The organism is Streptomyces sp. NPDC002680, assembly GCF_042889145.1.
Taxonomy (GTDB): domain Bacteria; phylum Actinomycetota; class Actinomycetes; order Streptomycetales; family Streptomycetaceae; genus Streptomyces; species Streptomyces adonidis.
The window spans coordinates 275287-331674 of the sequence record NZ_JBIAQP010000010.1 but is presented as its reverse complement, the minus strand read 5'-3'; the positions used below and the strand labels follow the sequence as shown (position 1 = coordinate 331674).

Sequence of the window (56388 nt, the reverse complement as noted above, 5' to 3'; positions counted from 1 at the left end):
GCCTCCGACGGCGCCCACCTCGTCGGTCGGACCCGGGGTCAGGCTGCTGCTGGAGAGCCTGCGGCCCCACCCCGCGGTCGTGGTCAGCCGCACGATGGACCTGCTCGCCTGGAACCCGGGCGGGCTGCGCCTGTTCGTGGGTATGGAGCAGTGGCCGGCCGAGAAGCGCAACGTCGCACGCTGGGTGTTCCTCAACCCCGGCGCCCGTACGGTGTTCGACCACTGGGACGAGCAGATCCGCGCGTGCGTGGGGCGCCTGCGCGCCCTGGCCGGCACCGAGCCGGACGCCCCCGACCTCGTCGGGCTCGTCGACGAACTCCTCGCCGAGAGCCCGGAGTTCGTACAGCTCTGGGACCGCTACGACGTACGGGCGCACACCCACGGCAGCAAGACCTTCCACCTCCCGGACGTCGGCACCCTCACCCTCGACTACCAGTCCATGCAGCTGGAGGGCTTCCCCGGCCACCGGCTGGTCGCCCACTACGCCGAACCCGGCACCCCGGACCACGACAAGATGGTCCTGCTGGACATGGTCGCCACCGGGTCGGACACGAAGCCCGCCGAGAAGTAGACGTACGAGAAGTAGACGGACGAGAAGTAGGCGTACGAGAAGCAGAAGCCGCGGAACCGGCGCGACCCTAGGGCCGGATCAGGACCTTCAGCGCGGTCCGGTCAGCCATCGCCCGGTAGCCGTCCGGTACGCCGTCGATGTCGACGGTGTGGTCGAAGACCCGGCCGGGATCGACCGTGCCGTCGAGGATGTCGGGCAGCAGCTCCTCGATGTAGGCACGGGCGGGGGCCGCGCCACCGGTGACGGTGATGTTGCCCATCATCGACTCGAACCCGAGCGGGATCCCGGTGTACTGCGCGACTCCGAGCCGGCTGATCACCCCGCCGTGACGGACGATGCTCAGCGCCGTGTCCATCGCCTGTGTGGCGCCGACGGCCTCGATCACCGCGTGCGTACCGTCGCCCCCGGTCAGCTCCCGGACGCGCTCGACGCCTTCCTCGCCGCGCTCGGACACGACGTCGGTGGCGCCGAAGTCCCGTCCCAGGTCGGTACGGTCCGTGTGCCGCCCCATGAGGATGATCCGCTCGGCGCCGAGCCGCCTGGCGGCCAGCACCGCGCACAGCCCGACCGCGCCGTCGCCGATCACCGTCACGGACTTGCCGGGCGCGACCCTGGACGTCACCACGCCGTGATGGCCGGTGCAGTACACGTCGGACAGGGTCAGCAGGGACGGCAGCAGGGCCGAGTCCTCGGCCACCGGCAGCTTCACCAGCGTGCCCTGTGCCTGCGGGACCCGTACGGCCTCGCCCTGGCCGCCGTCGACACCGTTCGGTCCCCACTGGCCGCCGTGACGGCAGGACGTGTGCAGTCCCTCCGTACAGAAGTCGCAGGTGTTGTCCGACCAGACGAAGGGCGCGACCACCAGGTCTCCCGACTTCAGCCCGGCCACCTCCGAGCCGACCTCCTCGACCACGCCGAGGAACTCGTGGCCCATGCGCCGGCCCTCCTCGGAGACGGGCATCGACCCGTACGGCCAGAGGTCGCTGCCGCACACGCAGGAACGCACGACGCGTACGACGGCGTCGGTGGGGTTCTGGATCTTCGGGTCGGGGACGTTCTCCACGCGTACGTCTCCGGCGCCGTACATCACTGTTGCTCGCACGAGATCTCTCCCAGCTCTGTTGCTCGAAAAGGGGGCGCTGTATCGATGCTGCCGTCGCCGGTGCCCCCGATGGACATCTTCGATGTCATCGACTCTTCCCGCATCGCGGGCCGCGTGGCAGGCCGGGCCGTGCCGGGGAGCGGTGTTCCGGGGTGTGACAGGGCCTCCCACCCGCCGAACAGGTGGGTTGCCACCGACGGCACGGGACGCCAACGTTCCTGTCATGAAGAACGAGCGGGAATTCTTTTCCCCGGACGCCATGCCCTGGCGCACCGGACCCCAGCCCGGGACCGCCGAGCGGATTCTGAGCAGGGACGAGGCCGACCCGGAGGTGCTGACCCGGCTGGTGCGCTGGGAGCCAGGACTCGACACCTCGCCCTCCGGGGTGATCCGGCACGAGTGGGTCGAGGAGGTCTATCTGCTCGAAGGCGACCTGCACGACCTGACCCTGAACCGGACCTTCCAGGCCGGAGACTTCGCCTCCCGTCCCCCGGGCATGGAACACGGCCCGTACCGGACGACCGACGGCTGCGTGATGCTGGAGATCCGCTACCGGCCGTAGAGCGCCCTCCTCACGAGTGAGTGATCGCCTTGTGGGTGAACGTCGGCGACGTCCCCGGATTGGCCCACGAGGCCGTCAGCTCGCTGGAGGGAAAGAACTGCAGGAAACGCGGGTCCGACTGGGACCGGTCGACCAGGGTCTTCTCGACGATCAGGGAGTTGTACTGGTCGGCCGTCGTCTCGATGGTGTTGGCGTTCAGGACCACCTCCTGGCCCCACGCGCGGGCCCAGCGGGCGATGCCCGGCATCCGGGAGTGCTCCGGGGTCAGGCACTCGGCCGCGATCACGTTCTCGCTGCTCGCCCAGATGCCGGTGGAGGTGTTGAGGACGATGGTCTGGTTGCCGAGGACGTGTCCCGGGGTCTCGACCACGGCCACGCCCGGCCCGAGCAACAGGGAGCCGTCGACGGGGAGGAACGCGTCCGGGCGTACGTCCCGGTAGGTCTCCGGCTGGTACCAGGGCTGCTGCAACGGGTGCAGCTGGGACATGGCCAGCAGCTCGTGGCGCTGGACTATCACCTTGGCGTTGGGGAAGGCGGGCTCGACGACCGCGCCGCCCAGGTCCCGCTGCGGGCCCGTCGTGCCCACCCAGCGGCGCAGGTCCTGGGTGTGGAGGTGGTCGAAGAGGAGGTAGTCCACGTCCTCCGGTCTGATGCCCAGGCGGGCCAAGTGGCCCAGTACCGTGCCGTGTTCGGTGGTCAGCAGTGACTGCAACGGCTTGGGCGTACGGCGGATCAGCGTCGCGAAGTACGGCGTGTTCTGGCCCAGTTCGTGGTCGCTCGGCTCGAACAGCAGGACCCTGCCCCGGCCGTCGCTCTCCGTCCACCGCACCACCAGCATGCGGTTGGTGATCGACAGGAACGGCGCGATCGCCCGACTGGCCCTGAACAGACCGAACTTGGTCGGGTACGGGAGTGTGATCAGGTCGCAGGTCGTGACGCTGTCCGGGGTGCCTGTCGCGGCGAACTCGGTGCGGAAGACCTTGGCCTGTTCGCGGGCCCAGGCGAGCTTGGCGCCGTAGCCGCCGGGCACCTCGGTCAGGCCGTCGAAGGCGGTGACACGGGTGCCCAGGGTGGGCATGTCGAGGACATCGGAGTCCTGCCAGGCGAGCTTCATCGGTCCTCCTGGACGATGTGCGGGTTCAGTACGGGGCCTTCTCGCCCTCGGTCGTCACACCGAAGGTGTTCAGGAAGTTGCAGACCAACTGGTAGAAACCGACCGTCAGGACCAGGTCGGAGAGCTGCCCGGCGGTGAGGAACGCGAGCGCCTCGGCGCGCTCGGCCTCGGTCAGCGTGTGCTGCTCCAGCAACCGGTCCGTCAGGGAGAGGACAGCCGCCTGCTCCGCCGTCAGGTTCTCGGGCGAGCCACTACCCGCGGCGGCGATGCCCGTCTCGTCGAGTCCGAGGAGGCGGCCGATGTTCTCGTGGTGGTGGATCTCGTACGGCGCCCGGTAGGTGTGTCCGACCCGGAGGATGGCCAGTTCGCGCAAGGGGTGCGGGAGCGCGCCCTGGAAGATCGCGTCGGCCATCTGGAGGAAGGCGGGCGCCAGGGCGGGGGAGTGGAACACCATGCGGTAGACGTTCACCGCGGACCGCTCGGCGGCCAACTTCTGCAGATCGGCGGGGAGTTCGGTCAGGTCGGGAAAGTCCACAGTCGTCTCCTTCGTTTGTACGGCGGTGTCAGCCGACCTTGTTGACGGGGTTGCTGCCGTCCCACGCGGCGGCCATCTCCCGCAGCGCCGCGAAGAGTTCGCCCTTCGCGCCGCCGATGTCGGAGATCTCGATGACCGTGCCGGGGTGCGTCTCGGTGTCGAGGTAGGCGAAGCGGCCGCCCTGGATCGCGCCCTCCTGTGCGACGGTGTAACCGAGGGACAGGGCGCGGTCGTACAGCTCCTGGTAGTCCTTCGTCCAGTACGCGACGTGCTGCGCGCCCTCGTGACCGGCGTCGAGGAAGTCCTTGTAGAGGGACGGCTCGTCGTCGAGCGGCTGGATCAACTCGATCTGTACGTCACCGGAGTTGGCGATCGCAGCGGCCATCCGCATGCCGGAGGAGACGCCCCGGTAGGTGAACCAGTCAGTCTGTACCGGGTCCTGGTAGAACCAGGGGCCGACGCCCTGGGCGACCCAGAAGTCCATGGCGGCGCGCAGGTCGCGGACGACGTATCCGATCTGGGCGATCTGCCCGAAGACACGGCTCATGAGGTGACCTCCAGAACGATCTTTCCTACGGCGGTGTTGGAACGCATGTGGTCCGCCGCCGACTTGGCGTCGTCGAAGGCGAACACCCGGTCCACGACGGCCCGGACCAGGCCCTCCTCCACGGCGGGTACGACATCGGACGCCAACGCGGCGCAGGCGTCGGCGAGTTCGTCGGGTGTGCGCACGCTGAACGTCGTACCGAGAACGCGGAGACGGCGGAACGAGAGCTGGTTGAGGTCGATCGTGGACTCGGGCCCGGCCAGCCGGCCGACGTTGACGACCGTGCCGCCGACGCGGGTGGCCAGGAAGGTGTCGGCGAAGAGCCGGCCGCCCACGTGGTCGAGGGTGAGATCCGCGCCCGCGCCACCGGTGACGGCGGCCACGGCCTCGGCGAGGTTCTCGGACGCCGTGTTCACGACGAGGTCCGCGCCGAGGGACTTCAGGGCGTCGGCCTTGCCCGCGGAGGTGGTGGTCGCGACGACCTGGGACGCGCCGAGCGCCTTGGCCAACTGGACGCCGATCAGGCCCACGGACGACGTGGCGCCGACGACGAGGACGCTCTGCCGCAGGCCGAATCCGCCCTGGGCCAGTGCGTCGTGCTCGGTCGCCAGCGCCACGGGGAGGGCAGCCGCGTCGGTCCAGGACAGGGACTCCGGGACCGTGATGACGTGGCGGTGGTCGACGAAGGCGTAGGGGGCGAAGGCGCCGAGGGTCACGCCCATGACGCGGTCGCCCACCGCCCGGTGCGGTACGTCGGCGCCGATCTCGTCGACCTCGCCGGCGAATTCGAGGCCCGCGGTGAACAGGTCGCTCGTCCTCGCCCGGGGGTTGTAGGTGCCCTGGAGCATGTACAGGTCGGCCCGGTTGACGGCGGCGGCCCGCACACGGACGCGGATCTGCCCCGGCCCGGGTGTCGGTACAGGGACGTCCCGGACGTCCCATTCTGGTCCGGCGCCGCCCATGAGCGCCCGCATGGTGCTGGTCATCAGTGGTTCTCCGTAACGACATGGAAAGAGCCGTGAAAAACTTACGGTGTATGTACGGCGTTTCCTCAAGCTAGACTTATGGAATAAGTTGTGTCAAGGGAGTCGTGTCGGGGGGGTCGGGTGCTCGTGGGGCTTGAAACTTATGAGATAAGTTGATAGGTGGGCGCAGGGATGCGCCACTGATCGGAGGGATGGGTGATGGCGCAGAGAATGACCCGCCGTGGGCCGCTGACCAGGGCGGAGATCGTGCGTCAGGCGCTGGTCGTCGCCGAGACGGAGGGCATGGAGAAGCTGTCGCTGCACAAGATCGCGGCGGCGGTCGGGGTGCGGACCATGTCGCTGTACAACCACGTCGACGACAAGACCGACGTGCTCGACGCCATGGCGGACGTGATCCTCCAGGGGATCAGGATCCCCGAGGCCGACGACGAACTGTCGTGGGAGGACGGCATGCGCAGCCTCGCCAGGGCGTTCCGCTCCGCCGCCCTGGAATACCCCCGCTCCGCGCCCCTCGTGCTGACCCGGCGGCTGAACGCGCCCGCCGCGATGCCGGTGGTGGAGGCCGCGCTGCGCCTCCTGAACCGAGCCGGTCTGGAGGGCGCCGCCGCCGTGCACGTACTGCGGGCCTTCATCGCCTTCCTGATCGGGACGCTCTCGCGGGAGGTGGGCTTCGCGCCGACGTACGCCGGTGCCATCCCGGGCGTGATCACCATGCGCGAGCAGGAACTCGTCGACAGCGGGCTACCCGCCGTGGCCGCCGCGGCGACCGAGCTGGCCGTCATCGATCACGAGGCGGAGATGGAGTACGGCCTGGAGCTTCTCCTGGACGCGGTCCGCCGCCGGGTCGAGGCACCCTCGTAATACCTGCCCGGTGCCTCACCCCACCGGCACCTCGCTCCGCTCGGCGTCCTTGTCCTCGTCCTCGTTCTTCGGCGTGGTGCGGTCGGGGAGGTTGGCGCCCTCGATGTCCGCGTCGGGCAGGGCGCGGTCGAGCCATCGCGGCAGGCTCCAGGCGCGGCGGCCGAGGAGGGCCATGGCGGCCGGTACGAGGGTCATCCGGACGACGAACGCGTCGATGAGGACCCCGACGGCGAGTGCGAAGCCGATGGACTTGATGACGGGGTCCTCGTTGAAGATGAACCCGGCGAAGACCGCGGCCATGATGAGGGCGGCGGCGCTGACGACGCGACCGCTGCGGGCGACGCCGTGGACGACGGCCTGCTGTGGGTCACGCGTGTTCTCGTGGTGCTCGCGCATCCGGCTGACGAGGAAGACCTCGTAGTCCATGGCGAGTCCGAACAGGACGCCGATCAGCAGGACGGGCAGGAAGCTGGTGACCGGCGCGGCCGAGGGGATGGCCAGCGGTCCGTTGAGATGGCCGTACTGGAAGACCCAGACCGTGGTGCCCAGGGCCGCCGCGACGGAGAGCAGGAAGCCGACGGCCGCCTTGAGCGGGACCAGCAGTGAGCGGAACGCCAGGGTGAGCAGGATCAGGGCCAGGATCACGATGATCGCGACGAAGCCGGGCAGGGCGCCGGAGAGCTTGTCGGCGACGTCGATGGCCGCCGCGGTCTGGCCGGCGATGTAGAGGGTGCCGCCCGCCCTGGCGACGGCCGGGGCGTTGTCGCGCAGCCGGCCGACCATGTCGGTGGTGGCCCGGTCGTCGGGGCCCGTCTTCGGTACGACGGCCATGACGAAGAGGCTCTTGTCGGCGTTGGGGACCGGCTGGGAGACGGCCGCCACGTCGGAGTCCTCGGCCAGTGCGGTGCGCAGGTCCGTGACGGTGGCCGTGACGTCCCCGGCGGGTATGTCCTTCGTCTCGACGACGGCGACGAGGGTGGCGTTGAAGCCCGGGCCGAATCCCGTCGTCAGCAGGTCGTAGCTCCTGTGCTGGGTGCTGGTGGTGGGGTCCGAGGCGTAACTGGGCAGTCCCAGGCGGAGGTTGCGGGCCGGCAGGGCGAGGGCGAGCAGGGCGATCACCCCGACCAGCAGGACGATCAGGGGCCTACGGGTGACCGTACGGGCCCAGGCCAGGCCCCAGGTGCCGGGGGTGCGCTCGCGGCGACCGGCTCGCGGACGACGGGGTTTGGGCCGCAGCCGTTCGCCGAACGCGCCGAGCACGGCCGGTACCAGGCTGACGGCGATCAGTACGGCGATCAGCACCGTGGCGGCGGCCGACAGGCCCATCACCGCGAGGAAGGGAATGCCGGTGGCGCACAGGGCGGCCAGGGCGATGATGACGGTCGCGCCCGCGAAGACGACCGCGCTGCCCGCCGTCGCCACGGCCCGCGCGATCGACTCCTCGACGTCCATGCCGGGATCGTCGGCGAGCTGTTCTCGGTGGCGGGAGATGATGAACAGGGCGTAGTCGATGCCCACCGCGAGGCCGATCATCAGGGCCAGCACGGTCGACGTACCGGTGATCTCCACCCATGTCGAGACGAACTTCACGCCCAGCACACCGATGGCCACGCCCACCACGGCGGTCAGCAGGGGGAGCCCGGCCGCCACCAGCGAGCCGAGCGTCAGGGCCAGGATGACCAGGGCGATCACGACACCGACGAGTTCGGCGGGCCCGCCGACCTTGGTCTGGGGCTTCATGGCCGTGCCGCCGTACTCGACCTCCACCCCTCCCTTCCGCACCTGGGCCATGGCGCTGCTCAGGGCGTCCTTGGCCGTCTGCGGGACATCGGCGGCGGCCTGCCGGAAGCGGATGTCGGCGTAGCCGATGCGTTTGTCCGAGGACATCGTCCCGGCCTTGAACGGATCGGTGACCTGGACGACCCCGGAGATCCCGGTGGCCTTCGCCAGCCCAGCCTCGATGGCCGCCTCGGTCTTCGCCTCGGTCAGGGTGGCGCCCTTCGGAGCGGCGTACACCACGCGGATCACACCGCCCGCCGCGTCCGGGAACTTCTCCTCCAGCAGGTCCTGGGCCTGCTGGGACTCGATGCCCGGGACGGTGAAGTCCGAGGCCACCTTGCCGTGGACGGTGATGCCGAGGCCGCCGACCACGGCGAGCAGCAGCAGCCAGACGCCGATGACCCGACGGCGACGGGTCACCGCCAGCCGGGCCCATGCATAGAGGCGAGACGCCATGTCCGCCTTCCCTTCGTCTTTCGATGTCCGGTGGATCTCCAGTCGTCTGCACTGTAAGGCATAATTACAGTCGGATGTAAATTAACCTTGCATGGTAAAGTCTGGGCATGGTGACTGAAGGTGCGACTGACGGTCCACGGGACGGACTTCGGGAGCGGAGCAAGGCGCGGCGGCGGGAGGCGATCCTGCGGTCGGCGTACGTGCTCTTCGCCGAGCGCGGATTCGAGGCGACGACGATCGCCGACATCGCCGAGGCGGCGGAGGTCTCGCCGCGCACGGTCACGCTCTACTTCCCGTCCAAGCTGGACCTGGCGCTGGCCCGTTCCGACGCCCTCGCGGAACGCCTGGGGACGGCTCTGCGCGAGCGGCGGGAGGGCTGGCTGACGCTCGACGCGCTGGAGCACTGGCTGCGCGAGGAGATCGCCCACCGGAGCGACCTCGACGATCTGTCGGAGCGGATGTTCGAGCTGAATCCGCAGATCAAGGCTGTCAGCAACGGACGCCTGGCGGAAGTCGTACAGGAAGGCGCCCGGCTGTTCGCCGCGGAGAGCGGCAACGCACCGGACGCCTTCGGGCCGCGCATGGTGGCCACCACGGCGGCGGCCATCGTCGCCGAGCTGTGCCACGACCCCGAGCACGCCGACGTCGACGCGGCCATGGCGTTTCTGCGGGCCGGGGTCGCCGCGCTGCTCCCCGACGCGCCTGCCGACAGCGCGGGCGGCTGACCGTCACGAGGCGACTCCCGCCCGCCCCGCGTCGACGGCCGGGCTTCGGCGGGGCGGGTGTTCGGCGCGGACCGCGCCCCCCCCCGGCGCTGACCTCGCGCACTTCCCGTCGCCGGCGGTACGCCGTTACGCGCCGGCGCGTGCCCTCTCGTACAGGGACGGGTCGTGGGCGTTGACGATCATCAGGTCGGCCTCGGCGGCTCGGTGGAGTTCGGCGAGGCGGGCGTGGTTGTCGCGGACCTGCTTCCCGACGTACGCGATGACCGCCTCCATGCCGCGGAGGGAAGCCGGGACGGGGGAGCGGCCGTCGAGGGTGCCGTGGTGGTAGAAGGCGTCACCGGCGTGCAGGATCCAGCGCGTACCGGTGTCGACCGCCACGGCGGCGTGGCCGCGGGTGTGGCCGGGGAGTGCGATCAGGACGATGCCGGGCGCGATCGTGTCCAGCTCCTTGGCCGCGGCGAACCCGCGCCACTTCTCCCCGTCGGGGCGGTGCTCGACGAGCTTCGGGCCGTGCGCCCACTGGGCGGAGCTGTAGCGGACGCGTTCCCGCCGGGAGGGGGAGTGGACGGCCCCGCGCGCCTCGTCCGCGGTGAGGTGGACCTCGGCGTGGGGGAAGTCGGAGAGGCCGCCGATGTGGTCGGCGTCGAAGTGGGTCAGCACGATGTGGCGTACGTCGTCCCGGCGGAAGCCGAGCTTCTCGACCTGCCTGGCGGCCGTCTCCTCGGCGTCGAACACCGGCCGGATGAAGTGCCGCGCCGGTCCCACGCGCCGCCTGGGATCGGCGATGTCGTCGAGGCCGTACCCGGAGTCGACGAGGACCAGGCCGTTCGCGGTCTCGATCAGCAGGACGTGGCAGACGAGACGGGCGCCGGGCGGACGCATGGAACCGCAGTTGAGGTGGTGGACCTTCATGACGGGTGTCCTCGCAGATCACAAAACTTATGGTGTATATCGATTTCGATTCAAGTTAGACTTATGATGTAAGTGCTGTCAATGTGCCCCCGGAGGGCGAGAGGGAGAAGAACCATGAAGATCGCCGTACTGGGCGCCACCGGCAACATCGGCTCGCATGTGACGAAGGAGGCGCTGTCCCAGGGGTACGAGGTCGTGGCCTATGTCCGCAACCCCGACGCGATACGGCCGCAGGCCGGGCTGACCGTCGTCCAGGGTTCCCTCGACGACCGGGCCGCGATGGCGAAGGCCTTCGTCGGCAGTGACGCCGTGATCTCGGCCGTCGGGGTCGCGCTGCGCGCGAAGAAGCCCGTCGACCTGATGCGGCGCACCCTGCCGGTCGTCACCGACGCGGTACGGGACGCCGGGGTCGAGCGGTTCGTGCTGGTCTCCGCGTTCGGGGTCGGGGAGACGGCGGCGAAGGCTTCGCTCCTGGGGCGGCTGGTCTACCGGACGGTCGTCGCCGCGATCTTCAAGGACAAGGAGCTCTCGGAGGAGACCCTGCCCGCGAGCGGCCTGAACTGGACGATCGTCCACCCGGTCAACCTCAAGGAGGCCCCCGCCGTCCCCACCGCCACGGTCAAGCGCCTCGACCAGGTCGCCAAGGTCCCGGGCCTGCCCACCCTCCCGTTCGTGAACGCCGCACGCGCCCTGATCGAGATCGCCGGTGACCGTGAACTCGCGGGGCAGCGGGTGCTGGTGACCACCGAGAAGGGGTGGAAGCCGCAGGGGCACGCGGCCTGAGGGGGCGTCATGTGCGGCCGTCGCATCCGCGGACGTGCGCTGTGACCGCCCCGTGTCGGTGATGCCTTCCGTTCATGGCCAGTGGCGGGCGAATCGCAGGCGCCGCTCGCGTGCGGTCGCGATGAGTCGGGCGGCGGCACAGAGCGGCCGCAGCCTTCCACGGCAGTAGCGACCGGCAGGCCGAGGTCCGTGGCTTCCGGGGCGGGGCAGTGTGACGGCGGTGGTGCCGGCCGGGCCGGCACCGGTCGCGGTCACCTCGTCAACCCGTCGCTCGCTCCCGGCTGTTGGATCCAGGACCGGCCTTCATAGACGGGCCGTGGTCTCGGACGTAGACGGTGACTCGCGCCCCGTTGACATGGGTTGTTCCGTACTCGCGGAAGTGGCGTCGCAGGGTGCTTGTCTTCGCTTCCTCCTGCGGGTTGGTCGGCGAGTGCACACCCACCGCGCGGACCACGACGATCCGGTCGAATTCCAGCATGCGTGCCGCGATCTCCCGGGCGGGAAGCTCGACACCCGCAAGCGTGTTCGACGAGACGGGGTCCTGTGCCAGGGCGAGATCTGTCAGGAGACGGGTGTCCTCGGGGTTGGCCGCAGTCAGGATCCGGTGCTGGCCGGCGAGATAGAGCAGCCCGTCGCCGGGACGGCCTTCCTCGCGTACGGCGGCGCCGATGGCGGTGACGTCATTGCTCCGGCTCTGGGGTGTCCTCAGCGAAAGGCTCGGCTGGACGAGCGCGGCCAGTACGGCGACCGCCGCGATCCACACGTAGCGGGAGAACCGCTGCCGCCGGAGGAAGTAATCCATCAAGGCGCCCAGCAGCAAGGCGATTCCGATATTGCTGTAGAGCACATACCGGTCGACGAAAAGGGGTTTGACCGGTGAGGCGATCAGCAGCAGAAGGCCCGGAAGCACAAGGATCGGCACAGCCAGCACGGAAAGCCGCACGGGCCCCCGCACCCCCAGGGGCGCCAGGGCACACACCACGCCGACGACCGCGACCACCAGGAAATAACCGGGCCGCACCGGTCCGCCGATCCAGGACACCTGCGCCGACTGCCCCGCACTGCGGATCGCCAGCGGCAACAGCCCGGCCACGACGCCCGCGGCAGCCGCACTCCACGCCCTCAGCACCGGTCGTGGAGCACGGGAGACGACCAGTGTGACGCCGTGTGCGACCAGGACGAGGACCGCGAACTCATGGAGCAGACAGGCCAGCAGCATGGTGGAGCCGTAGACCGCCCACCGCCACCGGGCGCGCTGCGGGACGCTGACCACGAGCGCGTAGGTGGCCCAGGTGACCAGGGCACAGACCATGGCGTACGAGCGGCCCTCCTGCGCGAACTTCTGCACCTGGGGAAGGAGCGGAAACACCAGCCCGGCCAGCAGCCCGGCACGGGGTCCCGCCAGGCGTAGCCCCAGCAGCCCGACTCCGCTCGCCGCCACGGACATCGCCAGCACGGACGGCAGCCGCAGCGTCAGCAGCCCTCCGCCGAAGAGACCGAAGAGCTCGTGCATCATGAAGTAGTAGAGGGCATGGACCAGATCGATGTGCTGGGCGGTGAGCCATATCTGCGAAAGATCGCGGTGCGCGAGCTGATCGGTGACGGACTCGTCCCCCCACAGGGTGTTCTGCCTGCGGATACCCCAGAGCCCCAGAGCGATGGTCAGCGCCAAGGGCACGATGACGACAACGGCCTTGGCCGGGCCCGGTGTTCGTCGACGGGCGGGTACGGGAGGGGAGACCGTTCTGGCCATGGCGGGGGCACGTTCATCAACGGACATCGGCGACAGGGCCTTTCAGCGGCGGCGAAGAAACTCCGCCACCGTGCCCGGACCCCGTTGACCGGACGCTGACCCAACCTGACCGGCCGATCAGGAAGGCGGGCGGGCGCTGTGCGAGGCTGCACCGCATGCGCATCCTGGTGGTCGAAGACGAGGTGGACCTCGCCCACACCCTGCACACCGGTCTGACCGCCGAGGGCTACAGCGTCGACCTCGCCCATGACGGCCGGCAGGGACTGTGGATGGCCCGGACCGGCGAATACGCCCTTGTCGTACTGGACTTGATGCTGCCCGGGCTCAACGGCTACAAGGTCTGCGCCCAGTTGCGCCGGGAGGGCAACGCGACCCCCATCCTGGTACTCACCGCCAAGGACGGGGAGTGGGATCAGGCGGAGGCCCTGGACACGGGGGCCGACGACTACCTGGCCAAACCCTTCTCCTACGTGGTGCTCGTCGCACGGCTGCGGGCCCTGGTCAGACGAGCGGCCACGGTTGCCCCGCCCGTCCTCGCCGTGGGCGACCTCTCGTTGGACGTCGCCGGCCGGGTCTGCCGCCGGGCCGGGACCCGGGTGGAACTCACACCCCGGGAGTTCGCCGTGCTGGAGCTGCTGGCCCGCCGGGCGGGCCAGGCGGTCTCCAAAGCGGATCTGCTCTATCACGCGTGGCCCGACGAAGCCCTGGATCCCAACCTGGTGGAGGCACGGGTCAGCGCACTGCGCAAGAAGGTGGACTCCGCGTTCGGCCGACGGTCCCTGGAGACCGTACGGGGTACCGGCTACCGGCTGGTGGACGACCGTGAACGCGACTGAGCCGCGACGCCGCTGGTGGCCGCGTTCGGTACGAGCCCGCACGGCCCTGGCCGCCGCCTCGGCCGCCGCCGTCATCCTGGTCGGCATCGGCTGGTGGCTGCACCACGACGTCTACCGCCAGGGCACCCGGATCGCCGAAGGACAGGCCGAGCAACAGGTCTGGGCTCTCGTCGATCAGCTGAACGGGGGTGTGCTTCCCGCTCAGAAAAGCATCGTGCTGCCGTACGAGGTCGTCGCGTCCGGCCGGCGCACCGCTGTCGCCTACGGCGGAGGCATGGACGCCCTCGATCCCGGCACCCGCCATGTGCTGCCCACACCGACGGAGGCCAGGCAGCCCGGAGTCCTGACGATCCTTCCCCTCCGCATACCGGAGCGCGGCTCCCACTCCAGGGACAGACTCGGCCTGGCCGGCGGGACCTTCACGGTCATGTTCGCCGATGTCGGCGTCGATCGACTCAGCAAGGACAAAGTCGCCGCTCTGGGCGTCGCCTCGGACGCCTACCTGCGGATCTATGTGGTGGTGCTCCCGAAGACGGCCGAGGAGATCGCCGGCACCACCGACCTTCTGCTGCTGCGGGCCGGGCTCGTCGGCCTCGTACTGATCGGCGCCGCCGTCTACTTCACCGTCCGCAGGTCGCTGCGGCCGGTCGAGGCCATCCGCGTCCTCACCGCCTCGGTCACCGCGAACGACCCCCGCGAACGCGTCACGGTCCCCGCCACGGGACACGAGATCGCCGCCCTGGCCACCACCATCAACAGCACCCTCCAGCGCCTCGACGACGCCGCCGCCCAGCAACGCCGCTTCGTCGCGGACGCCGCCCACGAACTGCGCAGCCCCCTCACCACCCTGCTGGCCAGCCTGGAAGTCGCGCTCGCCTACCCGGAACGCACCGACTGGCCCGCCGCGGCCACCACCGCCGCACGACAGACCCGCCGCCTCCAGGCCCTCGCCGAAGACCTGCTGCTCCTCGCCCGCCTCGACACCCGCACCCCCACAGCCGACCCCGACACCGTCGACCTGACAGCCCTCGTCTCCCGGCTGACCGAGCAATATCCCCTCGCCGAACGGCCGTTGACCCTCACCTGCGACAGCACCGCCCCCGCACACGCACACGGGAACGCCGACGAATACGAACGGCTGCTGCGCAACCTCGTCGACAACGCCGCCCGCCACGCCGCGCACCGCATCCAGATCACCGTCCGGAACCAGGACGCCTGGGTCGTCCTCACGGTGCACGACGACGGACCGGGCGTGCCCACCGAGGACGCCGAGCGCATCTTCGAACGCTTCGTCCGGCTCGACGACGCCCGCTCCCGCGACCACGGCGGCACCGGCCTGGGCCTCGCCATCGCCCGCGACCTGGCCCACCGCCACCGAGGCACCCTCACCCTCACCCCCCGGACCCTCGGAGCGTGCTTCCAGCTACGCCTTCCCCGAGCCCCCACCCCGGCCGAGAAATGACGCGCTTCACCGCGGCCGGTCCCGCCGCGATCACCGGCCCCGGCTTCGTCGGCCCCGACCGTGGTGGCGACGACAGCAGCGGCCCGGCGGTCGCGGCGAGACCTTGGCGCGGGCGAGCCGCTTAACGGCAGGGAAACGAGCGAAGGTCGCGGGTGAAATACACCCCGGGCATCTTTCCTCTACGAACGTAGAGAAAAACGGCCGCCGCCCTCCGCAGGAGTCGGTGCTCGCCGCAAGACGCTCGGCACGCCCCGGAGGGGAACCCACCCATGGACGTCCTGCCCCTGTCCTCGCACATCCCGACAGAGCCCCATCCGCTCGACCCCCTCACCCCCGTCGAGATCGACACCGCCCGCCGGACACTCACCGACGCCGGTCTCCTCACGGCGTCGACCCGCTTCGCCTACCTCGGTCTGGAGGAACCGGCCAAGGGCGAACTGCTCGCCCACGTGCCCGGTGTCCCGGTCGACCGCCGAGTACGGGTGCTGCTGCTCGACACGGACCCGGCGGGCGGCCCGGCCCGGGACGTGATCGTGTCCGTCACCCACGGCCGGGTCGATTCCCAGCGTGCCCTCGATGTCGCCGTCGACGGGCAACTCCCCGTACTCGACGAGGAGTTCGGGCTCGTCGAGGAGATCCTGGCCGGCGACGAGCGATGGCTGGCCGCGCTCAGGAGCCGGGACCTGGACGTCTCACGCGTACGGGTCGCGCCCCTGTCGGCCGGTGTCTACGCCGACGAGTACCCCGAGGAGCGCGGGCGCCGCGTCCTGCGCGGCCTCGCCTTCGTCCAGGAGCACGACACCGACCACGCCTGGGCCCACCCGGTCGACGGGCTGGTCGCCTACGTAGACGTCCTCAACCGAACCGTCGACCGTGTCCTCGACTTCGGCCCCGTCCCCATCCCCACCGAGTCGGGCAACTTCGACGACCCCGCCGTCACCGGCCCCCCGCGCACCACCCAAAAACCCATCGAGATCACCCAGCCCGAGGGCCCCAGCTTCACCCTCGAAGGCAACCTCCTCACCTGGGAGAAGTGGACCCTGCGCGTAGGCTTCGACGCCCGCGAGGGCCTGATCCTCCACCAACTGGCCTTCGCCGACCGGTCGGTGATCCACCGAGCATCGATCGCGGAGATGGTCGTCCCGTACGCCGACCCCTCCCCGGTCCGCTCCTGGCAGAACTACTTCGACACCGGCGAATACCTCATCGGCCGCTACGCCAACGCCCTCCAGCTCGGCTGCGACTGCCTCGGCGACATCACGTACCTGGACGCGGTCATCGCCGACGAGACCGGCGCCCCCAAGACCCTCCCCAACGCCGTCTGCCTGCACGAGGAGGACTACGGCATCCTCTGGAAGCACACCGACCTCTGGGCCGGCTCCGCCGAGACCCGGCGCCAACGCCGCATGGTGATCTCCTTCTTCACCACCGTCGGCAACTACGACTACGGCTTCTACTGGTACCTCTACCTCGACGGCACCATCGAGTTCGAGGCCAAGGCCACCGGCGTCGTCTTCACCTCCGCCCACCCAGGCGGCGACTACCCCTACGCGACCGAGATCGCCCCCGGCCTAGGCGCGCCGTACCACCAACACCTGTTCAGCGCCCGCCTGGACATGGCCGTCGACGGCACGGCCAACCGCGTCGAGGAGATCGAGACGGCCCGCGTGCCGATCGGCCCCGACAACCCGCGCGGCAACGCCTTCGCCCTGCGCCGCACCCCCCTCACCCGGGAGAGCGAGGCCCAGCGCATGGCCGACGCGGGCACCGACCGGGTCTGGCACATCTCCAACCCCGGCTCCCTCAACCGCCTCGGCCACCCGGTGGCGTACGCCCTCTGCCCCGAGGGCAAGCCCGCGCTGCTCGCCGACCCGGCCTCGTCGGTCGCCGCCCGCGCCGCCTTCGCGACGAAGCACCTGTGGGTGACCCGCTACGACCCGGCCGAGCGCTATCCCGCCGGCGACTTCGTCAACCAGCACCCCGGCGGGGCGGGTCTGCCCGCGTACACGGCCGCCGACCGTGACATCGACGGCCAGGACATCGTCGTATGGCACACCTTCGGCCTCACCCACGCCCCCCGGCCGGAGGACTGGCCGATCATGCCGGTCGACTACACCGGCTTCAAGCTCCGACCGGTCGGCTTCTTCGACCGCAACCCCACGCTCGACGTTCCCCCCACTCCGACCGCCCACGCCTGCTGCGCACCGGAGGACCACCATGGCTGACCTGACCACACAATCATCCGGTACGACCACTCCCGCGCCGGGTCTGCGCGGCTCGATAGGCGTCACCGGAATCGTCTTCCTGGTCGTCGCGGCAGCGGCACCGCTCACCGCGATCGGCGGCGCCCTGCCGGTCATGTTCGCCATCGGCAACGGCCCGGGCGTCCCCGCGGCATACCTGCTGGTAGCCGCGGTCCTACTCCTCTTCAGCGTCGGCTACGCGGCGATGAGTCGCCACGTGGTGGACGCAGGCGCCTTCTACTCGTACGTCACGGCAGGTCTGGGCAGAGTCACCGGCACGGGCGCCGCAGGCCTCGCCCTCCTGACGTACAGCGCGATCCAGGCGGGCGTCTACGGCCTGGCCGGGGTCACCACGGGCGGCCTCGTCACGAAGTACGGCGGCCCGGACCTCCCGTGGTGGACCTGGAGCGGCATCCTCCTTCTACTCGTCGCGATCCTCGGCTACCGCAACATCGAGGTAGGTACGAAGGTCCTGTCGCTGCTGATCGTGCTGGAGGTGGGCATAGTCGCCGTGGTGTCGGTCGCGGTCCTGGTCCAGGGAGGCGCCGACGGCATCAACTTGACCTCCTTCACCCCGGACGCCTTCTCGACCGGCTCACCAGGCATAGGCGTGATGTTCGCGGTCGCGTCGTTCGTAGGCTTCGAGGCGACGGCGATCTACGGCGAGGAGGCCCGCGACCCCAAGCGCAGCGTCGCGAAGGCGACCTACCTGGCCGTGATCCTGATCGGTGTCTTCTACGCCCTGGCGAGCTGGGCCATGGTCCTGGCCGTCGGCACCGACAAGGTGCAGGGCGCCGCCGCCGAGAACACGGCGGGACTGGTCTTCGCGGTCGCGGGCGAGTACGTAGGCGGCGCGGCCTCGGATCTGATGGAGATCCTGCTGCTCACGAGCCTGTTCGCCGCGCTGCTCGCCTTCCACAGTGCGATCGCCCGCTACCTGTTCTCCCTCGGCCGCCAGGGCAGCGCCCCTTCGGCACTGGCCCGCAGCCACGCCCGACACGGCTCCCCACACATCGGTTCACTGGTCCAGACGGCCTCGGCCGCAGTGGTCGTCGCCGCGTTCGCCCTGGCGGGCGCCGATCCGGTACTGCAACTCTTCACCTGGATGAGCGGCCTGGCCACGCTAGGGGTACTGGTCCTGATGATCCTGGTGAGCGTCGCGGTCCTGGTCTTCTTCGCCCGGGGCGACACCGACTCCCGCCTCTGGCACACCCGAATCGCCCCGGTACTGGGCGGACTCGGCCTGTGCGCGGTGGCATGGCTGGTCCTGACCAACTTCACGACCCTGATCGGCGGCTCCACCAACCTGGCCCTCCTCTTCGAGGGAGTCGTGATCCTGTTCTTCGCAGCGGGCACACTGATCGCCGCACGACGACATTCCAGCCCGCCCGGCGTTTGAGGCCGGGGGGCCACCCTCCAGCCCGTCCAGCGCTTGAGGACGAGGGGCCACCCCCCAGCCCGTCCAGCGCTTGAGGACGGAGGGCCACCCCCCAGCCCGTCCGGCGTTTGAGGACGGAGGGCCACCCCCCAGCCCGTCCGGCGTTTGAGGACGAGCGCGTTCAGCGCGAAGGGGGGTCTGGGGGCGCAGCCCCCAGAAGGATGGGACGGGTAGGGGCGGCGGGGGCGAGGAAAACCACCCCCACTGCCGACCCCGACCACCGACAAGGAGGCGCACATGCACGACGCGTCGGCCCTCGCCGCCACGGCAGGGGCGGTGCTCTGTCTCGTCGGACACGTGCCCGGACCCGCCCGCCACTGGGCACCCCACGCGATCACCCTCGCCGTGATGACGCTGATGCTGCCCCCACACACCGCCCCCGGCATACTGCTCGCCGGAGCCGGCGCACTCGCGGCGGCCTGTCTCTGGGCCGCGACCAAGGGCTGCCCCGCCCGGCGCCCCGCCGACGCCGTGGACCTCGCGACCATGGCCACCCTCACCGCGGTCACCGCCCGGGTCGGCCACCTGGACGGGACACACATGCCCCACCACGGAACCTGGGAGCCAACCCCTTTCCTCTTCCTCACCGGCTGCTGGGCCATCGCCCGGGCCGCCGCCCACCTCCACACCCGCCTCGCCCTCATCGGCCCGGCGAACCGCACCCCACGGCCCCGACCGCCGTACCGGAGCGTGCTGCTGCGCGAATCCGGCGGCCTGGCCATGGTCGCCGGCATGGCCGCGATGCTCACCTGAACGGTTAGGGTCGGACCGCAGAGCGAACCCGCACAGAGGGACGGGGAGCGGAACGGGGCCGGGAGGGAAAGGGCGCATGCCGAAGATCGTCGACCACGACGCACGGCGCCGTGAGATCGTCGAGGCGGTGTGGGCCCTGATCGCCCGCCGCGGGCTGGACGCCGTCACCATGCGGGAACTCGCGGCCGAGGCCGGATACGCCAACGGAGCCCTGTCGGGATACTTCCGCAACAAGGACGAGATCCTCCAGTCCGCCTTCCAGCACGCCTTCGACGCCACCAACGTCCGGGCCCGCCGGGCCATAGGGGAGCAGCGCGGACTCGCGGCGCTGCGCCTGCTCTGCCGGGAGATCATGCCCCTCGACGAGCTGCGGCTCCTGGAGGCCCGTGTCGTGATCGCCTTCTGGGACCGCGCCCTGCACGACGCACGTATGGCCGCCGTCCACGAGGCCGTCATGACCACCTGGCGGGCGCAGATGCACGGCTACCTCCAAGAGGCCCGCCTGGACGGCGACGTCACCACCGCCACCCCGGACGACACCGTCATCGACGGCCTCCTCGCCGCCCTCATGGGCTTCCAGATCAACGCCCTCTTCGCCCCCGCCGCCACCCCGGAACGCCAGGAAGCGGTCCTCGACGAACTCCTCGGCGCACTGGCGCCCTGAGGTCCCACCAGGGGGCCTGCTCACCTCACCCAGGCCTTTTCGATACGCCGTATCGTACGATGTACCGCATGCCGCGCCACTCACCCTCCCTGGACCGTGCGACCCCGGACCGCATCGCCGAGACCGCCCTCCTCCTCGTGGACGAGAGCGGCCCCGACGCGCTGACCTTCCGGGCGCTGGCCACCCGCCTGGACATCTCCCTCGCCTCCCTCCAGCGGCGCTGCACCGACCTGGCGGGCCTGCTCGACCTGTGCACCGACCACCTCGCCGCCCGTCTCCCCGTGATCGGCCCGGACACCGACTGGGCCACGGCGACCGAGGCACGCTTCACCGCCCTGTACCGGCTGCTCGCCGCCCACCCGGGGCTGCTCGCCCTGCGCGGTACGCGCCCCTGGCTCGGGTCGAACCTGCTGGCCCGCCTGGTGGAGCCGCAGCTCGCCGACAGCATCGCGGCCGGGATGAGCCCCGAGGAGGCGATGACCACGTACCGCCGGATGTACCTCCTCACGCTCGGCAGCGCCGGCTTCGTCGACCACCGCGACCCCAAGGCCGTACGGGCCGTCACCCGCAGCGCGCTGGCCGCGCTCGACCCGGAGGAGTTCCCGGTGCTGACCGGCCACCTCGCCGCGATCGTGCCCGCCATGACCGACGACGAGGTCTACTACGGCGCCCTGCGCCAGCTCATCGAGGCCGCCACAGTCGCTCCTCCCTCCGTTCCTTCCGCCGACGCAGAGCAAGGACCCCGAGAATGACCACCCCCGCCCCCACCGCACGCATCTTCAGCAGCGACAACGTCGCCGGCACCTCCCCGGAGATCCTCGACGCGATAGCCGGGGCGGCCGGCGGCCAGGCCACGCCGTACGGCACGGACGATGTCACCGCCGACGTCCGGCGCAGGCTGTGCGAGATCTTCGAGTACGACGTCGACGTGCTGCTGGTCTCGACCGGTTCCGCCGCGAACGGGCTGAGCCTGGCCGCGCTGACCCCGCCGTGGGGGAGCGTGCTGTGCCATCGCGACAGCCACATCAACAACGACGAGTGCGGGGCGCCCGAGTTCTACACCGCGGGCGCCAAACTCGTTCCGCTCGGCGGCGCCGACGCCAAGATCGATCCCGACGAACTGCGGGCGGCCGTACGACGCAAGGCCGGGGACGTGCACAGCGTGCAGCCCTCCGTCGTGAGCGTCACCCAGGCCACCGAGACCGGCGCCGTCTACTCCCTCGACGAGCTGCGCACCCTCGGGCCCATCGCCAAGGACGCGGGCCTGCGCCTGCACATGGACGGTGCCCGCTTCGCCGGAGCCGTCGCCGCCCTCGGCCGCACCCCCGCCGAGCTGACCTGGCGGGCCGGGGTCGACGTGCTCTCCTTCGGGGCCACCAAGAACGGCACGATGACCGCCGACGCGATCGTCGTCTTCGACCGCTCCCTCACCGCCGAACTGAGCTTCCGCGCCAAGCGAGCCGGCCAGCTGGCCGCCAAGATGCGCTTCCACGCGGCCCAGTTGGACGCGTACCTGACCGACGACCTCTGGCTGCGCAACGCGACCCACGCCAACGCCATGGCCGCCCGGCTCCAGGAGGGCCTGAAGGCCGTCCCCGAGGTCGGTCTGCTCGGCGCCGCCGAGGCCAACATCCTCTTCTGCCGCCTGCCCCGGCAGATCATCGACGGGCTCCTGTCGGACGGCTACGTCTTCTACCACGACCGCTGGGAGCCGGGTGTCGTCCGCTTCGTCACCTCCTTCGCGACCACGGAGGAGGATGTCGACGACCTGCTCGGCGCCGTCCGCCGGTACGACGCCTAAAGGCGATTTCCGCCGCCGCTGGGGGCCGAGGCGCGCTGCTCCAGCCGGGCCAGGGCCAGCGCGCCCCACCGGAGGTTCTCCTGTTCCAGGGCGATCCCCCGCAGCAGGGTGAGGCAGGGGCCGATCCGCTCGGCGGTCGCGAAGAACTCGTCCTCGGTACGCCCGTCCAGCAGGCGCATCCGCAACCGCTCGTAGCGCGCCAGCTTGGCGGTGGACCACTCCATCCGCTCGGCGATCGAGGCCCGTACGGCCTCGGTGTCGCCGGCGTCGACGCACTGGACCTTGACCATCAGCTCGTCCCTGATGGCCGTCGGCCTGGACGGTGCCTCGGCGGTGTAGGCGCGCACCGCCTCCAGTCCTGCCTCGGTGAGGGAGAACAGCCGCTTGTTGGGGCGGCGTTCCTGCTCCACGACACGGGCCGCGATGAGCCCGTCGCCCTCCATGCGCTCCAGCTCCCGGTAGAGCTGCTGGGGGGTGGCCATCCAGAAGTTGGCGACGGAGGCGTCGAACCCCTTCGCGAGGTCGTACCCGGACGCCTCGCCCTCCAGAAGGGCGGCCATCACCGCGTTGCGCAGAGCCATGTCGGCAGCCTAGTCTGCAATGCACCTATTCAACTTGTTGAATATCCGCGCACACTCGTCGAATGCTCGTCGACTCCATGAGGTGATCCTGTGCATCCCTTCCGCGCGGCCGTCGAAGCAGGCGACATGGATTCCGTCGCCGCCCTGCTGGCCGAGAACGTCGTCTTCACCAGCCCCGTCGTCTTCAAGCCGTACGCGGGCAAGGCGATCACCGCCGCGATCCTGAACGCCGTGTCGGAGGTGTTCGAGGACTTCACCTACATCCGGGAGATCGCCGACCCGGACGGCCGCGACCACGCCCTCGTCTTCACCGCGACCGTGAACGGCAGACAGCTCACCGGCTGCGACTTCCTCCACTTCGACGAGGACGGAAGGATCGACGACTTCATGGTGATGGTCCGCCCCCTCTCGGGTGCGAACGCGCTGGCCGAGGCGATGGGCGCGAAGTTCGCGGAGATCGCGCGCGAGGCGGCCGGCACGGAGTGACCGCACCGCTAGCGCACCAGGCAGGGCCGCTTCCCGTCGAACTCCCAGCCGGGGAGCAGGTATTGCATGGTGACCGCGTCGTCCCGTGCCCCCAACGCCCGCTCCCGGTACAGCTCATGGGCCGCGAGCACCCGCTCCATGTCCACCTGGACCCCGAGCCCCGGCGCGTCCGGCACCGCGATCTCGCCGGCGACGATCCGGGGCGGAGCGACCGTGAGGCGTTCCAGGCCCTCCTGCCAGATCCAGTGGGTGTCGAGGGCGTTGTACTCGCCCGGGGCCGCCGCCCCGCAGTGGGTCACCATGGCCAGGGAGATGTCGAAGTGGTTGTTGGAGTGGCAGCCCCAGGTCAGGCCCATCGCGTTGCACAGCTGGGCCACGCGCACGGAGCCCTGCATGGTCCAGAAGTGCGGGTCGGCCAGCGGGATGGACACCGACTGGAGGGCCAGGGCGTGGGTCAGTTGCCGCCAGTCCGTGGCGATCATGTTGGTCGCCGTCGGCAGATCCGTCGCCCGGCGGAACTCGGCCAGGATCTCGCGCCCCGAGAAACCGTCCTCCGCACCGCAGGGATCCTCGGCGTAGGCCAGCGTGCCGTTCAGGGGCGCGCACAGCTCGACCGCCTCGCGCAGCGACCACGCGCCGTTCGGGTCGAGCGTGATCCGGGCCTCCGGGAAACGGTCCTTCAGCGCCCGTACGGCCTTGACCTCCTCCGAGCCCTCCAGGACCCCGCCCTTGAGCTTGAAGTCCCGGAAGCCGTAGCGGGCGTGGGTCGCCTCGGCCTGGCGGACGATCGCCTCCGGGGTCAGGGCCTCCTCGTGCCGTACGCGGTACCAGTCGACGGGGGAGTCCGGTTCGCGGACGTAGTCCAGGTCCGTCCGGTCCGGGTCGCCGACGTAGAAGAGGTAGCCCAACACCCGTACGGAATCCCGCTGTTGACCGTCACCGAGCAGGGCCGCGACCGGTACGTCCAGCTGCTGGCCGAGCAGGTCGAGCAGGGCCGACTCGACGGCCGTCACCGCGTGCACGGTCGTGCGCAGGTCGAAGGTCTGGGCGCCGCGTCCGCCCGAGTCGCGGTCGGCGAAGCGGGCGCCGATCTCCCGCAGGACGCGCTTGTAGTCGCCCACCTTCGCGCCGACGACCAGGGACTCGGCGTCGCGCAGTGTTCGCGTGATCTGCTCGCCGCCCGGGACCTCGCCCAGTCCCGTACGGCCCTCGGAGTCGGTGAGGATCACGATGTTGCGGGTGAAGTAGGGGCCGTGGGCGCCGGAGAGGTTCAGTTCCATGCTGTCGTGGCCGGCGACGGGGTAGACGGCGAAGGCGGTGACGGTTGGTCGGTTCGCACTCAAACGCGTACTCCTTGTCTGTCCATGCAGATGGTATCCACGTATGGGGACGAAGGTTAGGTGGGTGAACGGATGTGTGTGTGGTTCGTTCGCCTGCGGGACGGTGGGGGCTGGTCGCGCAGTTCCCCGCGCCCCTAAAGGGCGCGACCCGGCGACCCCTACGCCAGCGGCACCCTGGTGAACCGTCCCGCCGTCCTCAGTTCCCCCTCGATCCGGGTCGCCGTTCCGTGTAGTTCGGGGAGGATCTCCTCCACGCACTGTTCTGCCGTGCGGCGGGTCGTGTGCATCTCCACGCTCACTGCCGCGACCACCCGGCCCGTGCGGTCGCGGACCGGGACCGCGATCGAGCGCAGGCCCTCCTCCAGCTCCTCGTTGACCAGGGCGTACCCCTGCTTCCGTACCTCCGCCAGTACGCCCGTGACGGGTTCGTCCGGTGCGTCGGCCAGGAGGACGCGGCCCATCGAGGTGGGGTACGCCGGGAGGCGCGTGCCGACCGTGATGTTGGCGCTCATGATGCGTCGCGTCGCCACCCGTGCCGTGTACTGGATCTCCGCCGCCGTGAGGACCGCCAGGGACGCCGACTCCTGTACGCGGCCCGCGAGTTCGGCCAGGTGCGGGGAGGCGATCTCGGGCAGGGAGGTGCGGGAGAGGGGCGGGAAGCCGAGGGACAGGACCCGGGGGGTGAGGGTGAAGGTCCGGCCCTGCGACTCCACGTATCCGAGGTGCTCGTAGGTGATCAGGGCCCGGCGGGCGGTCGCCCTCGCCAGGCCCGTCGCCCGCGCGACCTCCGTCAGGGTCAGCTCGGCGCGGGACTCGCCGAAGGCCGTCAGGACGGTCAGGCCCCTGGCCAGGGACTCGATGAACTCCCGGCCCAGTTCCTGCTTCGAGGCCCCGGTCCAGACCGCCAGGCCCGAGGGGGGCGCCGGTGGCTCCGAGGTCGGCCGCTGCCGTAGTTCGGCCTCCATCGCCGTCACCGTCGACCTGAGGCGCGGCAGCAGCTCCTCGCGCAGGTCGGTCGCCGTGCGGCGGCTCGTGTGGCTCACCACGCTCGCGACACAGGCCACCCGGCCCGTACGGGGGTCCCGTACGGGTACGGAGACCGCGACCAGCCCCGGCTCGATCAGCTGGTCGTCCAGTGCCCAGCCGTCGGCGCGGGCCCGTTCGACGTACGCCTCGAAGTCGGCGTCCGAGGCGTCCGAGGTGCGCGGCGGTACCGCCGGGAAGCCCAGGTCGGTCGGGTCCGTCGCCCGGCGTTCGTGCCAGCGCCGCCAGTCGGCGGGCGTCCACTCGGTGGCGAACAGCGGGCCGGGGGCGGTGCGTTCGGCGGGGAGGAGGTCGCCGATGCGGAAGCTGAGGGACATCGCGCGGCGGCGGGTCGCCTGGTGGATGAAGCGGATGCCGTCCCGGTCGCCGACCGCCAGCGACACCGACTCGTCCAGCTCGTCGGCGAGGGCGTCCGCGTGCGCGTCGAGCAGGGCGGGCAGCCGGAGCGCGGCCAGATAGGCGTTGCCGAGTTCCATCAGCCGAGGGGTGAGAACCGCGTCCCGGCCGTCGAGACGGACGTACCCCATGCGCGCCAGCGTCGCCGTGATCCGGTCGACCGTCGAACGGGCCAGCCCGGTCGCCCGCTCAAGACCGCTCAGGCTCAGCGTCCCGCCCGCCTCCGTCAGCTGCCGCAGCACGGCGATCCCGCGCATCAGCGGGGCGACCGCCTCGGCGGGCACGGGAGCGGGGGCGGACACCTGGTCGGGGACGGGGTCAATCATGGGCTCACCGTAATGCCCGTACGGAACCGCCGGCCGTGCGCCCGCCACCCACCCCTACGGGACGGCCCCTAGCTCCGGGTGATCGCCACCCGGTGGTTCCCGTCGAGGTCAGCGCTCGCCACGGTGATCCGGATGCTCCGCCTCGGGTCCGTGAAGGACTCGCCGGGGGCGAAGGGCGCGTCGGAGAGTTCCGCGTGGACGTTCGGGCTGCGCGTGCAGCCGCCGCTGTCCCGGCGGGAGTCGTACACCGTGACCGGGCCACGGCCCGTGTCGACGTTCGCGTCGACCTTGTAGATCAGCACGCCAGGGCGGCACACCGTCTCGTCGTTGCCCTCGCGCGTGCGCAGCTCGACGGCGTACCCCGTACGGGAGCTGATGGGCACGAAGACCAGTTTCGCGCCGCCGGGACGGGCCAGCGGGGTGAGCGTGTACTCGCTCGTCCCGGCCGCCACCGCGCACCCGACCTGCGAGGGGTCCAGCCAGCCGAGCTTCCACTTGTGCCAGCCGAGCAGGTCGTTGTTGGCCCCCCAGTCCTCGCTCATGATGTCCCAGTGCCCGACCGCGCCCCCGCCGTGCTGTGTGTAGAGGTCGGGCAGCCCGAACACATGGCCGTTCTCGTGCGGCAGGACGCGGTAGCCCGTGGTGTCGTACGACCCCGAGCCGTCGTCCTGCCGGGAGTAGACGAAGGACGCGTTGGCGACGGGCACCCCGTCCGCGACCGGCGCCTCCCTGTTCCCGGCGAAGGTGACGGACAGGACGGTGTCCAGGGCGGAGGGGCCCGCGTTCGGGGTGACCAGCACGTTCAGCAGGTCGTACGAGCGGAAGTCGACCTTCGGGTCGGCCGCGGCCACGATGTCCTGGACGAGTCTGCGGTAGCCGGGGTCGAAGGGGGCGCCGCGCTGTATGCCGTACGAGCGGAAGGACCGGGGCATCCGCAGCCAGGTGTCGACGGGGGCCTCGGGGCGGTAGTCGAGGCGGCCGTAGGAGCTGGTGGCGAACCAGTCCCGGGTCTGCGGGAAGAACTCCGCGAGCCGGTCGAGGGCGCTGCCCTGGCCGGGGGCGTCGGAGAAGTCGACCATCAGGTTCAGCGCGCGGACGGTACCGGTGGAGCGGGAGTAGCCGGCCGGGGTGGGCATTCCCTCGGACATCTGGACACCGAGGCCACCCCTGAGCACACAGGGGCTGAGCTGGGCGGAGCGGGCCAGCGGGACCGAGCCCGCGGCCGTCGTGGAACCCCTGGTGAACTGTCCGGTCCCGGCCGAGGTGCTGACCGCGAGGGTCAGCGCGGCCACGGACACCAGGGCGGCCACCCGGCGGGGGCGCGGGGTGCCCGGCGGGCGTATCCGACGACGGCTGGTCGGCTGCTGCATGCACGGACCCTTCGCGCCACGGCAGCCGCCGGTCTCGGACTGCACCCTTCCGATCACCCTGTGTCGAGGTCGGCGGGAGCGCGCGCTGGAGGAGACCGATCGTGGGTACCCGCATGGATCCGATGTGACCCAGGTCACATGGAATCTCTTCGGATGCGGGAAATAACCGGGGATCGTTTCCCCGTTTAGCCATGTGTCCGAGCGAAACGGGGACTGTCTCCCCGGATCGCAACACCACGTTCATCAAGAACGCGCCGTTCATGAAGGAGTACGCCGTGCAGACCGCGATCCCCGTGCAGAAGGTGACCCGGCCCCGCGCCGACGCCCTGCGCAACCGGGAGCGGATCGTCACCGCCGCCCGCGAGATGTTCGTCGAGTTCGGCCCCGAGGTGCCGATCGACGAGATCGCCCGCCGGGCCGGCGTCGGCAATGCCACGGTGTACCGCAACTTCCCGGACCGGGAGGCCCTGGCCCGGGAGGTCGTCTGCTCGGTCATGGACCGTATGTCCGAGGCGGCCGAACTCGCCCTCGTCGAGACCGGCGACGCCTTCGCGGCGCTGGAGCGCTTCGTGCACGTCACCGCCGACGAACGGATCAGCGCGCTCTGCCCGATGATGGCCAGCACCTTCGACCAGCGTCACCCTGATCTGGAGGCGGCGCGGGAGCGGGTCGAACAGCTCACCGAAGAGATCATGGACCGGGCGAAGGCGGCCGGTCAGCTCCGCACCGACGTGGGCGTCGGCGACGTGATGGTCGTCGTGGCCCAGCTCAGCCGTCCTCCGGCGGGCACGGGGTGCATGAGCATGGACCCCTTCGTGCACCGGCACCTGCAACTGTTCCTGGACGGTCTGCGGGCCCCGGCCCCCTCCGTGCTCCCCGGCACGGCCGCGACGATGGAGGACCTGCGCCGGCCCTGACGGCGACCTGACCCTCTCTCCGTAACTTCTCCGCTCCCCTTTCCTCCTTCCCGTTCCCCTTCACGTCCCTTTCGCGTCCCTTTCGCGTTCCTTCACGTCCTTCTTCCGTCACGAAGTCCCGAAGTGGGTATCCCCATGTCTGAAACAGCCCAGGCTGCCGCCACCAAGGCGCCGGCTCCCGATTCGAACCGTTGGAAGGCGCTGACCTTCATAGCGCTCGCCCAGCTGATGGTCGTGCTCGACGCGACCATCGTGAACATCGCCCTGCCCTCCGCCCAGCAGGACCTGGGGATCTCGGACGGCAACCGGCAGTGGGTCATCACGGCCTACGCCCTCGCCTTCGGCGGACTGCTGCTCTTCGGCGGCCGGATCGCCGACATCTGGGGCCGCAAGAACACCTTCGTCACCGGTCTGATCGGCTTCGCCGCGGCCTCCGCCCTGGGCGGCGCCGCGACGAACGAGGCGATGCTCCTCGGCTCCCGCGCCCTGCAGGGTGCCTTCGGCGCACTGCTCGCGCCCGCCGCGCTCTCCCTGCTCGCGGTGATGTTCACCGACGCCAAGGAGCGCGCCAAGGCGTTCGGCATCTACGGCGCCATCGCCGGTGGTGGCGGTGCCGTCGGTCTGATCCTCGGCGGCTTCCTCACCGAGTACCTGGACTGGCGCTGGACGTTCTTCGTGAACATCCCGTTCGCGATCGTCGCCGCCCTCGGCGCGTACTTCGTCATCCGTGAGCCGTCCGGCAGCCGCAACCGCTCGCCGCTCGACATCCCGGGCGTCGTCCTGTCCACCCTCGGTCTGGTCTCCCTCGTCTACGGCTTCACGCGCGCCGAGTCCGAGGGCTGGAGCGACTCCCTGACCATCGGCATGTTCGTCACCTCGGTGGTGCTCCTCGCGGCCTTCGTGTTCGTCGAGGCCAGGGTCAAGGCCCCGCTGCTGCCCCTGCGCGTCATCACCGAGCGCAACCGCGGCGGCGTCTACCTCTCGCTCGGCCTCGCGATCATCGCGATGTTCGGCCTGTTCCTCTTCCTCACCTACTACCTGCAGATCGTCAAGGGCTACTCGCCGGTCAAGACCGGCTTCGCCTTCCTGCCGATGATCGCGGGCATGATCACGGGCTCCACGCAGATCGGCGCCCGACTGATGACCCGCGTCCCGGCGCGGCTGCTGATGGGCCCGGGCTTCCTGCTCGCCGCGCTCGGCATGCTGCTGCTGACCCAGATGGAGATCGGCTCCTCGTACGCGGCCCTGCTCCTGCCGGCGATGCTCCTGCTCGGTCTCGGCATGGGGACGGCGTTCATGCCGGCCATGTCCCTGGCCACGCTGGGCGTCGAGCCGCGTGACTCCGGTGTCGCCTCCGCGATGGTCAACACCTCGCAGCAGGTCGGCGGCGCGATCGGTACGGCCCTGCTGAACACCATCGCCGCCTCGGCGACGACCTCGTACATCTCCGACCACATCGGCGGCGCGTCCTCCCGCTCCCAGCAGCAGCTGGTCCAGCTGAAGGGCATGGTCGAGGGCTACACCAGCGCCATCTGGTTCGCCGTCGGCATCCTGGTCGCCGCCTCCGCGATCGCCTTCACCTTCATCAACGCCGGCCGCCCGGACATGAGTTCGGTCAGCGGCGAGGATGCTGAGGAGGAGTTCAAGGTCCCGGTGGTCGCCCACTGACCCCGGCGGCCGTCCCCGCATTACCCCTTCGGGCCACTGCGTACGTCACGCGGGGTGGGGACGCCTCGTGACGTACGACTCCAGGATCTGCCCTGGTTCCGCTCAGCGGAGCCAGGGCAGATCCGCGCCCGCGTCCTGCGGCTGAAGGCCCTGGGCGACGATCTCCATGACCTCGTGGAGCGTCTTGCGCTGCTCGTCGCTGATCCGGTCGAACAGCGCCTGGCGTACGGCGGTCACATGGCCCGGCGCGGTGCGCCGGAGCACCTCCTGGCCCTGGTCGGTCAGGACCGCGAACTGGCCGCGCTTGTCCGAGGGGCAGTCCTCGCGCCGCACCCAGCCGTTCTTCTCCAGCCGGGCGATCGCGTGCGAGAGCCGGGAGCGGGTGATCTTGGCCTTCATCGCCAGTTCGGTCATGCGCAGCCGCCCGTCGGTGGCCTCGCCGAGACCGACGAGCAGGCCGTAGTAGACGTGCGGCATACCGGCGTCGCGCTGGAGCTGGCGGTCGAGGTGGTCCTCCAGCAGGGTGACGGCGTGCATGTAGGCGCGCCAGGTGCGCTGTTCCTCGTCGGTGAGCCAGCGGGGCTCCTCGTCGGATGTAGATGCCGTGTTCATGTACTCCACTCTACGTTCCCCGTCCTTGAATTTTAAACCAAAACGATGTATGTTCAGTATGCGAGAAGCTTGAGACTTCAAGATGCAGACTTGAAGGAGAGCTTGTCTCGGGTAACCGAAGGGAGCAGCAGTCATGTCCGCCGCCACCCAGGAGCGCATGCCCGCGCTCTACCTCAGTCACGGCGCACCCCCGCTGGCGGACGATCCGATCTGGCCCGGCCAGCTCGCCGCCTGGTCGGCCGACCTGCCCCGCCCCAAGGCGATCCTGATGGTCTCCGCCCACTGGGAAGAGGCCCCGCTCGCCATCGGCGCCATCGAAACGATCCCCCTCGTCTACGACTTCTGGGGCTTCCCGGAGCACTACTACCAGGTCGAGTACGCCGCCCCGGGCGCGCCCGAACTCGCCGAGTCCGTACGGAAGCTGCTGCGGGCCCCCGGAATCCCCGTCCAGGACGTCCCCGACCGCGGTCTCGACCACGGCGCGTACGTCCCCCTGGTGGAGATGTTCCCCGAGGCGGACATCCCTGTCCTCCAGATCTCCATGCCTACCCTCGACCCGGTGAAGCTGATGGACATCGGCCGCAAGCTCGCGCCGCTGCGCGACGAGGGTGTGCTGATCGTCGGCTCGGGCTTCTTCACCCACAACCTGGCCGCGCTGCGGCACTCGGGCCCCGGTGTACCGACCTGGTCGAGCGAGTTCGACGACTGGGGCCGCCGGGCGCTGGAGACACGGGACGTGGACGGCCTGCTGGACTTCCTGAACAAGGCTCCCGCCGGCAAGTACGCCCACCCGCGCACCGAGCACTTCGCCCCGCTCTTCGTGACGATGGGCGCGGCCGACGTCGCCGGCGAGCTGGACTCCCAGAGGTCGGTCATCGACGGCTTCTGGCTGGGGATGGCCAAGCGGTCGGTGCAGTTCGGCTGACCTCGTAGGTCGGTATTCGGCCCCTTCGGGCAGCTGCCCGGGGGCCGGAAGGGCCACGGGGGAGGGTTCACCGACGGCCTCAGAGTTCCTTCTCGTACCAGGCCACGTCCCAGTACCGGCCGAACTTGCGGCCCACCTCGTGGTACGTCCCGACGTACCGGAACCCGAAACGTTCGTGCAGCCGCACGGACGCCTCGTTCGGCGGCACGATGCCGGCCAGCGCGCGGTGCACGTCCTCTCCGGCCAGGGCCGCGAAGAGGGCCTTGTAGAGCAGGGTGCCCACGCCGCGCCCGCCCGCGTCCGGGGCGAGATAGACGGTGACCTCCACCGTGGTGCCGTACGCCGGCTTCGCTCGGAAGGCGCCGGATGTGGCGTACCCCAGAATCCGCTGTGAGTCCACCTCTGTGGCAACCATCAGGCGATGTGGGCCGTCTTCAGGGTAGGAGAGCAGCCAAGGCCGGCGCTCTTCCGGTGTGAAGACCTTGGTGTCGAACGTGGTGGGTGTCTCGCGCACGTAGTGGTTGTAGAGGTCGGTGAGAGCTGTGAGATCAGCCTCGACTCCCGGCCTGACCTGCACCTCTGCATGTTCCGACGGCATCACGCCTCCTTTGCGCGCGGCATAGGGTACTGCAAGATCAGAAAAATAGGAGGGCGCGGTGGGAATTCTGTCCTGATTCCAGTCGTTGTTTCCTTCGGATGCCGGGCACACGAGGAGTGTGCTGAGCGTTCAGCGACAAAGAGGAACAACCAGGACCACCCGCTGACCTACCATCGCAAGGGAGCACGCATGGCAACCCGTGCCGTCGCCCGTCGTACGTCGTCCGCCACCGGCGGATCCGTCGGCGGCGCACGCAGTGTTCGCGCCCATGGCGGCGAGATCGCCGACCGCGACCTGGTCGGCATGTACTTGGACGAGATAGCGCGGACCCCGCTGCTCGACGCCGCGAAGGAGGTCGAGCTGTCGCAGACCATCGAGGCTGGTGTGTTCGCACGCCAGATCCTCGACGGCGAGACAGAGGCCAAGGCGGACGCCACCGTCGAGGAGCTGGAGGCGCTGGTCGCCGAGGCCGAGCGGGCCAAGGACGTCTTCATCCGGTCCAACCTCCGGCTGGTCGTCGCCGTGGCGCGCCGCTACCCCCGCAGCGGCCTGCCCCTTCTCGACCTGATCCAGGAGGGCAACGCCGGCCTGGTGCGCGCGGTCGAGAAGTTCGACTACCGCAAGGGCTTCAAGTTCTCGACGTACGCCACCTGGTGGATCCGTCAGGCCATCACCCGCTCCATAGCCGACCAGTCGCGCACGATCCGCCTCCCCGTCCATCTGGTCGAGGAACTGGGCCGGATCCGCCGCGTGCAGCGCGAGTTCAACCGCAAGAACGGCCGGGACCCGGAGCCGGCGGAGATCGCCGCCGAACTGGACTCGACGCCGGAGCGTGTGATCGACGTCCTGGACTGGGCCCGCGACCCGGTCTCCCTGAACATGTCCGTGGACGACGAGGGCGAGACGCAGTTCGGCGACCTCCTGGAGGACACGTCGGCGGTGTCGCCGGAGCAGTCCGTGCTGACGCTGCTGCGCAGCGAGGAACTGGACGACCTGATCGGCCGCCTCGACCAGCGCACGGCGTCCATCATCAAGATGCGGTACGGCATCGACGACGGGCGCGAGCGGACGCTGACGGAGGTCGGCAAGGAGCACGGGCTGACCCGGGAGCGGATTCGGCAGATCGAGAAGCATGCGTTGCTCGAACTGAAGAAGTTGGCTCGGGACACCGGGTTCGACGCGGCGGCGTAACTCCGTTGGGTGCGTGGTTCTTCGGCTGCGGGCCCGGTGGGGGCTGGTCGCGCAGTTCCCCGCGCCCCTAACGGGCGCGCCATGGGGGCGCGATTGTGTGTGGCGCGCGCCCTCGGCGTACGACTGTTGGGGGTCGCGTGCGCGGGGTGGCGGGGGGCCGCGCAAAGATAGCGGTGTCACGCTGCTTCAAACCAGCGGGTCCGGGGCACAAGACCTCAGGGCCCAGGACTTCCGGGTCCGGGTGGTAACGCCCTGGACCCCCTGAGCCAGGTTCCGACGCAACCCCCCCCAGCGTCGGAACCTTCCCAAGCCGGGCTTCGGTACCTAACCCCCCCCAGGTACCGGAGCCCGGCTCACTTCTGCCTCCGCCCGACGGCTCGTTCGCTCAAGGGCGGGGCACCCCGTACCTGAACCCCGGGGTGGCCCGCCGGATGGCAGATTGTGCCACAGCGGCATAACCTGGCGTCCGTGTCCCACCCCGATATCTCCGGTTCCTCCGGTTCCTCCAGCTTCTCCGGTTCGCTCACCGAGCGGCGCAAGTACGCGACGCGGATGGAGATCGCCCGGGTGGCGGCGAAGCTCTTCGTGACCGACGGGCTGCGGGCCACCCGCGCCGAGGACATCGCCCAGGCGGCCGGGGTCGCGCCGCGCACGTTCTACCGCTACTTCGCCACCAAGGAGGAGGCCGTCGGGCCCCTGTTCGGCGCGGGCATGGAGCACTGGGCGGACACGGTGCGCGAGGCGCCGGCCGCGCTGTCCGTCCCGCAGGCCCTGGAGCACGCGGCACGGCATGTGCTGACCCCCGGCGCCGGGGTCCCGCCGGGCGCCCTGGACTGGGCCCGCACCCTGCTCCGGCTGGCCGAGGAGAGCCCCGCCCTGCTGCGGGTGTGGGCGGAACGGTGCCGGACCTCGGAACGCGCGCTCGCCGAGGCGCTGGCCTCCCGGGGCGCGGGCCCGGCCGACTCGCCCGACGCCCGCTTCACGGCCGCCGTCGCCGGCGCCGCCGTACGCGTCGCCTTCGAGACCTGGGCGGCCGGAGACACCCCGGCCGACGGCCCGACGGGCCCGGCGGCACTGGCGGTACGCAACTTGGGGACGCTGCGGGACTTTCCGTGGAGCGGCGCGAGTTCTTGAGACGCGAGCCCTGAGGAGGCGCGAGTCCCGAGGGACGGGTTCTTGAGGGCCGCCGGTCGGCTGCCCGCCGTCTGGGTCGGGCGCGCCTCGGCTTCCGTGTCTGTCGGCCGGCCGGGTTCGTGGAGCGGGGCCGGTTTCGAGGCGTTCTGGAGGGTGCCGGTCGGCTGCCTGCCGCCGCCCGGGTCGGGGCGTCTCGACTCCTGTGCCTGGTCGGCCGGTTCGGGTTCGCGTTAGTGGAGCGGCGTCGACTTCTGAGGCGCGGGCCCTGAGGGGCGGGTTCTTGAGGACCGCCGCGCAGGTCGGGTGCGGCGCGGCTTCCGTGTCTGGCGGCCGGTCCGGGTCGTGGAGCGGGGTCGGTTTCTGTGGCCCGGGTTCTGGAGGGCTGTCGGTCGGCTGCCCGCCGCCGCCCGGGTCGGGGCGCCTCGACTGCTGTGCCTGGCCGACCAGTTCGGGTTCGCGTCCGTGCAGCGGCGCCGGCTTCTGGCGCGCGAGTTCCTGAGGTGTCGGTCCCGGTGGGCCGCCGAGGTCAGCTCCCCGTCGCCGCCCGGGTCAGACGTTCCCCCAACTCCCGTACCCTCTGCACCAGTTCGGGCGGTTCCCGGACCGTGAAGGCGCAGTCGACCGACGCTAGCCGTACCGCCAGCCACTCCACCGCGTCGCCGGTCGAGGAGCGGATGCGGCAGCTGTGCTCGTCGAGGGGCTCGGGGGTGCCGAGCCAGGCCGGGACGCGGGCGGCGACAAACGCGGCCGGGGCGGCGAACGTCGCCTCGAACGCGTACTCCTCCCGCCGGACATGGATCGACCGGCGCAGATACTCCGCCGCGTCGCCCGTCGGCAGCTCGCGCGGGGCGAAGCGGGCGCCTGTCGCGAAGGGGTCGGCGACCCGGTCGACGCGGAAGGTGCGCCAGTCGGCGCGGTCGAGGTCGTACGCGACGAGATACCAGCGGCGGTCGGTCGACACCAGCCGGTACGGCTCGGTCAGCCGCTTCGTCGCCGTACCGTCCTTGGCACGGTAGGCGAACCGCAGCCGCTCCTGCCCGGCCACCGCCGAGGCCATCACGGTCAGCGTCTCGGGCGCGATGACCGCGCCGTCCCCGCTGGTCAGCGGGGTGGTCGCGGCCTGGAGGGTGGACACGCGGCGGCGCAGCCGGGACGGCAGGACCTGCTCCAGCTTGGCCAGCGCCCGTACGGACGCCTCGTCCAGCCCCTCGACCGCGTGCCCGGCGCCCGCCCGCAGCCCGACCGCGATGGCCACCGCCTCCTCGTCGTCGAGCACCAACGGTGGCAGCGCCTTGCCCGCGACCAGCCGGTACCCGCCGTCGGACCCCTTGCTCGCCTGCACGGGATAACCGAGTTCCCGCAGCCGGTCGATGTCCCGCCGCACGGTGCGCCGCGACACCCCGAGCCGGTCGGCCAGCTCGCCGCCGGGCCACTCGCGGGGCGTCTGGAGAAGCGAGAGGAGCTGGAGGAGCCGGGCCGGGGTGTCCGTCGTCATGGGTACGAGGATGCCGTACCACTAGGACAGGATCTGACCTAGTGGGGTCCTAGCGTGAAGCCATGAACTCCACCGAGACATCAACAGCCGTACCTGACAGGCGGCGCTGGCTCGCCCTCGCCATCGTGATGACCGCGGCCTTCATGGACCTCGTCGACGTCACGATCGTCAACATCGCGATCCCGTCGATCCAGCGCGAGGCCGGCGCTTCCTTCAGCCAGATCCAGTGGATCACCGCCGGATACGCGCTCGCCTTCGCCGCAGGCCTCGTCACCGGCGGACGTCTGGGCGACATCCACGGCCGCAAGCGGCTCTTCCTCGTCGGGATAGGCGGTTTCACCCTGGCCTCCGCCCTCTGCGGCTTCGCCGCGAACCCGGAGATGCTGGTCGCCTCCCGCATCCTCCAGGGTGCGATGGCGGCGATGATGGTGCCGCAGGTCCTGTCGATCGTCCACGCGACCTTCCCGGCGCACGAACGCGGCAAGGTGTTCGGCCTCTTCGGCGCGATCGTGGGCCTGGGCGCGGTGTCCGGCCCCCTGCTGGGCGCGCTGCTGACGGAGTGGAACCTGTTCGGCCTCGAATGGCGGCCGATCTTCCTGATCAACCTGCCGGTGGGCATCGCGGGCCTGATCCTCGGCCGCCGCTACATCACCGAGTCCAAGGCCCCGCGCGCCCTCAAGCTGGACCTGGTCGGCGTCGCCCTGGTGACCCTGGGCCTGCTGATGCTGCTCTACCCGCTGACGCGCGGGCGCGAGCTGGGCTGGCCGCTGTGGGGGTACGTGTCGATGGCGGGCGCGCTCGTCGTGTTCGGCGCGCTGGTGGCGTACGAGAAGCGGAAGACCCGGATCGACGGCTCCCCGCTGGTCGAGCTGTCCCTGTTCAAGGTGAAGAGCTTCGCCGCGGGCATCGCCGTACAGACCGTCTTCGGGGTCGGGCTCGGGATCTTCTTCCTGGTGTGGACGCTGTACATGCAGTACGGGCTCGGCTGGAGCCCGCTGAAGGCCGGGCTGACCGGCGTGCCGTTCTCGATCGCGGTGTCGGTGGCGGCCGGCATGTCCGTCCAGAAACTGACCCCGCGCTTCGGCCGCAAGGTGCTCCAGGCGGGCGCGCTGGTGATGGGCCTGGGCGTGCTGCTCTACATCTGGGAGTCGGGCCGGTACGGCCTGTCCATCGCCCCCTGGCAGATGGCGTTGCCCCTGGTCGTCATGGGCGCCGGCATGGGCCTGATCGTCGCCCCGCTGACGGACGCGGTGCTGTCGGAGGTGCCGAGGGAGCACGCCGGATCTGCGTCCGGGCTGATCAACACCGTGCAGCAGATGGGCAACGCGCTGGGGCTCGGGCTGGTGTCGGTGGTGTTCTTCGGCACGATGGGGGACCGGCTGACGCCGAGCGAGGTGGGCCCGGCGTTCGTGGACGGCTTCCAGAACGCGCTGGGGTGGGTGGCCGGGCTGATGGGCCTGATCTTCGTGGTGATGTTCGCGTTGCCGGGGAGGGCCGCCGCGGTGCCCGAGCCGGAAGATGCGGTGGAGGACGAGCAGGAGAAGGTCCTCGTCGGCTGAGCAGGGCGCGGTGGAGCAGGGCCCGGCACCTCAGGCATCAGGCCTCAGGTGCCGGGCCCTTTCCCGTGCGCGTATCCGTGCCGCACCCCTACAGAAGCCTGATTGTGTCCGCATCGTGCCCGAACTTGTTTACTTTCCGGAAATCCGGGCGTAGCCTCCGGATGAAAGCAGCCGAAACAACAAGTTCGGGCATGAGTCGGAGGCGAACGGACATGTACGCACCGGAGCGGCAGCAGGAGATCCTGCGGCTCGCCCGTGACGGCGGGCGGGTGGACGTGCTGTCCCTCGCCGAGCAGTTCCAGGTCACCGCGGAGACCATCCGCCGGGACCTGAAGGCGCTGGACCGCGCGGGTCTCGTACGGCGTGTGCACGGCGGCGCCATACCGGCCGGTCGCCTCGACTTCGAGCCGGACCTCACCGAGCGCGAGTCGACCTACGCCGACGAGAAGGACCGCATCGCCAAGGCCGCCCTCGCCGAGCTGCCCACCGAGGGCACCCTGATCCTCGACGCCGGTTCGACGGTCGCACGCCTCGCCGCCGCCATCCCGCTGGAGGCGACGCTCACCGTCGTCACCCACAGCCTCCCGATCGCGGCCCGCCTCGCCGACCACCCCGGCATCCAGCTGCACCTCGTCGGGGGACGCGTCCGGCACCGTACGCGCGCCGCCGTCGACGCCTGGGCACTGCGGGCGTACGGCGAGATCCGCGCCGACGTCCTGTTCGTGGCCGCCAACGGGTTCTCCGCCGAGCACGGGCTGACCACGCCCGACCTCGCCGAGGCCGCCGTGAAGCGGGCCGCCGTGGAAGCCGCCCGCCGGGTGGTGCTGCTCGCCGACTCGACCAAGCATGGCGAGGAGCACTTCGCCCGCTTCGGGGACCTGGGCGACGTGGACCTGCTGATCACGGACAGCGGCCTGGACCCCGAGGACGCCACCGACCTCGAACGCGGCGGCCTGGAGGTAGTACGCGCATGATCCTCACCGTCACCCCCAACCCGTCCCTCGACCGTACGTACGAGGTCCCGTCGCTCGACCGCGGCGAGGTCATCCGCGCCACCGGCGAGCGCATGGACCCGGGCGGCAAGGGCGTCAACGTCTCGCGGGCAGTGGCAGCCGCCGGACAGCGCACGGTGGCCGTGCTACCGCTGGGCGGCGCGCCCGGAGCACTCGTCGCGGACCTCCTCGACGCCCAGGGCATAGAGGTGGCACCGGTACCGATCGCGGGGGCGACCCGCTCGAACATCGCCCTCGCCGAATCGGACGGCGTCCTGACGAAGATCAACGCACCCGGCCCCGAACTCTCCGCCGCAGAGCAGGAGTTGCTCCTGGAGACGGTACGCGTGCAGTCGGCCGACGCCGACTGGATAGCCTGCTGCGGCAGCCTGCCGCGTGGCCTCGCCCCGTCCTGGTACGCCGACATAGTGGCCCGTGCACATGCCGCAGGCGCCCGAATCGCCCTGGACACCTCGGGCCCGGCCCTCCTCGCGGCCCTGCGCGAACGCCCGGACGTGGTCAAGCCGAACGCAGAGGAGCTCGCGGAGGCGGTAGGCCGCCCCCTGGCGACGATCGGCGACGCGGTGAAGGCGGCGGAGGAACTGCGCGAACTGGGCGCGGGCGCGGTCCTGGCCAGCCTCGGCGCCGACGGCCAACTCCTCGTCAACGGCTCGGGCACCTGGTTCGCCAGCGCCCACGTCGACACCGTACGCAGCAACGTGGGTGCCGGCGACTCCTCCCTGGCCGGCTTCCTGATCGCCGGCGGCAGCGGCCCCAAGGCCCTGGCCTCGGCCGTAGCCCACGGCGCCGCCGCAGTCCAACTACCGGGCAGCGTGATGCCGACCCCGTCCGACCTCGACCCGTCGGCGGTGACGGTAACGGGCGAGGTACCGGTGGACCGGGCGTTGAGGGAGCCGGTGTCATGAGCGCTCATCTTCGTGTCCGCGTTGGCCCGGCCTTGCCGCGGCCGTCCGGCGCCGTGGGGTTGCCGGGCAGTGTGATGCCGATGCCTGCCGACCTCGATCCGGGAGCAGGTGTCATGGCCGCCCACCTGAGTGTCCGCGTTGGCCCGGCCTTGCCGCGGCCGTCCGGCGCCGTGCGGTTGCCGGGCAGCGTGATGCCGACCCCGTCCGACCTCGGCCCGTCCGCCGTGACGGTGACGGGCGAGGTGCCCGTGGACCCTCGTACCGGGGGAACCCCTCTCGTGACGGCGCCCGCCCGCTACGCCCGTCCCCCTGAACCGGCCCTGACGCGGCGGGGTTTCCCCGGCCCCGCCGCAGCCACCCCTCCCAAGAACCCCCACTGCACCACCCCCGTCCCCAGCCCCGCCCACCCCACTTCCCGGGCGATACGCGTGCGAAGGAGCCCGCGATGAGCGAGATGATCACCGCGGACCTGGTCGACCTCGACCTGTCCGCCCAGACCAAGGATGCGGCGGCCCGTGCCCTCGCCGAGCGCATGGTGGCGAAGGGGCGGGTGACCGACCTCGACGGTTTCCTCGCCGACGTGGCCGCCCGTGAGGCGCAGATGCCGACCGGCCTCGACGGCGGCATCGGCATCCCGCACTGCCGCAGCGAACACGTGACCGAGCCGACGCTCGCCTTCGGGCGCAGCGCCGCCGGGATCGACTTCGGCGCGGCCGACGGCCCCGCCGACCTGATCTTCCTGATCGCGGCCCCGGCCGGAGCCGACGACGCCCACCTGACGATCCTGTCGTCGCTCGCCCGCCAGCTGATGAACGACGAGTTCACGGCGGCGCTGCGGGCGGTCGGCGACGCGGAGACGGCCGCCGCGCTGATCCGTGGCGACGAGGCTCCGGCCACCGATGACTCCGCGGCGGCTTCGGCGGCGGCCTCCGCCGAAGCCGCCGCGGGCAGTGACGACGGTGACGGGGGCGCGCGTCCGTTCCGGATCGTCGCCGTCACCTCCTGTCCGACCGGCATCGCCCACACGTACATGGCCGCCGAGGCACTGGAGAACGCGGGCCGCGAGGCAGGCGTCGAACTCGTCGTCGAGCCGCAGGGCTCGGCCGGGTTCACCCGGCTCGACCCCGCCGTCATCGCCGCCGCGGACGGCGTGATCTTCGCCCACGACGTGCCCGTACGGGAGAAGGAACGCTTCGCCGGCAAGCCCACCGTCGACGTCGGCGTCAAGGCCGGCATCAACAAGCCCGCCCAGCTCATCGCCGACGTACGCGGCAAGGCCGAGCGCGGCGAGAGCAGCGCACCCGCCACCGGCGGTACGCCCGTCGAGCGGGCCGGCGAAGCAGGCGACAACTACGGCACCAAGCTGCGCAAGTGGCTGATGACCGGCGTCAGTTACATGGTCCCGTTCGTCGCCGCCGGCGGCCTGCTGCTCGCCCTCGGCTTCGCGATCGGCGGCTGGGAGATCAACAAGGCGCCCTCGGTCATGGAGCACTTCTCCTGGACCCAGGTCGACAGCTGGGGCGCGCTGCTCTTCCAGATCGGCGGGGTGGCCTTCGGGTTCCTGATCCCGGTCCTGGCCGGCTACATCGCCTACGGCATGGCCGACCGCCCCGGCCTCGTCCCCGGCTTCGTCGGCGGAATGATCGCCTCGAACATCGCGGCCGGCTTCCTCGGCGGCCTGGTCGCCGGTCTGCTGGCCGGTGGCATCGTCCTCGCGATCCAGAAGATCAAGATCCCACCGGTGCTGCGCGGCATCATGCCCGTGGTGGTGATCCCGCTGATCTCCTCGCTGATCGTCGGCTTCCTGATGTTCGTCGTCGTCGGCAAGCCCATCGCCGAGGCCCAGAAGGGCATGACGGACTGGCTCTCCGGCCTTTCCGGCACCAACGCGATCCTCCTCGGCATCCTCCTCGGCCTGATGATGTGCTTCGACCTCGGCGGCCCGGTCAACAAGGTCGCGTACGCCTTCGCCACGGCCGGCATCGCTGTCGCGGACCCCAGCGACTCCGCGATGAAGGTCATGGCCGCCGTGATGGCCGCCGGCATGGTCCCGCCGCTGGGCATGGCGCTGGCCACCGTCGTCCGCAAGAAGCTCTTCACCCCGGCCGAGCAGGAGAACGGCAAGGCCGCCTGGGTCCTGGGCGCCTCCTTCATCTCCGAGGGCGCGATCCCGTTCGCGGCGGCCGACCCGCTGCGCGTCATCCCGGCCTCGATGGCGGGCGGTGCGGTCACCGGCGCCCTGTCGATGGCCTTCGGCGCCACGCTCCGCGCCCCGCACGGCGGCATCTTCGTGGTCCCGCTGATCGGCAGCCCGTTCCTCTACCTGATCGCCATCGCGGCCGGCACCTGCGTCACGACGGCCCTGGTCATCGTCCTCAAGAGCATGCGCAAGCAGACTCCGGGCGTCACGGCCGCCGAGTCGCCCGAGGGCACGACGGCGACACCGGCGAAGAAGGAGCCGGTGGCGGCGTAGGCAGAACGATGCGCGGGCGGTAGGCGAACCCGCGAGCACGCGAACCCGCGAGCACGAGAGCCCGCAAGCACGAGAAACGCCACGGTCCGGGACAGGAACTCCCTGTCCGGGACCGTGGCGTCTGTGCCATCGGGCAGGAAATGTGTGCCGGGGTTACGACGCCCGGGTCGCCCGCCGCTCCATCGCGTCCCGCGCCCCGTCCTCCGTCGGATACACCTCGCACATGTGCCGACCGTCGGGCGTCGCCGTGTGCTCGACCTCCCACAGGGAGATCTCCTCACCGCCTGGCAGCAGGAAGGCGTGCTCGTAGAGCGAGAAGCCGATCCCGGACCGGCCCGCCCGGCACGGCCGCCCGAACGCCTGGGTGATCTGGTGCGCGAACGCCGTACGCAGTAACTCGGCCGTCTCCGTCCCCGGCCGGTCCGTGTTCTCCGCGCGGCGCAATAAGCGGCGCGCGTGGTCCGCCGAGTCGTCAGGAACGTACACATGCCGGGGCTGGACGACCGGCGTGAGCTGCACCGTCACCGGCAGCTCGAAATCCGGGCCGTCCGCGGGCAGCGGGAGCCGGGCCGTGGCGGCACGCAGCTCCTCCTCGTCCACATACACCTCGTGCTGCGGACCCGCCCCCGGCGCCGTGTTGTGCACCAGCTCCCAGAGGGTGAGCGCCGAACCGTCGGCGAGCAGCCAGGTGTGACGGTACGTCTCGCGGTGCAGCCCCGCGCTGTGGTGCGCCGAGTGCAGCGAACTGTCGTGCGCCAGCGCGCAGTCGAGCCGCCGTATCGCCTCGTCGGGCAGCTCGAAGGAGTTCAGGGCACGACCGAGGAGTCGCTCGAGGTGCTCCTCCGGAGACTCGGGCGACTCGGGTGGTTCGTACGCTGCCGTCTCGTACGGAACGCTCAAGGCTTCTCCCGGCGTTGCTGCATGTCACCTTGTGGGTGCATACCGTAGCCCCTCGGTCGGACATCATGTCCGGGAACCGAGAAAACATACGTCTAGGAGACGCCCGGGCCGTACGAAAAGTTCCCGCACGGCCCCGAAAACCATCAATGATCCATCAACGAGCCCTGTTCGGACGGTACTTCACGCACTGTCAGGAAGTGGCCCCCGCTGTCCACTCGCTCCACGGCAGATTCCAGCCGTTGAGACCGTTGTCCGGCGCGACCTGCTTGTCGGCGGAGTTCTTCACGATGACGACGTCCCCGATCATCGAGTGGTCGAAGAACCACTTGGCGGGCGTGTCCCCGTTGGCCCCCTGCACGTCCTGCAGCCCCACACACCCATGGCTGGTCCCCGTCCGCCCGAACGGCGGATTGCCCTTCAGGTACCAGTAGTTGCCATGGATGAACGTCCCCGACGTCGTCAACCGCATCGCGTGCGGCACGTCCGGGATGTCGTACGCGTTGGCCAGATCGACCGTACGGCTGTCCATCCGCGTCTCCTTCAGCTTCTCGGAGATCACCATCTGCCCGTTGTACGTGGTGAACTCCGGGCTGCCGGCCGAGATCGGGACGCTCTTGAGGGTCTGCCCGTCCCGTACGACCGTCATGGTCTGCGTGTTGACATCGACCGTGGACACCTGCGAGCGCCCGATCGTGAAGCTGACGGTCTTCTTCTGCACCCCGACCACACCGTTGGCGCCCTCGACCCCGTCCAGGTCGATCTTCATCGTGACCTTGGAACCGGCCTTCCAGTACTCCTCGGGCCGGAAGTCGAGCCGCTGCGCCCCGAACCAGTGCCCGACGACCTGCTGCCCGCTGCTCGACGTGACGGTGATGTGCGACCGCACGGCGGCCTGGTCACTGATCGCCTTGTCGAACGTGAACGACACCGGCATCCCCACCCCGACCGTCGTCCCGTTGTCCGGCGTGTACGTCCCGATGAAGCTGTTCGCCTTGGTGACGGTGGTGAAGGTCGAATCGGCTGCCTGGGTCCGCCCGTCGGCGTCCTTCGCGGCCGCCGATATTCGGTACCGCGTCCCCCGCTCCAACTGCTCGGCAGGCTGCCAGCTCCGCCCGTCCGAGGCGATCGCCCCCGCGACAGCCGCTCCGGTCCCCGCGACGGTCATCTTCACCTCGGTCAGCGTGCCCCCACTGACCTTCACCCCGGTCGAGTTGATGGAGGCACCGGCCGACCCGTTCTTGGCGGAGATGACGATCCGGGCGGCCGAAGTGGCGACGGTGCCACTACCACCCTTGCCCCCCTTACTGTCGCCACCATCACCACCGCTACTGCCACCGGCGCACGCGGTGAGGGTCAGGGCACCGACCATCAGGACGGCACAGGCCCCCAGCGCGCGCCGAGCTGTCGTGTCCGGCGTTGTCACGGGCTGCTCCAGGTTTGTGTGATCCGGGGTTTCCGGGCTGTTTGGGTCGCTTGGGTGATCCGCTCCACTTACGTGAAGAAAGAGGGGAACACCGAGGGCCGGGGTTCCCGACGTCCGCCTCCACACCCATGACGTGACAGAACCGGGACAATCGCCATCTCCTGGGAGAGTTCCTGTTGTTGGGGGTTCCCCACCCCCACTCCCGTCCCCTCCCCCTACCCGCGCCCCCCGTACAACTCCCCGTACGAAGGCCACCCCCCACCCGTCCCCACCACCGACCCCGCCGCCCGTACCGCCCGGACGATCGCGCGTGTCACCAGGTCCGCGCCCGCCTCCAGGATCTCGTTCAGTGCCAGTGGGTTGTCCTCGGACAGTGGACGCGCACCCGTGGCCAACGTGAAGACCGTGTCCCCGTCGGTCAGCAGATGCACCGGGCGTACGGCACGTGCGATGCCGTCGTGGGCCGTGCCGGCGACCTTCTGGGCCTGGGCCTTCGTCAGTGCCGCGTCGGTCGCGACCACCGCGAGCGTCGTGTTCAGCGGGGGGAGGGGGGACTGGGCCGCGACCTCGGCCAGTCGTCGCTGCGCCGCCTCGTGGACACCGGGCGTCGGGTACTCGATCCGCCGCCCCTCGTACAACTCCCCGTACAGCACCCCCGTTTCCGGATCCACCGAGTACCCCGCCGCGTTGGCCACCACCAGCGCCGCCACCGTGATCCCCGAGCCGAGCACGGTGCTCGCGGTGCCGATGCCGCCCTTCAGGAACCCGATCACGGCCCCCGTACCGGCGCCCACGCACCCCTCCGGCACCGGCGCGCCCGGCTCACTCGCTGCGGCTGCCTCGACGGCCGTCCTTCCGGTGGCCGCGTCCGGCCGGGCCCGGAAGTCGCCGCCCCGGCCCAGGTCGAAGACGCAGGCGGCGGGCACCACCGGTACAACGTGCCCGGGATCGGGCCCGACCCGTACCCCGCGCTCCTGCTCCTCCAGCCAGGCCATCACTCCCGACGCCGAGTCCAGCCCGTACGCGCTGCCGCCCGTCAGCACCACCGCCTCGACAGTGCGTACGACGTTGCGCGGATCCAGGGCGTCGGTCTCCTTGGTGCCGGGTCCGCCGCCCCGTACGTCCACGGCCGCCACGGCTCCGCCCTCCGGTGCGAGCACGACCGTCGTGCCGGTGAGCCATCCGTCGCCGATACGCGTCGCGTGCCCCACTCGCAGGCCGGCCACATCTGTCAGAGCGTCAACTGTCATGACGCCCAGTCTTGTCCAGCGCCCCCTTCCGTCGCTTCCTCAGGCCTTCTTCGCCGCTTCCGTGTCTTCGGCGGTTTCGGCCCGGTGCTCCCCGGCCACCGTCCGGGCGGTCAGCGTCACCCCGGCCGCCACCGCGAGCGCCGACAGGAGGCCCGCCGCGAGAACCGCCCAGTCGCCCAGGAACGTGCACACGATCACCAGCAACGCCGTGGTCGGCAGGACCAGTTGCTGGGCGGTGCCCACCTTGAAGTAGCGCGAGTGCAGGGCCCAGACGGTGATCAGGTAGAGCGCCGCCGGCAGGGTCACGGCAGCCGACGCGGCCAGCGTGGAGATGTGCGCCTTGCCGACCGTGTCCTCGACCGCGACCTCCAGGCCCGCCCCGATCGCGGCCACCGACGCGAAGATCAGATAGTGGCCGTAACCCCACAGGAACGACTGCCTGTTGGAGCGCAGATGCCCATGGATGGGGACGGCGAAGTAGATCCACCAGGCGGAGAACACGATCAGCAGCCCGCCCGCCGCGATCGGCAGCAGATCGCGCAGCGCGTCGTTCTCCTCCACCCCCGACTTCACGGCCACCGTCGCCGCCGCGACCGCCTCGCCCAGCACGATGATCGTGAACAGCCCGTACCGCTCCGAGATGTGGTGCGGGTGCCAGGACGTGGCGAAGCTCCTCTCCGCGTAGAGGGGGACCGCCAGTTCGGCGAGCGCCATCACCAGGAACAGCCAGGGGCGGGCGGGCTCCGGCAGGAGTACCAGCCCCAGCCAGCCGACCAGGCAGAGCAGCACGCCACCGGCGTACCGCAGTGCCATCGTCCGCTCGGCGCCGGTGGCCGAGCGGACGACCCGCAGCCACTGGGCGGCCATCGGCAGCCGCATGATCAGATAGCCGAGCCAGACGATCAGGAAGTCGTGGTCCTCGAAGGCCCGCGAGACCCCGGCCGCCAGTACCAGGACGCCGGCGATCTGGACCAGCGTGACGATCCGGTACAGCACGTCGTCGTTGTCGTACGCCGAGGCGAACCAGGTGAAGTTCATCCAGGCCCACCAGATGGAGAAGAACACCATCGCGTAGTTGAGGATGCCCTCGCCCGCGTGCCCCTCGGCCACGGCGTGCACCAACTGGACGCCCGCCTGGGCGACGGCCACCACGAAGCAGAGGTCGAAGAAGAGCTCCAGCGGTGAGGCGACCCGGTGCGACTCGCCGCGTCCGCGCGCGGTCAGCTTGCGCAGGGGCGCGTCGCGGCCGTGACCGGCCGGGGCGTGGGATCCGTCGGGCATGCCCGGCACGGGGGATGAACTGGACGTCATACGAACCAGCACAGCAGATGAGCACACCGTGCGCAGGCCGAAGAGCGGCGCCGGAGCGTGATCGTGATCCGGCATGCGCCCCACGGCCCGGACCGGGCCCGGCAGGTGGGACGTACCCTGGAACCATGACCAGCCCCGCCGCCCCCGAACCGAGCGCCCCGAAGCCCGCGCTGATCTTCGACGACCCGCTGGACCAGCAGTCGTCGGACGACACGGACCGTGGGTGGGGCGAGCGCCCGGGGGACAGCGGCGGCGACAGCGTGGCCGACCTGAAGCGTTTCCTCGACGAGAAGCCGCCCCACCACATCTGAACCGCGCCGAACCACCCCGGTGCGGCCCCTACCGCTCGTCGTGCCCGGAGCCCCGCTGGGCCACCAGGGCGTCGCGGATCTCCTTGAGGACCTCCAGCTCGCTCACCTCGATGACCTCCTGCGCGCCCTCCTTCGCCTTCTGGCGCGCGGTCTGCCTGGCCAGGTACTTCGACATCGGCAGGACCATCAGGAAGTAGACGACGGCCGCGGTGATCACGAAGGTGAGCGTGGCGCCCAGAACCGAGCCCCACATGATCTTGACGCCGGTCGCGGTGTCGCCGGTACCGGTGCAGGGGTCCTTGATGCAGGAGCTGTAGTTGTCGAGGTTCTTCGTCCCGAACGCTCCCACCATCGGGTTGATGACGCCCTTCACCACCGAGTTCACGATGTTGGTGAACGCGGTGCCGATGACTACCGCGACCGCCAGATCGACGACGTTGCCGCGCGTCAGGAAGGCTTTGAAGCCGTCCCAGACGCTCGGTTGCTTCTTCTCGCTCACCGCGGGGCCTCTCCTCGTACACGCAATTGGGGGAACAAACAGTTCCGCAACCTACGTCAACCTGTGGCAGCGCTGTCCAATTGGGCGGCTCCAACGAGGGACTTGACGTCAGACGGTTCGAAGCAATCGAGGCAGGATTCACCACACCGTCACCGCCAACCGTGCCGTCGCGCCCGCGCCGGCCAGCCGGGACGCCGTGGTGCGCGGCACCGAGAGCACGACCAGAGCCCCGCCCTCGGCCACGCTGTCCTGCGGTGTCATGGCCGGCGGCACCTTCGTCACCCGCGCCCGGTGCGCGACCACCCGGGCGTCGGTTCCCGTCGGCGACTCCTCGGCCGCGATGACGTCGACCCTGTCACCGGGCTGCAGCAGCCGGACCGTGGCCGCGTCGGCGATCCGTACCGGCGCGGTCACCATCTCGACCGCGCGCCGCTCCCGTACGGGATCCGCCACAGGATGCCCCCGGACCCGTCCGACATCGGGCGGCGGACCCGACGCCTCACGTGGACCCGCAGCCACGATCGCGGCAGCCGTGACGGCGAGCCCGAGGGCCAGCGCCCGCCTCCGATTCCGTACCAGGCGCCGCAGTTGACCCCGCCCGCCGCGCACCCGCACAGGAGCGAACTGCGGCACCTCGCAGGGCGGGGGGACGAGCGGAACGGAGCGCACGGGACGTACGGGAGACATGGGACGTACGGATGACATGGTGACCACCACCTGTGACGAGGGAGCTGCTTGCGCCCCCACGATGAGGCTTTTCGGCGAACCCCGCTCAGGCCTGTGTGTTACTCACCGGTTGTGGACAACTCCCTCACCCGAACGGGAAGTTCCGCCCCGCCGTCCCGTCCCGCTACGGCAGCTCGAACCCCGGATCCATCCCGCCCAGCGCCTTCGTGCACAGGCAGTCCCGCGTCTCACCCGCAGGCAGCGCGGACACCGCGTCGTACAGCACGCCCCGCATCCGGTCCACGTTCGCCGCGAACACCTGGAGCACCTCCTCGTGCGAGACGCCCTCGCCGGTCTCCGCGCCCGCGTCGAGGTCGGTGACGAGGGTCAACGAGGTGTAGCAGAGCTCCAGTTCACGGGCGAGGCCCGCCTCGGGATGGCCCGTCATGCCCACCACCGACCAGCCCTGCGCCCGGTACCAGAGCGATTCGGCGCGCGTGGAGAACCGCGGTCCCTCGATCACGGTCAGTGTGCCGCCGTCCACCGGCTCCCAGCCGCGGCCACGCGCCGCCTCCAGGGCGACCTTGCGGCCGACCGGGCAGTAGGGGTCGGCGAGGGACACGTGCACCACGTTGGGGACGGCCCCGCCGGGCAGCGGCATGCCGTCGAAGAACGTCCCCACCCGGGACTTCGTACGGTCGACCAGCTGGTCCGGCACGAGCAGCGTGCCCGGGCCGTACTCGGGCCGCAGACCGCCCACCGCGCACGGCGCGAGCACCTGGCGCACGCCGACCGAGCGCAACGCCCACAGGTTGGCGCGGTAGTTGATGCGGTGCGGCGGAAGATGGTGCCCGCGCCCGTGCCGGGGCAGGAAGGCGACCCGGCGGCCGGCGACCTCGCCGAGGAACAGGGAGTCACTGGGGGATCCGTACGGCGTGTCCACATGTATCTCGGTCACGTCGTCGAGGAAGGAGTAGAAGCCGGAGCCGCCGATCACGCCGATCTCGGCGCTCGTGGCGCTCCCGGGATTCGCCTGATTCACCATGCCCGCACACTAGAACCTGTTCGGCGGCCGCGCGGAAACACCGAAGACCCCGTCGTCGTACGACGACAGGGTCCCGTGGGCCAAGAGGTGGTGCCTTACGCGGCCGAGCTGGTGCTCGACGAGCTGCTGGAGCCCGACGAGGAGCTGGACGAACTGGACGACGAGGAGCCCGACGAACTCGACGACGAGTCCGAGGACGACGACGAAGAGGTGGCCGTCGACGGCTTCGACGCGGGCGCGCTGCTCGACGAGGAGCCGCGGCTGTCGTTGCGGTAGAAGCCGGAGCCCTTGAAGACGATGCCGACCGCGGAGAACACCTTCTTGAGGCGGCCGTTGCAGCTGGGGCACTCGGTCAGGGCGTCGTCGGTGAACTTCTGCACCGCTTCAAGGCCCTCGCCGCACTCGGTGCACTGGTACTGGTAGGTCGGCACTGTGTCTTCCTCCTGGCACTCTCACTCGATGAGTGCTAACGATCGTCCATAGTGACGTATTCCCGCCGATCAGTCCACTGTCACCGGTGTGCGGTGACCGACGCCACGTGCGACGGTCAGGCTCGCCGGGCGGATCGTCACCCGTGGTGCGAGCCGTGAACGCAGGACCACCAGGGTCGTCAGGGCCAGCAGGGTGCCGCCCATGGGGACCAGGAACCCGGCGCCGGCCCACAGACGGTCCTCCAGCTGGCCCGCGGCGGTGACGGCCGCCGCCTGGCCGAGGGCGACCGCGCCGGTCAGCCAGGTGAACGCCTCGGTGCGGGCGCCGGCCGGGACCAGAGAGTCGACCAGGGTGTAGCCGGTGATCAGCGCGGGCGCGATGCACATGCCGACCAGGAGGCCGAGCCCGGCGAGCGTCAGGACGGAGTCGGCCGCCCACAGGCCGGAGGCGGTGACCGCGAGGGCGGCGTACCCGGCGACCAGGCGCCGCTGCGGGGCCATGCGCCAGGCGACGGCTCCGCAGACCAGGCCGGAGAGCATGTTGCCGGCGGCGAAGACCCCGTACAGGATGCCGTTCAGACCGGGGTCGCCGATGGACTCGCTGAACGCGGCGAGCGAGACCTGCATGCCGCCGAAGACGGCGCCGATGCCGAGGAACGCGACGATCAGGACGCGTACCCCGGGGACGCCCAGTGCGGAAACGCGCTCCACGCGCGCGTGCCGCCCGCTCAGCGAACCGGCCGTCGTCACCGACGGCTGGGTGCTCTTCTGCGCCGCGAACAGCAGACCGCCGAGGAGGGTCAGCGCGGCCTCGGTGACCAGACCGGCCGCCGGGTCGACAGCGGTGCACAGGGCGGTCGCGAGCAGCGGGCCGAAGACGAAGGTCAGCTCGTCGGTGACGGACTCGAAGGCCGCCGCCGTCGGCATCAGGGGCGAGTCCTGGAGCTTCGCCGCCCAGCGGGCGCGGACCATGGGGCCGATCTGGGGTGTGGAGGCGCCGGTCAGGACGGCGGCTGCGAACAGGGTCCACAAGGGGGCGCCGGTCAGCGCCAGCGCCGTCAGGGCGAGGCCGGACAGGGTGTGCAGGACGACACCGGGGACGAGGACCGCGCGCTGTCCGTGGCGGTCGGCGAGGCGGCCCCCGTAGGGCGCGCACAGGGCCATGGAGACGCCGGTGACGGCGGCCACGGCGCCGGCGGTGCCGTACGAGCCGGTGGTGTGCTGGACGAGCAGCACGATGGAGATGGTGAGCATCGCGAACGGCTGTCGCGCGGCGAAGCCGGGGAGCAGGAACGTCCAGGCGCCGGGGGTGCGGAGCAGCTGTCCGTAGGTGACCGTGGATGCCACGGCCGTGCCTTTCTGCTGCCTGGTAGCGCGGCCCCGTGCGTGCGGGCGGCGCCGAGAGCTGTCCTCTTGCGCGGACTGCGGTAGATGCCGACGCCCCCGCAGAGGATGTCCCGGCCGCCATACGGTCGCGCCAGCTCTGCTTCAGACAGAGTTGGTTCGATCAGGGTGCGCCTTCACTGTACAGGGGCGATGGTGCCCCGTACCTCTGAAAGGAAGCGGAGAGGTGCGTCACGCCTCTGCTCCATTGCCGCCCGTGCCCAGCCACTGGGCGAGCTTGCCGCCCTGCCCGACGGCCCGCAGGCGGCGTTCCGTCGCGTCGCGGACCGGGTCGGTGGTCACCACGAGGAGTTCGTCACCGCGGCGAAGGACCGTGGTGGGAAGCGGAACGAACGATTTTTCATCGCGGACGACGAGGGTGACCGCGGCGCCCGGCGGCAGCCTCAGCTCGCCCACCTCGACGCCGTGCATCTTGGAGCCGTCGGGGATCGCGACGGACAGCAGATGCCCGCGCAGCCGCTCCAGGGGCGCGGACTCGATACCGAGGTCGGCGGGCCCCTCGCCCTGGCCCAGGTGCAGTTTGCGGGCCAGCCAGGGGAGCGTCGGGCCCTGGACGAGGGTGTAGACGACTACCAGGACGAAGACGATGTTGAAGATGCGGCGGCTCTCCTCGACGCCGCTCACCATGGGGATGGTCGCCAGGATGATGGGCACCGCGCCGCGCAGCCCGGCCCAGGACATCAGGGTCTGCTCCTGCCAGGGCACCCGGAAGGGCGTCAGGCAGATCAGCACGCTCAGGGGCCGCGCCACCATGGTCAGGGCGAGGCCTATGACGAGCGCGGGCCAGATGTCGTCGCCCATCTCGTGCGGGGTGACCTGGAGGCCGAGCAGGACGAACATGCCGATCTGGGCGATCCAGCCGAGGCCGTCGGCGAAGCCGCGGGTGGCGGGCCAGTGCGGCAGTTTGGCGTTGCCGAGAACCATGGAGGCCAGGTAGACCGCGAGGAAGCCGCTGCCGTGGGCGAGCGCGCCGGCGGCGTACGCGGTGACGGCTATCGCCATCACGGCGATGGGGTAGAGGCCGGACGCGGGCAGGGCCACGTGCCTGAGGCCCCAGGAGCCGAGCCAGCCGACCGTGATGCCGATGGCGGCGCCGATGGCCAGCTCCAGGATGATGACGCCCAGCAGCGTGTACCAGTGCTCGACCGGGCCCGCGGTGGACAGCGAGACGACCAGGATGACCACGGGGGCGTCGTTGAAGCCCGACTCGGCCTCCAGGGTGCCCGTCACGCGCGCGGGAAGGGGGATCTTCCGCAGGACGGAGAAGACCGCCGCCGCGTCCGTCGAGGAGACGACCGCCCCGATGATGAACGCCTGCCGCCATTCCAGCCCGATCAGGTAGTGCGCGGCCGTCGCCGTGATGCCGACGCTGACCGCGACCCCCACCAGCGCCAGCGCGGAGGCGGCCGGGAGGGCGGGCTTGATCTCCTTCCACTTCGTGGCGAGTCCGCCCTCGGCCAGGATCACGACCAGGGCCGCGTATCCGATGACCTGGGTCAGTTCGGCATTGTCGAAGTGGATGTCGCCGATGCCGTCCTGGCCCATGGCGACGCCGATCCCCAGATAAACGAGCAGGCTGGGGAGCCCGCTGCGCGAGGAGATCCGGACCGCTGCCACAGCGATGAGGAGGACGAGCGAGCAGACGAGCAGGAGCTGGTTGAGATGGTGGACAGTCAGCGGCCGTTCCCTTCACTGGCCCGGCGCGGCACGCGCGCGGGTCACGTACATCGGACACGACGTGAAGTCACCGCGTACCCGAGTACTTCGTTACCTTACCTAACTCTTGACGATTTCTTGACGCTTCCGCAGGCATGATCGAACGCCCGTCCGTTCGCGTACCCGACTCCGCGTCAAGTCGCGTCGGGCCCTGCGCCTATGGTTGCTCCAGCACTCCAGTACCGCCTGCCGCTCGCGTTAGGACAGCAAGGACAGCGATGCCCCCCACCACCACCAGCTCTTCCGGCCACAAGCCCGGCAAGTCCGGCAGGAAGAAGGGGCGCAAAGCCCGACTGTTCGTGATCGTCCTGGTTCTGGCGATCATCGGAGGCGTCGCCTACGGCGCGTTCTGGTCCGTGAGCACCGTCCGGGCCTCCTTCCCGCAGACCAAGGGTTCGATCTCGCTCGAAGGCCTGTCGGGGCCCGTCGACGTCAAGCGCGACAGCTACGGCATCCCGCAGATCTACGCCTCCTCCGACGAGGACCTGTTCATGGCGCAGGGCTACGTCCAGGCGCAGGACCGGTTCTACGAGATGGACGTACGCCGGCACATGACGTCGGGCCGGCTCTCCGAGATGTTCGGCAAGGGGCAGGTCGACAACGACGAGTTCCTGCGCACCCTCGGCTGGGACCGGGTGGCGAAGGAGGAGTACGACAAGACCCTGTCGGCCGCCACGAAGAAGTACCTCCAGGCCTACGCCAAGGGGGTCAACGCCTACCTCAAGGGCAAGGACGGCGCGGAGATCTCCCTGGAGTACGCGGCCCTCGGGTTCAGCAACGACTACAAGCCGCAGGAGTGGACCCCGGTCGACTCGGTCGCGTGGCTGAAGGCGATGGCCTGGGACCTGCGCGGCAACATGCAGGACGAGATCGACCGCTCCCTGCTGACCAGCCGCCTCGGCCCGCAGCAGATCGCCGACCTGTACCCCGAGTACCCGTACAGCCGCAACAAGCCGATCGTCCAGGAGGGCGAGTACGACGCCTCGTCCGGGACGTTCGTCAAGAGCGGCACCGGCACGAGCACGCAGACCGGCTCCTCGGGGTCGGGTACGTCGTCGTACGCCTCCGTGGACTCCGCGGCGCTCCAGAGCCAGCTGGAGGGCCTCTACCGGGTCCTGGACGACGTCCCGGCGGCCGTCGGTGTGAACGGCAACGGCATCGGCTCGAACTCCTGGGTCGTCTCGGGCGCCCACACCATCACCGGCAAGCCGCTGCTGGCCAACGACCCGCACCTGTCGCCGTCGCTGCCGTCCGTCTGGTACCAGATGGGCCTGCACTGCCGCAGCGTCTCCGCCAAGTGCCAGTACGACGTCTCCGGGTACACCTTTGCGGGCATGCCCGGTGTGATCATCGGGCACAACGGTGACATCGCCTGGGGCATGACCAACTCGGGCGCCGACGTCACCGACCTCTACCTGGAGAAGCTCTCCGGCGACGGCTACCTGGTCGACAACAAGACCAAGCCGTTCACCACGCGCGAGGAGACCATCAAGGTCGCCGGCGGCGCGTCCAAGACGATCGTCGTCCGCGAGACCGACAACGGGCCCCTGCTGTCCGACCGCGACGACGAACTGGTCAAGGTCGGCAAGAAGGCCACCGTCGACGCCTCCGCCCCCGACCGGGGCGACGGCTACGGCATCGCGCTGCGCTGGACCGCGCTGGACCCCGGGAAGTCCATGGACGCCGTCTTCCTGATGGACAAGGCGTCCAACTGGACGGAGTTCCGCGCGGCGGCGGCCTCCTTCGACGTGCCCTCGCAGAACCTCGTCTACGCGGACACCGCGGGCAACATCGGCTACCAGCTGCCCGGACTCATCCCCACGCGCGCGGCGGGCGACGACGGCTCGCTCCCGGTCCCCGGCTGGGACTCCAAGTACCGCTGGACCGGCTACCTCAAGCAGTCCGAGCTGCCCTTCGAGTACAACCCCTCGCGCGGCTACATCGTGACCGCCAACCAGGCCGTGGTCGACAAGGCCAAGTACCCGTACACGCTCACCACGGACTGGGGCTACGGCACCCGCAGCCAGCGCATCGCCGACCTGATCGCCTCGAAGATCAAGGGCGGCGGCAAGATCTCCACCGACGACATGCGCCAGATGCAGCTGGACAACAGCAGCGAGATCGCCAGGCTGCTGGTGCCCAAGCTGCTGGCGATCGACGTCAAGGACAAGTACGTCCGCGAGGCGCAGAAGCTCCTGGTGGGCTGGGACTACACCCAGGACGCCGACTCCGCCGCGGCGGCCTACTTCAACGCGGTCTGGCGCAACATCCTGAAGCTCGCCTTCGGCAACAAGCTGCCCAAGGAGGTCCGGGTCGAGGGCCAGTGCCTGTACGTGAAGCCGGTGAACACCACCAGCCCCGCCGACGCGGACCAGCGCGTCCTCGAATGCGGTCAGCGGGACGCGGACCAGGCGCAGCCGGACGGCGGCGACCGCTGGTTCGAGGTGGTCCGCAGGATCATCAACGACACGGACAACGACTGGTGGAGCACGCCGAAGACCCGCACCGAGAAGGCCGCGACCAACCGTGACCAGCTGTTCTCGCGCGCCATGACGGACGCCCGCTGGGAGCTGACCGCCAAGCTCGGCAAGGACATCGACACCTGGAGCTGGGGCCGGCTGCACCGTCTGTTCCTGAAGAACCAGACCCTGGGCACCGAGGGCCCCGGCTTCCTGCAGTACATCCTCAACCGCGGCCCCTGGAAGCTCGGCGGCGGCGAGGCGACGGTCAACGCGACCGGCTGGAACGCGGCCGGCGGCTACGGCGTCGTCTGGGTGCCGTCGATGCGGATGGTGGTCAACCTCGGCGACCTCGACAAGTCGAAGTGGATCAACCTGACGGGAGCCTCCGGGCACGCCTTCAGCGACCACTACACCGACCAGACGGGCAAGTGGGTCGACGGCGAACTCCTGGACTGGTCCTTCACGGACAAGGCGGTCGAGGACAGCACGAGCGACACACTGCTGCTGAAGCCATGAGCATGCGGTAGTCCCGAAACGGCCCTCCACGCGCGCGTGGAGGGCCGTTTCCCGTTCTACGAGGGTCCGCCGAACCGGTGTACTCCCGAAGGGGTGACCACCGCGTGCACCGGCCGGTCGTGCGGCTCGGCCGGGACACGGGGGACGACCTCGGAGTCGTACAGCAGCACCACCAGGGCCGGATCGGCGGCCGACCGCTCCAGCCGGGCCAGCACACGGTCGTACGAGCCTCCGCCGCGCCCCAGGCGCATCCCCCGGTCGTCCACGGCCAGGCCGGGCAGCAGGACGGCGTCGGCGGTCGTCACGGCGTCCGCGCCGAGGCGCTCGCCGGACGGCTCCAGCAGGGCCATCCGCCCGCCGTGCCTCACCTCCACCAGGGACGCCTCCCCGGTGTACGTGCCCCAGTCGAGGTCGTTGTCCGGGAGGAGGACCGGCAGCAGAACGCGCACCCCGCGCGCGTGGAGGGCGTCCAGGAGGGCGCGGGTGCCGGGTTCGGTGCCGACGGAGACGTACGCGGCCACCGTGCGCGCGTGGGCGA

General features: G+C 70.5%; 51 protein-coding genes (2 of these 51 cut by a window edge). 25 read left to right on the top strand and 26 right to left on the bottom strand.

Annotated elements, in window-relative coordinates; genetic code table 11:
• On the top strand, positions 1-571 hold the 3' portion of the coding sequence (locus ACFYXF_RS27135) for a helix-turn-helix transcriptional regulator (RefSeq protein ID WP_389353147.1). The gene continues 320 nt to the left of window position 1, outside the view; 571 of the gene's 891 nt are visible here — the last part of the coding sequence; its start codon lies beyond the left edge, outside the window; its stop codon occupies positions 569-571.
• Positions 572-638: 67 nt separating this feature from the next.
• Here the strand turns inward: ACFYXF_RS27135 and ACFYXF_RS27130 are convergent, their stop codons facing one another.
• Positions 639-1673 (bottom strand): zinc-binding dehydrogenase, encoded by a 1035-nt coding sequence (locus tag ACFYXF_RS27130; protein WP_389353145.1) that lies wholly within the window; start codon positions 1671-1673, stop codon positions 639-641.
• Positions 1674-1896: 223 nt separating this feature from the next.
• On the opposite strand from ACFYXF_RS27130, the gene ACFYXF_RS27125 reads away from it, so the two are divergent.
• Positions 1897-2235 carry a cupin domain-containing protein gene (locus ACFYXF_RS27125; protein WP_389353143.1) on the top strand — a complete coding sequence of 113 codons (339 nt, stop codon included), beginning with the start codon at positions 1897-1899 and terminating at the stop codon, positions 2233-2235.
• Between the two features lie 10 nt (positions 2236-2245).
• Here the strand turns inward: ACFYXF_RS27125 and ACFYXF_RS27120 are convergent, their stop codons facing one another.
• From ACFYXF_RS27120 to ACFYXF_RS27105, 4 genes are read right to left on the bottom strand one after another with little or no spacing between them, the layout of a single operon-like run.
• Positions 2246-3349 (bottom strand): hypothetical protein, encoded by a 1104-nt coding sequence (locus ACFYXF_RS27120; protein ID WP_389353141.1) that lies wholly within the window; start codon positions 3347-3349, stop codon positions 2246-2248.
• Positions 3350-3374: 25 nt separating this feature from the next.
• A complete protein-coding gene (locus ACFYXF_RS27115; protein WP_389353139.1) occupies positions 3375-3884 on the bottom strand; it encodes a carboxymuconolactone decarboxylase family protein in 510 nt (169 codons plus the stop codon).
• A 28-nt stretch (positions 3885-3912) separates the two neighbouring features.
• Entirely contained in the window at positions 3913-4431 is a 519-nt protein-coding gene (locus tag ACFYXF_RS27110; protein ID WP_389353137.1) for a VOC family protein, read from the bottom strand.
• Positions 4428-5417 (bottom strand): zinc-binding alcohol dehydrogenase family protein, encoded by a 990-nt coding sequence (locus ACFYXF_RS27105; RefSeq protein WP_389353136.1) that lies wholly within the window; start codon positions 5415-5417, stop codon positions 4428-4430. The genes ACFYXF_RS27110 and ACFYXF_RS27105 overlap by 4 nt, the downstream gene beginning before the upstream one ends.
• Before the next feature lie 198 nt (positions 5418-5615).
• Here ACFYXF_RS27105 and ACFYXF_RS27100 point away from each other — a divergent pair, with 198 nt between their 5' ends.
• Positions 5616-6278, top strand: a complete 663-nt coding sequence (locus ACFYXF_RS27100) for a TetR/AcrR family transcriptional regulator C-terminal domain-containing protein (RefSeq protein WP_389353134.1) — start codon at positions 5616-5618, stop codon at positions 6276-6278.
• 15 nt (positions 6279-6293) lie between these two features.
• Here the strand turns inward: ACFYXF_RS27100 and ACFYXF_RS27095 are convergent, their stop codons facing one another.
• A complete protein-coding gene (locus ACFYXF_RS27095) occupies positions 6294-8513 on the bottom strand; it encodes an MMPL family transporter (RefSeq protein ID WP_389353132.1) in 2220 nt (739 codons plus the stop codon).
• 107 nt (positions 8514-8620) lie between these two features.
• Here ACFYXF_RS27095 and ACFYXF_RS27090 point away from each other — a divergent pair, with 107 nt between their 5' ends.
• Positions 8621-9238, top strand: a complete 618-nt coding sequence (locus ACFYXF_RS27090; RefSeq protein ID WP_389353130.1) for a TetR/AcrR family transcriptional regulator — start codon at positions 8621-8623, stop codon at positions 9236-9238.
• 126 nt (positions 9239-9364) lie between these two features.
• Here the strand turns inward: ACFYXF_RS27090 and ACFYXF_RS27085 are convergent, their stop codons facing one another.
• Positions 9365-10150: an MBL fold metallo-hydrolase gene (locus ACFYXF_RS27085; protein WP_389353129.1), complete on the bottom strand. Its 786-nt coding sequence runs from the start codon at positions 10148-10150 to the stop codon at positions 9365-9367.
• Positions 10151-10264: 114 nt separating this feature from the next.
• On the opposite strand from ACFYXF_RS27085, the gene ACFYXF_RS27080 reads away from it, so the two are divergent.
• Positions 10265-10933: an NAD(P)-dependent oxidoreductase gene (locus ACFYXF_RS27080; RefSeq protein WP_389353127.1), complete on the top strand. Its 669-nt coding sequence runs from the start codon at positions 10265-10267 to the stop codon at positions 10931-10933.
• Between the two features lie 259 nt (positions 10934-11192).
• Here ACFYXF_RS27080 and ACFYXF_RS27075 read toward each other — a convergent pair whose 3' ends face one another.
• Positions 11193-12686 (bottom strand): hypothetical protein, encoded by a 1494-nt coding sequence (locus ACFYXF_RS27075; protein ID WP_389353126.1) that lies wholly within the window; start codon positions 12684-12686, stop codon positions 11193-11195.
• Between the two features lie 155 nt (positions 12687-12841).
• On the opposite strand from ACFYXF_RS27075, the gene ACFYXF_RS27070 reads away from it, so the two are divergent.
• From ACFYXF_RS27070 to ACFYXF_RS27035, 8 genes are all read left to right on the top strand, one after another.
• Positions 12842-13522 (top strand): response regulator transcription factor, encoded by a 681-nt coding sequence (locus ACFYXF_RS27070; protein ID WP_389353124.1) that lies wholly within the window; start codon positions 12842-12844, stop codon positions 13520-13522.
• On the top strand, positions 13509-14984 hold the full coding sequence (locus ACFYXF_RS27065; protein WP_389353122.1) for a sensor histidine kinase: 1476 nt from the start codon (positions 13509-13511) through the stop codon (positions 14982-14984). The genes ACFYXF_RS27070 and ACFYXF_RS27065 overlap by 14 nt, the downstream gene beginning before the upstream one ends.
• A 269-nt stretch (positions 14985-15253) precedes the next feature.
• The gene (locus tag ACFYXF_RS27060) at positions 15254-17209 is read left to right on the top strand and encodes a primary-amine oxidase (protein ID WP_389353121.1); all 1956 of its coding nucleotides are present in this window, start codon (positions 15254-15256) and stop codon (positions 17207-17209) included.
• Positions 17202-18626, top strand: coding sequence for an APC family permease (locus tag ACFYXF_RS27055; RefSeq protein ID WP_389353119.1), 1425 nt, complete (start codon positions 17202-17204; stop codon positions 18624-18626). Before ACFYXF_RS27060 ends, ACFYXF_RS27055 begins: the two co-directional genes overlap by 8 nt.
• Positions 18627-18902: 276 nt before the next feature.
• Complete coding sequence (locus ACFYXF_RS27050; protein WP_389353117.1) at positions 18903-19418, top strand: hypothetical protein; 516 nt, start codon at positions 18903-18905, stop codon at positions 19416-19418.
• A 76-nt stretch (positions 19419-19494) separates the two neighbouring features.
• On the top strand, positions 19495-20082 hold the full coding sequence (locus tag ACFYXF_RS27045; protein ID WP_389353116.1) for a TetR/AcrR family transcriptional regulator: 588 nt from the start codon (positions 19495-19497) through the stop codon (positions 20080-20082).
• A 68-nt stretch (positions 20083-20150) separates the two neighbouring features.
• A complete protein-coding gene (locus ACFYXF_RS27040; RefSeq protein WP_389353114.1) occupies positions 20151-20834 on the top strand; it encodes a TetR/AcrR family transcriptional regulator C-terminal domain-containing protein in 684 nt (227 codons plus the stop codon).
• Positions 20831-21883 (top strand): threonine aldolase family protein, encoded by a 1053-nt coding sequence (locus ACFYXF_RS27035; protein ID WP_389353112.1) that lies wholly within the window; start codon positions 20831-20833, stop codon positions 21881-21883. The genes ACFYXF_RS27040 and ACFYXF_RS27035 overlap by 4 nt, the downstream gene beginning before the upstream one ends.
• Here ACFYXF_RS27035 and ACFYXF_RS27030 read toward each other — a convergent pair.
• On the bottom strand, positions 21880-22464 hold the full coding sequence (locus tag ACFYXF_RS27030) for a PadR family transcriptional regulator (RefSeq protein ID WP_389353110.1): 585 nt from the start codon (positions 22462-22464) through the stop codon (positions 21880-21882). The two genes, ACFYXF_RS27035 and ACFYXF_RS27030, sit on opposite strands and share 4 nt — an antisense overlap.
• 90 nt (positions 22465-22554) lie before the next feature.
• Between ACFYXF_RS27030 and ACFYXF_RS27025 the strand changes: the two genes are divergently transcribed.
• On the top strand, positions 22555-22950 hold the full coding sequence (locus ACFYXF_RS27025) for a nuclear transport factor 2 family protein (RefSeq protein WP_389353108.1): 396 nt from the start codon (positions 22555-22557) through the stop codon (positions 22948-22950).
• Positions 22951-22958: 8 nt separating this feature from the next.
• Here ACFYXF_RS27025 and ACFYXF_RS27020 read toward each other — a convergent pair whose 3' ends face one another.
• The 3 genes from ACFYXF_RS27020 to ACFYXF_RS27010 all read right to left on the bottom strand — a co-directional run bounded on the left by ACFYXF_RS27020 (position 22959) and on the right by ACFYXF_RS27010 (position 27426).
• The gene (locus tag ACFYXF_RS27020; RefSeq protein ID WP_389353343.1) at positions 22959-24230 is read right to left on the bottom strand and encodes an enolase C-terminal domain-like protein; all 1272 of its coding nucleotides are present in this window, start codon (positions 24228-24230) and stop codon (positions 22959-22961) included.
• Positions 24231-24448: 218 nt separating this feature from the next.
• The gene (locus tag ACFYXF_RS27015; protein WP_389353106.1) at positions 24449-26056 is read right to left on the bottom strand and encodes an IclR family transcriptional regulator C-terminal domain-containing protein; all 1608 of its coding nucleotides are present in this window, start codon (positions 26054-26056) and stop codon (positions 24449-24451) included.
• A 68-nt stretch (positions 26057-26124) separates the two neighbouring features.
• A complete protein-coding gene (locus tag ACFYXF_RS27010) occupies positions 26125-27426 on the bottom strand; it encodes a M6 family metalloprotease domain-containing protein (RefSeq protein WP_389353104.1) in 1302 nt (433 codons plus the stop codon).
• 275 nt (positions 27427-27701) lie between these two features.
• On the opposite strand from ACFYXF_RS27010, the gene ACFYXF_RS27005 reads away from it, so the two are divergent.
• The gene (locus ACFYXF_RS27005) at positions 27702-28343 is read left to right on the top strand and encodes a TetR/AcrR family transcriptional regulator (protein ID WP_389353102.1); all 642 of its coding nucleotides are present in this window, start codon (positions 27702-27704) and stop codon (positions 28341-28343) included.
• Between the two features lie 135 nt (positions 28344-28478).
• A complete protein-coding gene (locus ACFYXF_RS27000) occupies positions 28479-30011 on the top strand; it encodes an MFS transporter (protein WP_389353100.1) in 1533 nt (510 codons plus the stop codon).
• 102 nt (positions 30012-30113) lie between these two features.
• Here ACFYXF_RS27000 and ACFYXF_RS26995 read toward each other — a convergent pair whose 3' ends face one another.
• The gene (locus ACFYXF_RS26995; RefSeq protein WP_389353098.1) at positions 30114-30623 is read right to left on the bottom strand and encodes a MarR family winged helix-turn-helix transcriptional regulator; all 510 of its coding nucleotides are present in this window, start codon (positions 30621-30623) and stop codon (positions 30114-30116) included.
• Between the two features lie 133 nt (positions 30624-30756).
• On the opposite strand from ACFYXF_RS26995, the gene ACFYXF_RS26990 reads away from it, so the two are divergent.
• On the top strand, positions 30757-31548 hold the full coding sequence (locus ACFYXF_RS26990) for a DODA-type extradiol aromatic ring-opening family dioxygenase (RefSeq protein WP_389353096.1): 792 nt from the start codon (positions 30757-30759) through the stop codon (positions 31546-31548).
• Between the two features lie 79 nt (positions 31549-31627).
• Here the strand turns inward: ACFYXF_RS26990 and ACFYXF_RS26985 are convergent, their stop codons facing one another.
• Positions 31628-32146, bottom strand: a complete 519-nt coding sequence (locus ACFYXF_RS26985; protein ID WP_389353094.1) for a GNAT family N-acetyltransferase — start codon at positions 32144-32146, stop codon at positions 31628-31630.
• 189 nt (positions 32147-32335) lie between these two features.
• On the opposite strand from ACFYXF_RS26985, the gene ACFYXF_RS26980 reads away from it, so the two are divergent.
• Together ACFYXF_RS26980 and ACFYXF_RS26975 are read left to right on the top strand one after the other, a co-directional pair.
• Entirely contained in the window at positions 32336-33337 is a 1002-nt protein-coding gene (locus ACFYXF_RS26980; protein WP_369035166.1) for an RNA polymerase sigma factor RpoD/SigA, read from the top strand.
• Between the two features lie 468 nt (positions 33338-33805).
• Positions 33806-34471, top strand: coding sequence for a TetR/AcrR family transcriptional regulator (locus tag ACFYXF_RS26975; RefSeq protein WP_389353091.1), 666 nt, complete (start codon positions 33806-33808; stop codon positions 34469-34471).
• A gap of 526 nt (positions 34472-34997) precedes the next feature.
• Here ACFYXF_RS26975 and ACFYXF_RS26970 read toward each other — a convergent pair.
• A complete protein-coding gene (locus tag ACFYXF_RS26970) occupies positions 34998-35966 on the bottom strand; it encodes a helix-turn-helix transcriptional regulator (RefSeq protein WP_389353090.1) in 969 nt (322 codons plus the stop codon).
• A gap of 62 nt (positions 35967-36028) precedes the next feature.
• Between ACFYXF_RS26970 and ACFYXF_RS26965 the strand changes: the two genes are divergently transcribed.
• From ACFYXF_RS26965 to ACFYXF_RS26950, 4 genes are all read left to right on the top strand, one after another.
• Positions 36029-37525 (top strand): MFS transporter, encoded by a 1497-nt coding sequence (locus ACFYXF_RS26965; RefSeq protein WP_389353088.1) that lies wholly within the window; start codon positions 36029-36031, stop codon positions 37523-37525.
• Positions 37526-37737: 212 nt separating this feature from the next.
• The gene (locus tag ACFYXF_RS26960; RefSeq protein WP_389353086.1) at positions 37738-38499 is read left to right on the top strand and encodes a DeoR/GlpR family DNA-binding transcription regulator; all 762 of its coding nucleotides are present in this window, start codon (positions 37738-37740) and stop codon (positions 38497-38499) included.
• On the top strand, positions 38496-39443 hold the full coding sequence (pfkB, locus tag ACFYXF_RS26955; RefSeq protein WP_389353084.1) for a 1-phosphofructokinase: 948 nt from the start codon (positions 38496-38498) through the stop codon (positions 39441-39443). Before ACFYXF_RS26960 ends, pfkB begins: the two co-directional genes overlap by 4 nt.
• 445 nt (positions 39444-39888) lie before the next feature.
• The gene (locus ACFYXF_RS26950) at positions 39889-41916 is read left to right on the top strand and encodes a fructose-specific PTS transporter subunit EIIC (RefSeq protein WP_389353082.1); all 2028 of its coding nucleotides are present in this window, start codon (positions 39889-39891) and stop codon (positions 41914-41916) included.
• Between the two features lie 153 nt (positions 41917-42069).
• On the opposite strand, the gene ACFYXF_RS26945 is transcribed toward ACFYXF_RS26950, so the two are convergent.
• The 4 genes from ACFYXF_RS26945 to ACFYXF_RS26930 all read right to left on the bottom strand — a co-directional run bounded on the left by ACFYXF_RS26945 (position 42070) and on the right by ACFYXF_RS26930 (position 46800).
• On the bottom strand, positions 42070-42816 hold the full coding sequence (locus ACFYXF_RS26945; protein ID WP_389353080.1) for a DUF6227 family protein: 747 nt from the start codon (positions 42814-42816) through the stop codon (positions 42070-42072).
• A 190-nt stretch (positions 42817-43006) separates the two neighbouring features.
• Positions 43007-44239 (bottom strand): Ig-like domain-containing protein, encoded by a 1233-nt coding sequence (locus ACFYXF_RS26940; protein WP_389353078.1) that lies wholly within the window; start codon positions 44237-44239, stop codon positions 43007-43009.
• Positions 44240-44454: 215 nt separating this feature from the next.
• Complete coding sequence (locus ACFYXF_RS26935) at positions 44455-45489, bottom strand: P1 family peptidase (protein ID WP_389353077.1); 1035 nt, start codon at positions 45487-45489, stop codon at positions 44455-44457.
• 39 nt (positions 45490-45528) lie between these two features.
• Complete coding sequence (locus tag ACFYXF_RS26930) at positions 45529-46800, bottom strand: low temperature requirement protein A (RefSeq protein WP_389353075.1); 1272 nt, start codon at positions 46798-46800, stop codon at positions 45529-45531.
• 125 nt (positions 46801-46925) lie between these two features.
• On the opposite strand from ACFYXF_RS26930, the gene ACFYXF_RS26925 reads away from it, so the two are divergent.
• Positions 46926-47111 carry a hypothetical protein gene (locus tag ACFYXF_RS26925; RefSeq protein ID WP_389353073.1) on the top strand — a complete coding sequence of 62 codons (186 nt, stop codon included), beginning with the start codon at positions 46926-46928 and terminating at the stop codon, positions 47109-47111.
• A gap of 28 nt (positions 47112-47139) precedes the next feature.
• Here ACFYXF_RS26925 and mscL read toward each other — a convergent pair whose 3' ends face one another.
• The 6 genes from mscL to ACFYXF_RS26895 all read right to left on the bottom strand — a co-directional run bounded on the left by mscL (position 47140) and on the right by ACFYXF_RS26895 (position 52833).
• Positions 47140-47610, bottom strand: coding sequence for a large conductance mechanosensitive channel protein MscL (gene mscL, locus ACFYXF_RS26920; RefSeq protein WP_369035176.1), 471 nt, complete (start codon positions 47608-47610; stop codon positions 47140-47142).
• A 138-nt stretch (positions 47611-47748) separates the two neighbouring features.
• The gene (locus tag ACFYXF_RS26915; RefSeq protein ID WP_389353071.1) at positions 47749-48315 is read right to left on the bottom strand and encodes a hypothetical protein; all 567 of its coding nucleotides are present in this window, start codon (positions 48313-48315) and stop codon (positions 47749-47751) included.
• A 145-nt stretch (positions 48316-48460) separates the two neighbouring features.
• Positions 48461-49321 (bottom strand): S-methyl-5'-thioadenosine phosphorylase, encoded by an 861-nt coding sequence (locus ACFYXF_RS26910; protein WP_389353069.1) that lies wholly within the window; start codon positions 49319-49321, stop codon positions 48461-48463.
• 95 nt (positions 49322-49416) lie between these two features.
• On the bottom strand, positions 49417-49752 hold the full coding sequence (locus ACFYXF_RS26905; RefSeq protein WP_389353067.1) for an FmdB family zinc ribbon protein: 336 nt from the start codon (positions 49750-49752) through the stop codon (positions 49417-49419).
• A gap of 69 nt (positions 49753-49821) precedes the next feature.
• Positions 49822-51099: an MFS transporter gene (locus ACFYXF_RS26900; RefSeq protein WP_389353065.1), complete on the bottom strand. Its 1278-nt coding sequence runs from the start codon at positions 51097-51099 to the stop codon at positions 49822-49824.
• Positions 51100-51327: 228 nt separating this feature from the next.
• On the bottom strand, positions 51328-52833 hold the full coding sequence (locus ACFYXF_RS26895) for a potassium/proton antiporter (RefSeq protein WP_389353341.1): 1506 nt from the start codon (positions 52831-52833) through the stop codon (positions 51328-51330).
• A 257-nt stretch (positions 52834-53090) separates the two neighbouring features.
• On the opposite strand from ACFYXF_RS26895, the gene ACFYXF_RS26890 reads away from it, so the two are divergent.
• Entirely contained in the window at positions 53091-55850 is a 2760-nt protein-coding gene (locus ACFYXF_RS26890) for a penicillin acylase family protein (protein WP_389353063.1), read from the top strand.
• Between the two features lie 56 nt (positions 55851-55906).
• On the opposite strand, the gene ACFYXF_RS26885 is transcribed toward ACFYXF_RS26890, so the two are convergent.
• Positions 55907-56388, bottom strand: partial view of a 5-formyltetrahydrofolate cyclo-ligase gene (locus ACFYXF_RS26885; RefSeq protein ID WP_389353061.1) — the 3' portion only. It continues 127 nt past the right edge of the window; 482 of the gene's 609 nt are visible here — the last part of the coding sequence; its start codon lies beyond the right edge, outside the window; the stop codon is at positions 55907-55909.

Excerpts from the sequence above, each read along its gene's own strand:
- ACFYXF_RS26910 (WP_389353069.1), bottom strand. The coding sequence starts at position 49,321 with ATGGTGAATCAGGCGAATCCCGGGAGCGCCACGAGCGCCGAGATCGGC.
- ACFYXF_RS26990 (WP_389353096.1), top strand. The coding sequence starts at position 30,757 with ATGTCCGCCGCCACCCAGGAGCGCATGCCCGCGCTCTACCTCAGTCAC.
- ACFYXF_RS27095 (WP_389353132.1), bottom strand. The coding sequence starts at position 8,513 with ATGGCGTCTCGCCTCTATGCATGGGCCCGGCTGGCGGTGACCCGTCGC.
- ACFYXF_RS27125 (WP_389353143.1), top strand. The coding sequence starts at position 1,897 with ATGAAGAACGAGCGGGAATTCTTTTCCCCGGACGCCATGCCCTGGCGC.
- ACFYXF_RS27020 (WP_389353343.1), bottom strand. The coding sequence starts at position 24,230 with ATGGAACTGAACCTCTCCGGCGCCCACGGCCCCTACTTCACCCGCAAC.
- ACFYXF_RS27050 (WP_389353117.1), top strand. The coding sequence starts at position 18,903 with ATGCACGACGCGTCGGCCCTCGCCGCCACGGCAGGGGCGGTGCTCTGT.
- ACFYXF_RS27070 (WP_389353124.1), top strand. The coding sequence starts at position 12,842 with ATGCGCATCCTGGTGGTCGAAGACGAGGTGGACCTCGCCCACACCCTG.
- ACFYXF_RS26960 (WP_389353086.1), top strand. The coding sequence starts at position 37,738 with ATGTACGCACCGGAGCGGCAGCAGGAGATCCTGCGGCTCGCCCGTGAC.
- ACFYXF_RS27000 (WP_389353100.1), top strand. The coding sequence starts at position 28,479 with ATGTCTGAAACAGCCCAGGCTGCCGCCACCAAGGCGCCGGCTCCCGAT.
- pfkB (WP_389353084.1), top strand. The coding sequence starts at position 38,496 with ATGATCCTCACCGTCACCCCCAACCCGTCCCTCGACCGTACGTACGAG.
- ACFYXF_RS27085 (WP_389353129.1), bottom strand. The coding sequence starts at position 10,150 with ATGAAGGTCCACCACCTCAACTGCGGTTCCATGCGTCCGCCCGGCGCC.
- ACFYXF_RS27045 (WP_389353116.1), top strand. The coding sequence starts at position 19,495 with ATGCCGAAGATCGTCGACCACGACGCACGGCGCCGTGAGATCGTCGAG.
- ACFYXF_RS26935 (WP_389353077.1), bottom strand. The coding sequence starts at position 45,489 with ATGACAGTTGACGCTCTGACAGATGTGGCCGGCCTGCGAGTGGGGCAC.
- ACFYXF_RS26890 (WP_389353063.1), top strand. The coding sequence starts at position 53,091 with ATGCCCCCCACCACCACCAGCTCTTCCGGCCACAAGCCCGGCAAGTCC.
- ACFYXF_RS26950 (WP_389353082.1), top strand. The coding sequence starts at position 39,889 with ATGAGCGAGATGATCACCGCGGACCTGGTCGACCTCGACCTGTCCGCC.
- ACFYXF_RS26930 (WP_389353075.1), bottom strand. The coding sequence starts at position 46,800 with ATGACGTCCAGTTCATCCCCCGTGCCGGGCATGCCCGACGGATCCCAC.
- ACFYXF_RS27055 (WP_389353119.1), top strand. The coding sequence starts at position 17,202 with ATGGCTGACCTGACCACACAATCATCCGGTACGACCACTCCCGCGCCG.
- ACFYXF_RS27075 (WP_389353126.1), bottom strand. The coding sequence starts at position 12,686 with ATGGCCAGAACGGTCTCCCCTCCCGTACCCGCCCGTCGACGAACACCG.
- ACFYXF_RS27035 (WP_389353112.1), top strand. The coding sequence starts at position 20,831 with ATGACCACCCCCGCCCCCACCGCACGCATCTTCAGCAGCGACAACGTC.
- ACFYXF_RS27090 (WP_389353130.1), top strand. The coding sequence starts at position 8,621 with ATGGTGACTGAAGGTGCGACTGACGGTCCACGGGACGGACTTCGGGAG.
- ACFYXF_RS26980 (WP_369035166.1), top strand. The coding sequence starts at position 32,336 with ATGGCAACCCGTGCCGTCGCCCGTCGTACGTCGTCCGCCACCGGCGGA.
- ACFYXF_RS27030 (WP_389353110.1), bottom strand. The coding sequence starts at position 22,464 with ATGGCTCTGCGCAACGCGGTGATGGCCGCCCTTCTGGAGGGCGAGGCG.
- ACFYXF_RS27110 (WP_389353137.1), bottom strand. The coding sequence starts at position 4,431 with ATGAGCCGTGTCTTCGGGCAGATCGCCCAGATCGGATACGTCGTCCGC.
- ACFYXF_RS27120 (WP_389353141.1), bottom strand. The coding sequence starts at position 3,349 with ATGAAGCTCGCCTGGCAGGACTCCGATGTCCTCGACATGCCCACCCTG.
- ACFYXF_RS27100 (WP_389353134.1), top strand. The coding sequence starts at position 5,616 with ATGGCGCAGAGAATGACCCGCCGTGGGCCGCTGACCAGGGCGGAGATC.
- ACFYXF_RS26970 (WP_389353090.1), bottom strand. The coding sequence starts at position 35,966 with ATGACGACGGACACCCCGGCCCGGCTCCTCCAGCTCCTCTCGCTTCTC.
- ACFYXF_RS27010 (WP_389353104.1), bottom strand. The coding sequence starts at position 27,426 with ATGCAGCAGCCGACCAGCCGTCGTCGGATACGCCCGCCGGGCACCCCG.
- ACFYXF_RS27060 (WP_389353121.1), top strand. The coding sequence starts at position 15,254 with ATGGACGTCCTGCCCCTGTCCTCGCACATCCCGACAGAGCCCCATCCG.
- ACFYXF_RS27015 (WP_389353106.1), bottom strand. The coding sequence starts at position 26,056 with ATGATTGACCCCGTCCCCGACCAGGTGTCCGCCCCCGCTCCCGTGCCC.
- ACFYXF_RS26995 (WP_389353098.1), bottom strand. The coding sequence starts at position 30,623 with ATGAACACGGCATCTACATCCGACGAGGAGCCCCGCTGGCTCACCGAC.
- ACFYXF_RS26965 (WP_389353088.1), top strand. The coding sequence starts at position 36,029 with ATGAACTCCACCGAGACATCAACAGCCGTACCTGACAGGCGGCGCTGG.
- ACFYXF_RS27080 (WP_389353127.1), top strand. The coding sequence starts at position 10,265 with ATGAAGATCGCCGTACTGGGCGCCACCGGCAACATCGGCTCGCATGTG.
- ACFYXF_RS27040 (WP_389353114.1), top strand. The coding sequence starts at position 20,151 with ATGCCGCGCCACTCACCCTCCCTGGACCGTGCGACCCCGGACCGCATC.
- ACFYXF_RS26985 (WP_389353094.1), bottom strand. The coding sequence starts at position 32,146 with ATGCCGTCGGAACATGCAGAGGTGCAGGTCAGGCCGGGAGTCGAGGCT.
- ACFYXF_RS26925 (WP_389353073.1), top strand. The coding sequence starts at position 46,926 with ATGACCAGCCCCGCCGCCCCCGAACCGAGCGCCCCGAAGCCCGCGCTG.
- ACFYXF_RS26915 (WP_389353071.1), bottom strand. The coding sequence starts at position 48,315 with ATGTCATCCGTACGTCCCATGTCTCCCGTACGTCCCGTGCGCTCCGTT.
- ACFYXF_RS27105 (WP_389353136.1), bottom strand. The coding sequence starts at position 5,417 with ATGACCAGCACCATGCGGGCGCTCATGGGCGGCGCCGGACCAGAATGG.